The sequence below is a fragment of the Promicromonospora sp. NPDC050880 genome (genome assembly GCF_044456525.1).
GTDB lineage: Bacteria > Actinomycetota > Actinomycetes > Actinomycetales > Cellulomonadaceae > Promicromonospora.
In genome coordinates this window covers 1-48736 of sequence record NZ_JBITFV010000028.1, presented here as the reverse complement: position 1 = coordinate 48736, position 48736 = coordinate 1, and the positions used below count along the sequence as shown (strand labels likewise).

Genomic DNA, 48736 nt, shown 5'->3' with positions numbered 1-48736 from the left:
GGGGGGCCCCGGGGGGGGGGCCGGGGGGCCCGGGGGGGGGGCGGGCCCGGGGGGGGGGGGGGGCCGGGCCCCGGGGGCCCCCGGCCCCCCCCGGCGCGGACGGGATCTCCTTAGAGGGAGACGCCCACCAGGACCGTCTCCGGGACGAGGGTCACGCCGAACCGGTCGCGGACCCCGTCGCGGACCGCGCGCGCGAGCGCGACGACGTCCTCGGCGCGCGCCCCGCCCCGGTTGGTCATGGCGAGCGTGTGCTTGGTCGACAGGCGGGCCGGGCTCTGCTCCCCCGCGAGGCCGAAACCCTTGCCGAAGCCGGCGCGCTCGATGAGCCATGCCGCGCTGGTCTTCACGAGCGTGGGGTCGACGGCGCCGAGGCTCGGACCGGTCGACGTCTCCGGCGTCGACGAGCGGACGGGGTACCGGGGGGCGTCCTCGGGCAGGTGCGCCAGGTGCTCCACGGGGATCACGGGGTTGGTGAAGAACGAGCCGGAGTTCCACCGGTCGTGGTCGGGCTCCGCACCGAAGGCGGGCCGGTCCAGCAGCATGCCCTTGCCACCGCGCAGGCCCAGCACGGTCTCCCGGACGTCCTTCATCGGCGCGCGCTGCCCCACCTCGACGCCGAGGCGACGGGCCAGCTCCCCGTAACCCACGGGTGCCGACAGCGTGCCGAGCCGGAACTGGAGCTGGACGCTGAGCACCACGTACCGCGGCGAGGGGTACCAGGGCGCGAGCGGGTCGCTCTCGCGGCCCTCGCTGTGCATGGAGTGCTTGAGCAGCGACGTGCGGTACCCGAAGCCCAGCTCACCGACCGAGAAGGTCCGGACCCGCCGCTCCGCCCGGTCCCAGGTGCGCACCAGGGAGACCACGCCGGAGAGCTCCTGGCCGTACGCGCCGATGTTCTGCACCGGTGCGGCGCCGACCGTCCCCGGGATGCCCGACAGGGACTCCACGCCGACCCAGCCCTCGTCGACGGCACGCTCCACGAGCGCGTCCCAGTTCTGCCCGGCCGGGGCGCTGATCACGGCGCCGCCACAGGTGTCGGCGGACTCGACGGTGATCCCGCCGCGGACATCGCGCACGACCACGCCGTCGAAGCCCTCGTCAGCCACCAGCAGGTTGGATCCGCCACCCACGACGAGCAGCGGCACGCCGTCGTCGTCGGCGGTGCTCACCGCCTCGATCAGGGCTGCTTCCTCCTCGGCCTCGACGTACGAGGCGGCCGGGCCGCCCACGCGGAGCGTGGTGAGGTCGGCGAGGCTGGGCGCCACCGCTTGCGCCTGGACGGTGTCTGCCGGGTATGGGCTCACCGTGCAAGCCTATCTACCTGACGCGTTGGATTTGTGCACATCTTCGACATGGCGTGGGTGATGTCTGCCAAATCTGGAACCTTCCGGTGTCGGCAGACGTGTTCAATGCTCGCACTGGCGGGCCTGCCCGGCACTCCGGGGCCGTGCCCGTCCCTGCACTACCTCTTCACACCGGCCGCGGACGGCAGCGGACGGACCGAACGGGCCACGGCCAGGCCGAGCACCATCGGGACGAGCAGCACGAGGACCGCCAGGCGATAGCCCGTCGTGTGGGCGACGAAACCGATCAGCGGCGGCCCCACGAAGAACGCTGTGTAGGCGATGGTCGAGACCGCCGCGACGCGCATCGCGGCCCGGCGCGGCTCGTCGGACGCGGCGCTCATCCCCATCGGGAAGCCCATCGCGGCACCCAGCCCCCACAGGCCGACGCCGACCAGGGCCAGCCACAGCACCGGCACCAGCGCGAACGTCAGGACGCCGACGAACGCCAGGAGCGCGGAGAGCACGAGCACCGGCACGCGGCCGAACCGGTCGATGGCCCGCGTACCGGCCAGCCGTGCGGTGGTCATGGCCGTGAGGAAGACCGCGAGGCCCACGGCGCCCATGCCGTCGGAGGTGCCGAACCCGTCCACCACCGCGAGACCCACCCAGTCGTTCGCCACGCCTTCCGTCAGCGCGGCGGCCAGCACCACGAGGCCGATGGCCAGGGTGCGCGACTCACGCCACGCGGCGATCAGCCCCGCCACGCCGGACGACGGCGGGGTCACCTCCCCCGGGTCGGCGCCGTCCGCGCCGGTCGTCCCCGCGGTCGCCGTGCCGTCGGGCAGCGCGGCCGCGACCACGCTCGGCGAGAACCAGCGGGTCCCGATCACCACCGAGGCGAACGCCACGACACCGGCCGCCACCAGGTGCCAGAGCACCGGGACGCCCGCCGTCGCCACGAGGGCCCCGACGCCCGCACCGAGCACCGTGCCGAACGAGAAGCCGGCGTGGAAGATCGGCATCACCGCGCGCCCCAGCCGCTGCTCCACGGCGGCACCCTCGAGGTTCATCGCCGCGTCCCACACGCCGGCACCCACCCCGAACAGGACAAGGCCGAGCCGCACCGCGAGGTGCTCGCCCTGCGCCACCCCGACGCCCGCGACGGTCAGGCCGACGACCAGGAGCCCGGCGAACGAGAGGACCGTCCGCGCGGTACCGATCCGCTCGGCGACCAGCCCCGACAGGGGGATCGCCGCGACCGAGCCGATGGAGCCGGTGAGCAGGAGCAGGCCCATGTCCTGCTCGGAGAAGGAGAGACCGTCGCGTACGGCCGGCAGGCGGGACGCCCAGCTCGCGAACGCGAACCCGCTGGCGGCGAAGACCACGAAGACCGCACGGGCGGCGGCGTGTGCAGTAGGCACGGAACTCCTCGGTGCGATTGAATCTCCCGACCGTAGGCCACAACCTGGGATCAGCCCAGCCGATTCCGCGAGGCGAGAGAAGGACACGCGATGAGCCGCCAGACCGTACGACCGACCCTCGCCCGGGTCGCCGAGCTGGCAGGCGTCTCCGTCTCCACCGCCTCGCTCGCCTTCTCCGGCGCCGGCCCGATCACTCCCGAGACGCGGGAGAAGGTGCTGGCCGCGGCGCGCGAGCTCGACTACTCCGGGCCCAACCCGCTCGGGCGGCAGCTCAGGTCGGGCCGGTCCGGCATCGTGGGCGTGGTGATCGGCGACCAGCTCGGCCGGTCCTTCCGCGACCCGGTCTCGACCCAGGTGCTGCACGGCCTGGTCTCCGCCATCGGCGAGCAGGGGCTCGGGGTGCTGCTCATCCCCGGCATGCCGCAGGGCGCCACCGCGCAGTCCGTGGGCCTCGCCGCCGAGGCGGGGCTGCCCGCCGCCGTCGACCCGCTGGTCGAGGCCGCCGCGATGGACGTGGCCGTGCTCGTCTGGGGGACGCTGCCGGACGACCCGAACCTCGCGGCGCTGCAGCGCCGGGGCGTGCCGGTCGTGATCGGCGAGGGGCAGGACGTACCCGGCGTGCCCGTGGTCGGCGTCGACGACCGGCACGGTGCCGCCGAGGCCGTGCGGCACCTCGTCGAGCTGGGGCACACACGGATCGCGGAGATCACGCTGCCGTTCGGGCGGGACGAGCGGTCGGGCCTGGTCGACGCCGACCGCCTGGCCGCCGCGGAACGCACCCCCACCCGCAACCGGCTGGCCGGCGTGCGCGACGTCATCGAGCCGGTCATGTCGTGGGAGACGCCGGCGTCGCTCGTGGAGCACGGGCGCGACGCGGCCACCGAGATCCTGTCCGAGTGGGCTCCTGCACGGGACCGGCCGACGGCGATCGTCGCGCACTCCGACCTGCTGGCCGCCGGGGCCGTCATCGCGGCGCGTGAGCTCGGCCTGCGGGTCCCCGAGGACGTGTCCGTGGCCGGGTTCGACGGGCTCGACCTGCCGTGGCTGTCCCCCGACGTGCTCACCAGCGTGCACCAGCCGCTCGTCGAGAAGGGCCGGGCGCTCGGCATGGCCGTCGTCGCGCTGCTCGCCGGGGAGGAGCCGGAGTCGGTGCTGCTCCCGGTCACCCTCGTGGAGGGCACCACGACGGGCCCGGTCCCGGACCTGAGCGACCTCCCGTGACACACCCCGTCGAGTGCGGGATGTTCGCCCTTCTGGCACACAAGAAAGGGCGAACATCCCGCACTCAACGGGGACGGGTCAGGGGCGGAGCTGCGGGGACGGGAGGTAGACCTCGCCGCCCGCGGCGCGGAACTGCGCGGACTTGGCCGCCATGCCCTCCTCCGCCGCGGCCGCGAGCGCGGCCTGGGCCGGCGCCCCGCCGAACTCGTCGCGGATGTCCTGCGAGATGCGCATCGAGCAGAACTTGGGTCCGCACATCGAGCAGAAGTGCGCGGTCTTCGCCGCCTCGGCCGGCAGCGTCTCGTCGTGGTACGCCTCGGCCAGCTCGGGGTCGAGCGACAGGTTGAACTGGTCGCGCCAGCGGAACTCGAACCGGGCCTTGGACAGGGCGTCGTCCCGGTCTCGCGCACCGGGGTGTCCCTTGGCGACGTCGGCGGCGTGCGCGGCGATCTTGTAGGTCACCACGCCCGTGCGCACGTCGTCACGGTCGGGCAGGCCGAGGTGCTCCTTGGGCGTCACGTAGCAGAGCATCGCCGTGCCGTACCGGGCGATCTCGGTGGCGCCGATGGCGGACGTGATGTGGTCGTAGCCGGGCGCGACGTCCGTGACCAGAGGGCCCAGCGTGTAGAACGGGGCGCCGTCGCACAGCTCCTGCTGCCGCTCCACGTTCTCGCGCACCAGGTGGAACGGGACGTGGCCCGGGCCCTCGACCATGACCTGGACGTCGTAGGTCCAGGCCCGCTTCGTGAGCTCGGCGAGCGTGTCCAGCTCGGCGAACTGGGCCTCGTCGTTCGCGTCGGCGAGCGAGCCGGGGCGCAGGCCGTCGCCGAGGGAGAACGCCACGTCGTAGGCCGCGAAGATCTCGCAGAGCTCGTCGAAGTGCGTGTAGAGGAAGTTCTCCTGGTGGTGCGCCAGGCACCAGCCGGCCATGATCGAGCCGCCGCGGCTCACGATCCCCGTGACGCGGTCCGCCGTGAGCGGCACGTACCGCAGCAGCACGCCGGCGTGCACCGTCATGTAGTCGACGCCCTGCTCGCACTGCTCGATCACCGTGTCGCGGTAGATCTCCCAGGTCAGCGCGCTCGCGTCGCCGTTCACCTTCTCCAGCGCCTGGTAGATCGGCACGGTGCCGATCGGGACCGGCGAGTTGCGCAGCAGCCACTCGCGGGTCGTGTGGATGTCGTCGCCGGTGGACAGGTCCATCACGGTGTCGGCGCCCCACTTCGTGGCCCACTCGAGCTTTTCCACCTCCTGCGCGATGGAGCTGTGGACGGCGGAGTTGCCGATGTTCGCGTTGACCTTCACGAGGAACGCCTTGCCGATGATCATCGGCTCGGACTCGGGGTGGTTCACGTTGTTCGGGATGATCGCCCGGCCGGCCGCGACCTCGCTGCGGACCAGCTCGACGTCGCAGCCCTCGCGCAGGGCGACGAACCGCATCTCGGGGGTGACCACGCCCTGGCGCGCGTAGTGCATCTGGGTCACCCGCCGGCCGGGCAGCGCCCGGCGCGGGCGACGTCGTTCGCCCTGCCACTCCTGGGTCGCGGCGCCGCGACGCACCGCGCCGCGCCCGTCGTCGGCCAGGGCCCGGCGGCGGCCGTCGTACTCCTCGGTGTCGCCCCGGGCCACGACCCACGGCTCGCGGGCCGGGCCGAGGCCGCGGACCGGGTCGGAGCCCGGACCCTGCGTGCGGTAGACCCGCACCGGAGGGTTCGGGCTGCCGTCGGGGGACGGCGCCAGCGTGATCTCGGTGACCGGCACCCGCAGGCCGGCGTCGTGCGCGGGATCGGTGCCGTGCTCGTACGCGAGCGTGCGGGAAGGGGTGTGCTCCATCATCAGACTCCTGCTTCCTACGCCGGTGTTAACCGGACAGGTTCAACGGTCCCGGGCCGTCCAGCCCGATCTCAGCCCCTGCGCGGGGCACCCGTGGGATCGCGGACGACGTTAGCACCGTGCCGCCGTGCGGGTCTTCTTCGGCCGTGCCCAAAACACTTCTGCACCCGCGTCCGCTCTGATAGAGAAGGTCGACGGCTCGCTCACCGGGACGTGGGCCCCGAAGCCTGGAGGCAGGCATGTCGGTACGGAGAAGGTTGCGGACCACGGCGTTCGCGCTGGCGACGACAGGAGCACTCGTGATGCAGGCAGGGATCACGGCGAGCGCCGTGCCCGCGGGCTCGGCGCCGGACGTGGCGGCGTCGGACAACCGGATCACGCTCACCGCGTGGGACGGGGTGCGGGAGCTCCGCGCGGGTGAGACCACCAACCTGCGTGCGGACGCCCGCGGCGGGCTGGTGCTGGGCCGGGGCGGTGCGGTGGTCGAGTACACCGACCCGTTCGGCGACGGCGGCGCCGTGCGCTACGAGACGGGCCGGTGGACGTCGCCCGTGGTCGAGACCGGGTACCCGGTCGACGAGTCGGTGAGCTCGTGGAACGCGAGGACGCCGACGGGGACGTGGGTCGAGATCGAGTTCCGCGGGCGCAAGGCCGACGGGGCATGGACGAAGTGGTTCGTGATGGGGCGCTGGGCCTCGGGCGACGACTTCTCCCCCGCGGACGGCGGCGTGGGCGACATCCACCGCACCTCCGTGAACGGCCAGGCCGACGACGACGCGTACCTGTTCACCGACACGTACGTCGCGAAGTCGGGACACGAGCCGCACGCGTTCCAGACGCGCGTCACCCTGTACCGGCCGGAGGGCGCCCGGGTGTCCCCGCGGCTGGACGCCGTGACCACCATGACCAACGAGTACCTGCCCGACACGCACTACACCGGCACCAGCGACTTCACACTGGGCCGCGAGGTCGTGCTCGACGTGCCGCAGTTCAGCCAGAACATCCACCGCGGCGAGTACCCCGAGTTCGGGGGCGGCGGCCAGGTGTGGTGCTCGCCGACGTCGTCCACGATGGTCATCTACTCCTACGGGCGCGAGGTGCCGCCCGAGGAGCTGGAGGGCATCGAGGCACCGAACGGCGACCCGCAGGTCGACTACGCCGCGATGAACACCTGGGACTACGCCTACGAGGGCGCGGGCAACTGGCCGTTCAACGCCGCCTACGCGAACAGGTTCGGGCTGACGTCGTTCGTGACCCGGCTGCGCTCCCTCGCCGAGGCCGAGCGGTTCGTCGCGGCCGGCATCCCGCTGGTCCTCTCGATCAACTTCACGGCGGAGGAGATGCCGGAGGCCGGGTACGAGACCGACGGCCACCTGGTGGTGCTGCGCGGGTTCACGGCCGACGGCGACCCGATCCTCAACGACCCGCACGGCGCCACGAACGACGCGGTGCGGGTCGTGTACACGCGGGAGAACTTCGAGCGCGTCTGGCAGACCTCGACCGACGGCCTGACCTACGTGTACCACCCGAAGGACGTCGACCTCCCCCGGAGGGTCCCGGGCCTCACCCCGAACTGGTGACCCTCGGTCGAGTGCGGGATATTCGCCCTTTTCCCTGTGCCGGAAGGGCGAATATCCCGCACTCAACGGCGTACGCGGGTCAGCGGGGCGGGATCGGGAGCGGGTCGGACGTGTAGGACGCCGGGGTGTGGCCCGGGGCGGAGACCGTGACCCGGACCGTGAGGTCCGCTCCCCGGTCGCGGGCCGTCACCAGGTAGCGAGGGCCGGTCGCCCAGGCCACCGGCTCGCCGTCGCGGAGCCAGCGGTAGGCCACGTCGACGTCGTACGGCAGGTAGGTGCCGGCGTCGGCGGTCAGGATCCGGCCTACCCGGGCCTTGCCCTCAATCGAGGGGCCCGACACGTCCGCGACCACCGGGTCGTGGAGCTCGACGTCGGCCGCCTTGACGAAGACGTGCCGGTGCGCGAGCCAGAGCTGGTAGTACACGTCCTGGCCCCGGACCACCGTGCGGTCGCCCGGCCCCGAGCCGTCGAACGTCGTGGCGCGGTAGTAGTCCGAGGGCACGTCGTCGTCGGCCACGGCGTAGGTCTGGCCCATGCCCACCGTGTACTCGATGGGCGTCACGGGCTGCACCGGCACGTCCGGGTGCGCCGCGTACGCGGCCGCCTCCGGGTAGGCCCGGCCGAAGACCGGCGCCGGGGCGTCACCCGCCACGGTGACCGTCTTCGCCGTCGCCGGCACCACCACCGGGCGGTCGGCCGGGTTGTGCAGCCAGGCCAGCGACCCGGCCCACCACACGCCCAGCCACTCGCCCTCGACCCGGTCGACGACGAGCTTGTGCCCGGACTGCACGCGCGCGCTCACGTCGCTCGCGTACGTGGTGCCGTCCGCGCCGTCCGGCTTCCAGCCCGGGTCCTTGGCCAGGGGCGCGTCGGCCGACGGCGCCTGGTACAGGTACCGGAAGTTGGTGCCCGCACCCTCGACGCAGGCCCCGGAACCCGGCGACGCCTCCTCGCAGCCCGTGACCACGTTGACGTTGTCGGCGTACCCCGTGCGCACCTCGACGACGTCGCCCGGCTCGACGTCCGTGGTCGCCTCCAGGTCACCGCCGATCGGCGCGCCCAGCAGCTCGAAGTAGTGGTCCCAGTCCCAGTACGGGCCGGGGTCCCAGTGCACGTTCTTCGTGTACCCGGGCAGGATGCCCGGCACCTGGTCGTGGCCGATGACGTGCGCCCGGTCCAGCGGGATGTCGTGCTCCGCCGCGAGGTGGCGCACCAGCGCCGCCGACGACTGGTACATCGCCTCCGTGAACCACGTGCCCGTACCGGCCCAGCCCTCGTGCTCCAGACCGATCGAGTGCATGTTGAGGAACCAGTTGCCCGCGTGCCAGCCGACGTCGGCCGGGTCCAGGTGTGCGGCCACGTGCCCGTCGGACGAGCGCAGCGTGTAGTTCCACGCCAGGTAGGTCGGGTCCTGCACCAGGTTCACGCTGGGCTGGTAGGCCGTCTCGGTGTCGTGGATCAGGATGTAGTCGAGGCTCGGGCCACCCTGCCCGGTGCGGTCGGCCTGGTCGTGGTTGCCGTAGTCGCCGGTGTCGTCCGGCAGGTCCGGGGACCCCTTCTCGTACGGCGCCGGGAGCCACTCGCACCCGAGGTCCGCGGGGCAGTCGGCCTGCGGGTCGCTCGCCAGGGCGCTCCCCGGGACGGTGACGTCCGGGTTGCCCGTGAGGATCACCGCGCCGTCTTCCGGGGTCGTGGTGCCCGCGCCGTCGCGGAGCGTGCGGTAGACGTTCGCCGTGAAACCGTCGACGTCGCTCATGCGGGACACGGCGTCCTCCCAGGCACCCAGGTCTGCGGACGACGTGGCCGTCTCCGGGGCCGTCTTCGTGGCCGTCTCTGCCGCGCCGTCGCGGACCGCCTGGGCCCGGTAGGCGGCGAGCAGCGCCGCACCACCGCACACGTTGGCCTGCGCGTCCGACCGGAGCGTGGCCTGGTCCAGACCCGTCAGCGCCGCCGCGCGGGCGAGCTCGGACGTGCCCGTGCGGGCCGGGCCGGGCTTGTCGTTGACGGCCGACAGGGGCAGGCCGTCGCCGTGCGCGTGGCCCGGGCCGGCGTCGCCCGCCAGGTTGAACACCCCGTATCCGCCGTCGGTGCTGGCCTGGCCGGCGTGCTGGTCCCAGCGGGACTCCAGGTAGGCGACGGCCTTGAGCAGGTCGGCCGGCACCCCGGTGGCCGACGCCGCGGCGTCGAACGACTCGTCGAGCGAACCGGCGGCGAGCACGGGGGCGCAGGCGACCGTCCCGACGTCCGACGCCGTCCCGCCCGGTGGGGCGGCCGCTGCCGAGAGCGGGATGAGCGGTAGGAGTACCCCGGCCACCGTGGCCAGGGCTGTGACACGTCGTCGTGACGGCACGCGAGGTTCCTCTCGTCGGACAGGCTCGGTCGAGAGAATCACATCGGATCCGGCCCCGCACGGGAAGGGGCAGCGGGTTAAAAGTCCGTGACATGGGCGCCGGAGCGCCCCGGGTCAGAGGCGGACGACGGCCTGGGCGCGGCCCAGGACCTTGGCACCGTCCACCGTGACGGCGAGGTCGACGCGGACCGTGCCCGCCTCGGCGTCGACCGCACCGACCGTGCCGGTGACGTCGATCGACGCGACGCCCGGGTTCGGCACCTCGACGGGCTTGGTGAACCGCGTCTGGTAGTCGACGACGGCGCCCGGGTCGCCCGCCCAGTCGACGACCAGGCCCACCACGGTGCCCATGGTGAGCATGCCGTGCGCGATGACGCCGGGCAGGCCCGCCTCCTGGGCGAACCGGTCGTTCCAGTGGATCGGGTTGAGGTCACCACTGGCGCCGGCGTAGCGGACGAGGTTCGCCCGGTCGAAGGTGACCGTGCGCGTGCCGATCACGTCGCCGACGGCGAGGGTCGCGAGGTCGGGGCGGCTCATGCGTCCGCTCCCCGGATCGCGAGGGTCGAGACGACGGTGGCGACGGGCTCACCGGGGGTGTCCGCCTCGGGGGACGGCACCTCGACGTGCTGCGGCATCGCGTAGATCTCGCAGCGCGTGGTCACCATGCTGATAGCGCCGCGGGAGACGACGCGGTCCACGTGCAGCACCGTCGTGAGCTCGTCGCCGGCGACGATCGGGCGGTGGTGCGTGAAGCGCTCGTCCGCGTGGACCACGCGCGAGAAGTCGATGTCGGCGGCCGGGTCGCTGATGTACTGCGACTCGGAACGCTGCGCCACCACGACCGCGAACGTGGGCGGGGCGACCAGGTCCGGATAGCCAGAACCCCGCGCCGCCACGAGGTCGTGGTGCGCGGGGTGCGTGGCACCGACGGCAACGGCGAACTCGCGGATCTTCTCGCGGCCTACGGAGTAGGGGGCGTCGGCCGGGTAGACCCGGCCCTCGAAGTCAGGATTCGCCACGTCGGTCGAACGACTGCCTACGGGACTCAGCGAGTCTCGCGGTGCGACGTGTGCTTGCCGCAGCGCGGGCAGAACTTCGCCAGCTCCAGGCGGTCAGGGTCGTTGCGGCGGTTCTTCTTCGTGATGTAGTTCCGCTCCTTGCAGTCCACGCATGCCAGCGTGATCTTCGGGCGGACGTCCGCGCTCTTGCTTGCCATGGCTCTCACCTCCGCGCCTCGAGAGGGAGGCGCCATGTGTCTTCTCGTCGCCCGGCATGGGACGCCGGACGGATGTACTTGCTTGGTAGCGAGGGCGGGGCTCGAACCCGCGACCTCACGATTATGAGTCGTGCGCTCTGACCAGCTGAGCTACCCCGCCGCGCGTGACTGAACGCGAGGCCGTCCGGAGGACGACCCCGCGTCGATCACAGAGCCCCGAAAGGGAATCGAACCCTTGACCTTCTCCTTACCATGGAGATGCTCTGCCGACTGAGCTATCGGGGCGCGAGGAAGACTCTACATGCCCTCCGGCCTGGCGTGAAATCGAATCGGGTGTGAGGTGCGCCGCGCCGCCCGGACGAGCCCCCGGCAGGGGTTCACGGCCAGTCCGGACGGCCTGTCCGGGCCGGTGCGGCGGCACGTGGAACGGCTCCGGCACCGGCGACCACGACCCGCCTGGAACGACGAACGGGAGCCCGGCTGACGCCGGACTCCCGTCCATGACTCACGTGGCTGGTGAGGGATTCGAACCCCCGAAGGCTGAGCCGTCTGATTTACAGTCAGATCCCTTTGGCCGCTCGGGCAACCAGCCGTGAACGGTGCCAACCATAGCCCCCCGACGGCGTCTGCGAGAAATCGAAATCGCGCCCCGCCTGGTGACGAGCCCCACAGGCCGGGCCGGGGCCTGCCGGACCGCCCGAGTCCTATGGTGACGCCGTGACACAACACCAGGATCGCTGGGGGCTGCCCCTCGGAATCGGCGCCTACCTGTTCTGGGGCGGGATGCCGCTCTTCTTCCCGCTGCTGGAGCCCGCGGGTGCCGTCGAGATCGTGGCCCACCGCATCGTGTGGAGCCTCCTCTTCTGCCTGATCGTGCTGACCGCCCTGCGCCAGCTCGCCGAGTTCTGGGCCGCGCTGCGCACGCCCCGCGTCCTGGGCACGTTCACCGTCGCGGCGGCCCTGATCGTCGTCAACTGGGGCGTGTACGTGTACGCCGTGCTCAGCGGCCGCGTGCTCGACGCCGCGCTCGGGTACTTCATCAACCCCATCGTGACCGTGCTGCTCGGCGTGCTGGTGCTGCGCGAGCGGCTGCGGCCCGTGCAGTGGCTGGCGATCGGCTTCGGTGTCGCGTCGGTCGTGGTGCTGTCCACCGGGCTCGGCGGGCTGCCGTGGATCTCGCTGTGCCTCGCGTTCTCGTTCGGCCTGTACGGCCTGGTCAAGAACCGGGTGGGCCGCACCGTCGCGGCGCTGCCCGGGCTCGCCGTCGAGACGGTGGTCGCCACCCCGTTCGCCCTCGCCTACCTGGTCTGGCTGGGCGACAGCGGCACCTTCACGGGGCATGGCCCCGGGCACTCGCTGCTGCTCGTGTCCACGGGTGTGGTGACCGCGCTGCCGCTGCTCCTGTTCGGGGCCGCCGCGCGCCGTCTGCCGCTGTCCGTGGTCGGGATGCTCCAGTACCTCGCGCCCGTGCTGCAGTTCCTGGTGGGGGTGCTCGTGTTCCACGAGCACATGCCACCCGCCCGGTGGGCCGGGTTCTTCCTCGTGTGGGTGGCGCTGGTGCTGCTCACGGTCGACGGGATCCGCCGGAGCCGGCGAGCCCCTCGTCCCGGCCTGTCCTGACCCCCTGGTCGCGGTGCGGCGACCGCACCGGCGACCAGGGCCGTCGTCGGACGGATCACATGGTCCCGGGGACCTGGCGGACCGTCACGTTCAGGCGGTTGTACACGTTGGTCACCGCGATGTGCATCACCAGCGCGGCGAGCGCCTGCTCGTCGTAGTGCTCGGCCGCGGCGGCCCAGACGTCGTCAGGCACGGGGTCGGAGCTGTCGGCGATCCGGGTCATGGCCTCCGCGAGAGCGAGCGCCGCGCACTCGGCGTCCGACAGGAACGGCGACTCGCGCCACGCGCTGACCGCCGCGAGGCGGTCCTCCGACTCGCCGGCCTTGCGCGCGGCGCGCATGCCGTAGTCGATGCACCAGCCGCAGCCGTTGATCTGGCTGGTCCGCAGGTGCACGAGCTCCAGCGTGCTCGCAGGCACCCCCTGGCCGTGGACCGACTGGCCCAGGCCGTAGAGCGCCTTCACCGCACCGGGCACGATCATGGCCGGGTTCGTCATGCGGGGTGTCACGGTCCGCAGGTGCGGGGTGGTGGACGCCTCGGGGGCGAAGTCGATGGTGCCGGTGGTCGTGCCCGTGGTCGTCTCGGTGCTCATCGCGGTCCTCTCGTCGTGGCCGGAGGTCCGGCCTGTCACACCGGCGCCCTGCGCGCCGTCACCCCTTCGACGACCCCGAGAACCAGGATGTGACAGATGACCCCCGACGAGCTCGCCTCCGCCTTCGAGCAGCACCGGCCGCGCCTGCGCGCGATCGCCTACCGGATGCTCGGCAACCCCGACGACGCCGACGACGCGCTCCAGGAGACCTGGTTGCGCCTGAGCCGCACGGGCGCGGACGACATCGACAACCTCGCGGGCTGGCTGACGACGGTGACCGGGCGGATCTGCCTGGACCTGCTCAGGTCCCGCTCGACGCGGCGCGAGGACCCGCTGCCGTCGGGCCGGCCCGACGACACCGCCCCCGAGATCCTCGACGACGAGGCCCCGGACCCGGTGCGCGAGGCCGAGCTGGCCGACATCGTCGGTGTGGCCATGCAGGTGGTGCTGGAGAGCCTCGACCCCGCCGAGCGTCTGGCGTTCGTGCTGCACGACCTGTTCGCCGTGCCCTACGAGCAGATCGCGCCGGTGCTGGGGCGATCGGTCGCGGCGTCGCGCCAGCTCGCGAGCCGGGGGCGGCGGCGGGTGCAGTCCGACGCGGCCGCACGGTCGGGTGCCACGGGTCGGGAGGGCGTGGGAGCGGCCTCGCCCGGGTCCGGGCCCGCACCCAGGTCGAGCAAGGGCGTCCAGGCGCCTCCCGGCGCCGCACCCCGGGCCGACGCCGGCCGCCGGGCCGCCGTCACCGACCGGCAGGTGGTCGAGGCGTTCCTGCAGGCCTCGCGCACGGGCGATCTGTCGGGCCTGCTGGCCGTGCTCGCACCCGACGTGGTGCTGCGGGCCGACCACGCCGCCGTGGAGGCAGCCGCCGCGGCTGCCGACCGGGGCGCGCCGCTGCTGGCCCGCGAGGTCCGCGGTGCGGCCGCGGTCGCGGAAGCGTTCCGGGGCCGGGCCCGGCTCGCGGTGCCCGCGCTCATCGACGGCTCCGTCGGGTTCGCCGGTGCACCGGGCGGCATCCCGCGCTTCGTGTTCACGGTCGTCGTGCACGAGGGGCGGGTCGCGGCGATCGACCTCACGGCGGAGCCGGACGCCGTCGCCGGGATGCGCGTGGTGCTGCTGGACCCGTCCTGAGCGAGCGCTGCGCGTGGTGCGCGATGGCCCGCGCGGGCTCCGGGCATACACCCGGCAACGCCGCGGGCGGGTTCCCGGTGGGTGGCAGAGTGAGCGCATGAACAGCCCTCGCACCGTGGTGGCCGGCCCCGCGACGTGGAACACGATGGTCCGGCTCGACCGGCTCCCCGACCCACGGCCGCACACCGTGTTCGCCCGCGGGTCCGTGCGCACGCTCGGCGGCACCAGTGCCGGCAAGACCCTGCACCTCGCCGACCTGGGGGTACCCGTCAGCCTCGTGACCGACGTGGGTACCGACCCGGAGGCCGACCTGGTCCTGGAGGCGCTGGAGCATGCCCCGGGCGCCGAGGTGCTGGCCCGCCGGGTCGACGGACCGTCGGAACAGCACCTCAACCTCATGACCGACGCCGGTGAGCGCCTGTCGATCTACCTCGCCGTGCCGGGTGCGTCGCCCGCGCCGGACCCGGTGGCCGTCGAGCGCGTGGCCGGGGCCGAGCACGTGGTGCTGGACCTGAGCGCCGTGGGGCAGAGCCTGCTGCCCGCCGCGGCCGCGAGCGGTGCGACGCTCTGGACGGACCTGCACGACTACGACGGCACGTCCGCGTTCCACCGCCCGTTCGCCGACGCCTGCGCGCAGATCTTCCTCAACGACGACGGCACCGACGACCACCGCGCGCTCATGACGTCGCTGCTGGACCGCGGTGCGCGCACCGTGGTGTGCACGCTCGGCGCGCGCGGGGCCGTGGCACTGACCGCCGAGGGCTGGTTCGAGTGCGCGGCCGAGCCCACGGAGGTGGTGGACACCAACGGTGCGGGCGACGCGTTCTTCGCCGGGTTCTTCGCGGCGCACCTGACGGGCGCGGGCACCGCCGAGTGCCTGCGCGCCGGTGCCCACCAGGCGACCCGCGCCCTGGCCACCCCCCACCTGAGCCCGCTCCTGCAGGACGGCGCCGCACACCGGGCACCGGCTGAGTAACGTTCAGCAGGCCGTGGGGGGCCGTAACTCGCCGGGTTACGGCGTTGCAGGGCCTGCTGAACGAACGTCAGCACGGGCCGGGCCGCGCCGGCCCGGCGAGACCTGCAGCAGGCCGGCCAGGTGCTCGGCCACGCCGTCGTCGTCGTGGTGGCCGACGACGGCGTCCGCGCGCGCGAGCACCTCCGCGTGGGCGTTGGCGACAGCGATGCCACGGCCCGCCCAGGTGAGCATCGGCAGGTCGTTGGGCATGTCGCCGAAGGCCCACACGTCCGCGGCGTCGACGCCGAGCCGCGCGCACCAGCGCGCCAGCGCGGCGGCCTTGTCGACGCCGGGCGGCATGAGCTCAGCCAGGCCGACGGCGCCCGAGTACGCCAGGTGCGCGTGCTCCCCCACTGCTGCCCGCACCGCCGTGAAGAACGACTCCTGCGCCAGCCGGATCTCCTCCGGCGGGTCCGCGAAGACGCCGGGCGGCGGGACGTAGGCGGGGTCGAGCGCCAGGATCTTGGCCACCGGGCCGCGAGCGCCGGTCGCACCGAGCGTCTCCTCGACCGGGACCGCCCAGAGCTCAGGGTCCAGCGCGGGCTCGCGCTTCGGGTAGCGCGGGTCGAACGCGACGCCGTCGGGGCGCTCGACCGCCAGCGCGGCGTGCGGCAACGCGGTGCGGATACCGCCGACGACGGCGCGCACGGCGTCGTCGTCGAAACCGCAGGTGTCGAGGGTCTCGCCCGAGGCGAGGTCGAGGACGCACGCGCCGCCGATGCAGATGACGCGGCCGTGGCCGCCGACGGCGTCGGCGAGGTGGTTCAGCCAGCGGGGCGGGCGGGCGGTCACGAAGACGACCTCGACGCCGGCCGCGTCGAGGTCGGCGAGCACCTGGCGGGTACGGTCGGAGACCTTGCCGTCGCTGCGCAGGAGCGTGCCGTCCAGGTCGGTGGCGACCACCCGGGGCAGCCGGGCCGGGCTGACGTCCATGCTGACTCCCTGAGCTGCTCCCCGACCTGCTTCCTGGCGATGCACACCACACCCTATCCGGCGCGGCGCGCGGGTCCTCGCCGGCCGGGTACCCGGCCGGTTCGCCGGGTCAGGCGGCGGGGCGCGCGCCCGCGGCCGGCAGCACGACCCCGTCGATGGTCCAGAGCAGGAACTCGCGGTCGACGGGCCTGCCCAGCATGAGCACGCGGTAGGCGACCAGGGCCGGGCCGATCGTGCAGAGCCGCTCGACGTCGGCGTCCGCGGGGATCTCGCCGCGGTCGATGGCTCGCCGGAAGAAGGTCCGGTTGATGGACGCGCGGGGCTCGACGAGTGCCTGCTGCGCGGCGTCGGCGAGGTCGGGGCTGCGGGCGATCATCGAGGCGATGCCCGCCATCACCTTGAGCTTGCGCTCGCTGTCCCGGATGGTCGGCGGCTTGATCATGGCGACGAGGTCCCCGCGCAGCGTGCCGGTGTCCGGCAGCGACGCGTGGTCGAGGTCGCGGCCCTTCATGCACGCGACGGCGTCGAGGACCAGCTCGGACTTGGAGGACCACCGGCGGTAGAGGGTCGCCTTCCCGGCCTTGGCCCGCGTCGCGACCATGTCGATGGTCATGCCGTCGTAGCCCGTCTCCGCCAGGACGTCGAGCGCGGCCTCCAGGATCTCGGGATCGCGGGTGTGGTCCCTCTTGCGTCCGAGCCGCGGCTTCGCCTCGGCCTCGTCGACATGCGTCATCGCCGTCGTCCTCCTCTCTGCTCCCTCAGACCTTACCCGCGGGTTAATACTGAACCAACGGTATCCGGAACTCCATAGTTCCGTATATGCTGTTGCGCATGTCCCAGACTTCAGCACCCGCGACGGACAGCCGTCGCTGGATCACGCTCGTCGTGGTCGGGCTCGCCCAGCTCATGGTCGTGCTCGACGCGACGGTCGTGAACATCGCACTTCCCTCCGCCCAGGCCGACCTCGACTTCTCCGACGGCCAGCGGCAGTGGGTCATCACCGCGTACTCGCTCGCCTTCGCGAGCCTCCTGCTGCTGGGCGGCCGGCTGTCCGACCTCATCGGCCGCAAGCGCACCTTCGTCGTCGGCCTCGTCGGCTTCGCCGGGGCCTCCGCCCTGGGCGGGGCCGCTGCCTCGTTCGAGCTCCTCGTCGCCGCCCGCGCCCTCCAGGGCGTGTTCGGTGCCCTCCTGGCACCCACCGCGCTCGCCGTCCTGACCACCACGTTCACCGTGCCGCGGGAACGTGCGCGGGCCTTCGGCGTCTTCGGCGCCATCGCCGGGGCGGGCGGCGCCGTCGGCCTGCTCCTCGGTGGCGTGCTCACCGAGTCGCTCGACTGGCGCTGGAACCTCTACGTCAACGTGCCCATCGCGGCGGTCGCCCTGTTCGGGGCGCTCACGTTCATCCCGCGCATCGAGCGCACGGGCCCGCGGCCCCAGCTGGACGTGCCCGGCACCGTGCTCGTGTCGGGCGCCCTCTTCGGCCTCGTGTACGGCTTCTCCAACGCCGAGACCGGCGGCTGGGACGCACCCCTGACCTGGGGCATGCTGGCGGCGTCCGCCGTGCTCCTGGCCGCGTTCGTCGCCTGGCAGACGCGGGCGACGCACCCCCTCCTGCCGCTGTCGATCGTGCTCGACCGCAACCGTGGCGCCGCCTACCTGTCGGTGCTCATCGCGGGGGCCGGGATGTTCGGCATCTTCCTCTTCGTGACCTACTACCTGCAGCTCACGCTCGGGTACTCACCCATCCAGACCGGCCTGGCCTTCCTGCCGATGATCGGGATGCTCGTGGTCGCGGCGCAGCTCGGCACCAACCTGCTCGTACCCCGGTTCGGCCCCAAGCTCCTGGTGCCGATCGGCATGACCCTGGGCGCGGCGGGGATGGTCGACCTCACCTTCCTGGACGCGTCGAGCACCTACGCCACGCACGTGCTGCCGGCCCTGATGATCATCGGCTTCGCGATGGGCACGATCATGCCCGCCTCGATGCAGACCGCCACGCTCGGCGTGGACCGGCAGTTCGCCGGCGTCGCGTCGGCCATGGTGAACACGAGCCAGCAGGTCGGCGGCTCGATCGGGACGGCGCTGCTGAACACCCTCGCCGCCACCGCCGCGGCCGACTACCTGGCGGCCCACGCACCCGTGACCGAGGCCGTCGGCGTCCAGGCAGCGATCACCAGCTACTCCACCGCGTACTGGTGGGGCGCCGGGTTCTTCGCCCTGGGCGCGGTGCTCTCGGCGCTGCTGTTCCGGCGCCGCGGCGAGGGGCTCTCCCTGGCCCACGCGGCGCCGGTGGAGCCGGAGCGGGCGGCGGAGCCGGTCCCCGTCGCCTGAACAGCCGTAGACACCGGAACGGCAAGGAGCGGGGGCACCCGGCGACCCCAGAGCACGGGGAGCACTCCTCTGGCCGGACGAGCGAGGCTCCCGTGCGGATCCGTCCGATCCGTGCGGGAGCCTCGTGTGCCGTCGACGCCGACCAGGCGGGGTCGCGCTCTGGTGCGGTCCTACCGGTAGTTGACGAACTGGAGCGCGAAGTCCAGGTCCGAGCTCTTGAGCAGGGCCTGCACCTCCTGGAGCTGGTCGCGCGACTTGCTGGTCACCCGGACCTCGTCCCCCGTGATCTGGGTCTTGACGCCCTTCGGACCCTCCTCGCGGATGATCTTGGTGACCTTCTTCGCGGACTCGCCCGCCAGGCCCTCCTTGAGGGTCGCCGCGAGGCGGTACTCCTTGCCCGAGGCCTTCGGCTCGCGGTCGCCGACCTCGAGGGCCTTGAGTGAGATGCCGCGCTTGACCAGCTTGGTCTCGAAGACGTCGAGGGCCGCGAGCACGCGCTCGGAGGAGTTGGCGACGAGCACGATGCTCTCGCCGCTCCAGGCGATCGAGGCTCCGACGTTCTTGAAGTCGTACCGCTGCGAGATCTCCTTCGCCGCCTGGTTCAGCGCGTTGTCGACCTCCTGGCGGTCGACCTTGCTGACGATGTCGAACGACGAGTCGGCCATGGTGTGGTGCTCCTTCTGCGTGACACCCGGACGCCCCTGCACGTCCGGTCGGGATCTGCTCACCGTAGCCGCCCCCACGGACCGCGACGAACGCTTTGCGCGGGTGACGTCGGGGCGTCCGGGCGGCCGGTGCGGGGGCGGCGTCAGAGCATGCCGGGCGGCGTACCCCAGTCCGGGCCCGACGTCGGGCCGCCGATGCCGTAGCCGCCCGAGGGACCGCCCGCCATGGCCTCCAGCCGGCGGATGCGGTCCGGCATCGGCGGGTGGGTCGCGAACAGGCGGCCGATGCCGGCACCCCGGAACGGGTTGGCGATCATCAGGTGCGACACGTTGGTCAGGTCGCGGTCCTGCGGCAGCGGCGCACGCTGCGTACCCGACTCCAGCTTGCGCAGCGCCGAGGCCAGGGCGAGGGGGTCGCCGGTGAGCCGCGCCCCGTCCTCGTCGGCGTCGTACTCCCGGGTCCGGGAGATGGCCATCTGGATGAGCATCGCCGCGATCGGGGCGAGGACCGCCATCGCGATGGCGGCGAGCGGGTTGCCGCCCTCGCGGCGGTCGCCGCCGCCGAAGAACAGCAGGAACTGTGCCAGCGCCGTGATCACGCCGGCCAGCGCGGAGGCGACCGACGACGTGAGGATGTCACGGTTGTAGACGTGCATCAGCTCATGGCCCAGCACCCCACGCAGCTCCCGCTCGTCCAGGAGCTGCAGGATGCCCTCCGTGCAGCAGACGGCGGCGTTCTGCGGGTTGCGGCCCGTGGCGAACGCGTTGGGCGCCTTCGTGGGCGAGATGTAGAGCCGGGGCATCGGCTGGCGCGCCGCCGTCGACAGCTCGCGCACGATCCGGTGCATCTCCGGAGCCTGCAGCTCGGTGACCGGGTAGGCGTGCATCGCCCGGATCGCCAGCTTGTCGGAGTTCCAGTAGCCGTAGGCGGTGGTCACCAGCCCGACGAGCACAAAGATCCACAGGGTGCCGGACGTCCGCCCGAAGAGGGCCCAGAGCCCGAGGATCACGGCCCACATCCCACCGAACAGCGCGGCGGTCTTCAGCCCGTTGTAGTGCTTGTGCATCGCACTCCTTTCCACCCCCAGAACGCGTGGCCCGCCCGGTGGGTTCCCGCCGGGTGCACCACCCCTGACAGACGATAGTGCCCGGAGGACCTGGGTCCTCCGGGCACTTTCCCTGGGCGGTGGCTGGGCGGCAGCCGTCAGCGGGTGCGGCTGATCGTGACCATGTCCTCGCGCGGGACGACCTTGATCCGCTCGCGGCCCTCGGCCTCGCCGAGCGCCCGCTCGTGCGCGTCCAGCAGCTCCCAGCCGGACCACTCGATGTACTCCACGCCCTTGGCGGCGAGGAACTCGGTGACGGCGTCCGGCGAGCCCTGCGGCGCGGTGCGGCCGCCGTCGAGGTCGCCGGGCGCCTCGCCGTCGGCCACGCCCGTGACGTCCTCGACGAGGTGCCGGATGGTCTCCGACGCGTCCGACTTCGTGTGGCCGATGAGGCCCACCGGGCCGCGCTTGATCCAGCCGGTCGCGTACACGCCAGGCACCTGGTTGCCGTCGATGTCGACGACGCGGCCCTCGCGGTTGGTGATGACGCCCTTGACGTCGTCGTACGGGATCTCCGGCAGGGACGAGCCGAAGTAGCCCACGGCGCGGTAGACGGCCTGGACCGGCCAGTCGGTGAACTCGCCGGTGCCCTTGACGGTGCCGTCGCCCTGCAGCGCGGTGCGCTCGGTGCGGAACCCGACCACCTTGCCGTTCTCGCCGAGCACCTCGGCCGGCGCGTGCAGGAAGTGCAGGTGCAGACGGCGCGACGCCGTGTTCTGCGCCGGGTCCTTGAGCGTCCAGTCCACCAGGGTCTTGACGACCTGCTTGGTCTGGTTGGACGAGTTGATCGCCGCCTCGGAGCCCTCGTCGAAGTCGAAGTCCTCCGGGTACACGACGATGTCGACGTCGGGCACGTGGCCCAGCTCGCGCAGCTCCAGGGGCGAGAACTTGACCTGCGCCGGGCCGCGGCGAGCGAACACGTGCACGTCCGTGACCGGGGAGGCCTTCAGGATCTCGTGCACGTTGGCCGGGATCTCGGTGGGCAGCAGGTCGTCCGCGTGCTTGGCAAGGATGCGGGCGACGTCGAGGGCCACGTTGCCGGCGCCGATCACGGCGACCTGCTCGGCCTCCAGGGGCCAGGTGCGCGGCACGTCGGGGTGACCGTCGTACCAGGACACGAAGTCCGCGGCACCGTAGGAGCCGTCGAGGTCGATGCCGGGGATGTCCAGCTCGGCGTCCTTGATGGAACCGGTGGAGAAGATCACGGCGTCGTAGAACTGCCGCAGGTCCTCGAGCTTCACGTCCACGCCGTAGTCCACGTTGGCCAGCAGGCGGATGTCTCCGCGGCTCAGCACCTTGTGGAGCGCGACGATGATCTGCTTGATGCGCGGGTGGTCCGGGGCCACGCCGTACCGCACCAGACCGAACGGCGCGGGGAGGCGCTCGAACAGGTCGATGCTCACGTCGAGGTCGGTCTTGGACAGGATGTCGCTCGCGTAGATGCCGGCAGGGCCGGCGCCGACGACGGCGACGCGCAGGGGTCGGGTGGTGCTCACGAAGGGGCGCCTTCCGGTCGAGAGGTCAGGAGGGAAGCGAAGGCCGTCCACGATTCTACCGACCGGGTTAGGCGCACCTCACGGGCTCTCGCGGGCTGGACGTGCGGGGGTTGTGGAGAAGAACCGGCGGAGACGCAGGAATGCCCTCCCCCGTCGTCGGGAGAGGGCATTCGCACGCCGCGGTGCGCGGCGCGGGTCTCAGATGCCCGAGGCCAGCTGCGAGTCCGCGTCCTGCAGCGTCGTGGCAGCCTGCTCCAGGAACGACGCCATGCCCTCGATACCCTCGATGGCCTGCTTCGCGCCCGTCGTGAACTCCTCGTACGACTGCTGGAACTTGCCCGAGGCCTGGTCCGTCTGGAAACCGGAGGCCACCAGGTTGTTCACCTGCGACGACAGGTTCGTCAGCTGGTCCATGATCGCGGTCTGCCCGTTACGCAGCTGACCAGCGGTGCCCCGAAGCTCCTCGTAGGTCACGTTCATGTTCGCCATGAAATTACCCCTTCTTCAGATCCCGGCCGGCCCCCACGGCCGATCCGACTACCCCGACAGTAACGGCACCCCACACACCGGTCGATGGGGACCCCTACCCATCAGCACCCATCAGCCCGGAGCGGGGACGAGGCCGGCGGAACACCGTGCCGGCCCGTACCGGGGGCCGGATCGCCGGCCCCGGGCGAAATTACCCCACGCCCGGCACGACCGCCACGAATATTGCTGCGGACACAGCGGCGAAACAGCGGCGGGGGCGGTTCCGGACCTGGTCCGGAACCGCCCCCGCACGCGCCCTGCGCGGGTCTCAGATGCCCGAGGCCAGCTGCGAGTCCGCGTCCTGCAGCGTCGTGGCAGCCTGCTCCAGGAACGACGCCATGCCCTCGATACCCTCGATGGCCTGCTTCGCGCCCGTCGTGAACTCCTCGTACGACTGCTGGAACTTGCCCGAGGCCTGGTCCGTCTGGAAACCGGAGGCCACCAGGTTGTTCACCTGCGACGACAGGTTCGTCAGCTGGTCCATGATCGCGGTCTGCCCGTTACGCAGCTGACCAGCGGTGCCCCGAAGCTCCTCGTAGGTCACGTTCATGTTCGCCATGAAATTACCCCTTCTTCAGATCCCGGCCGGCCCCCACGGCCGATCCGACTACCCCGACAGTAACGGCACCCCACACACCGGTCGATGGGGACCCCTACCCATCAGCCCACGCCAGAGCCGTTCAGCCGTTGCGGAGCCGGCGTTCGCGCTGCTTCTTCAGCTCTTCCAGGCGCTCTGCGCGCCGGCCCGCGGACATCGCCGAGATGCCGGCACCGGCACCGGCACCGGCCGCGGGCACGCTCGCGCGGAACGCGCGGACGCCCAGGGTCCACGACGCGCCGAGGAGCAGCACAGTCAGCGCACCGAACACGACGTGCAGCACCTCGGGAACGCTCGGGGCGAGCGCACCGACGGCGGTCACCCAGGCGGCGCCGGCCGGCAGCATCGCGAGGATCATCCGCCCGTTCAGGCTCCATCCCGCGACGTAGAAGCGCATGACGCGGTCCGTGAACGGCGTGGGCCGCACGGGCTGGAGCGACAGCGCCACACCGCTCACCGTGGGCGGCCCGATCGTGCTGCCCCACGCCGCCCGGGCGGTGTACGACAGCTTCTCGCCCGCGTAGGACGTGTTGAGCGCCCGCAGCACGTAGGTGAACGAGAGCACGGCCAGCGGCCAGGAGGCGGTCAGCACGTACCAGCCGCCGGCGCCGACAGCGGCCACCAGGATCGGCAGCAGGATCCCGACGAACACGACGGCCTCGACCGGGTTCGAGATCCTGTCCCCCACGCCCTCGACCAGACCGTCGGAGTCGACGAACGCCAGGTACGGGACAGAACCCACCAGGAGCGTGACCGCGAGCAGCCAGATCGCGGACCAGACCAGACCGATCAGCAGGTAGCCCAGCGGCCGCAGGGCCAGGCTCGCAGACCCGGGCCGCTGCCCGTCGTTCGTCGACCTCGTGCGGTCTCCGGCCACCGTCATCGCTTCTCCCCCTTGATCGCGTCGTCCGGCCGCCCACGCTAGCGTCCGGACCTTGTGCCGGACCACCGGTCCGGCGTTTCTGAAGTTCACCCGCTCGGCCCGGCAGACTAGGGTCCACCAGGTACGCACGACACACGCACGGCACGCCACCAACCGACAGGAGCGCAAGCGATGAGTGACAAGCGGAAGGCCGAGCAGGACGCCGAGCTGAACAGGGCCGCGCGGCCGTCGATGTACGCGTTGGGCGCTGCCGCCGTGATCTGCGTGCTCGGCGTGGTCCTGAACGTCGCGGCGACCGATCTCTTCGTCTCGCTCGGCGGCTGGGTGACCGTCATCGGGCTGATCCTGGTCATCTCCGTCTGGGCCGGGCTGTCCATGGTGCGGCGCACGAACAAGGCCGCCGGCCGGACGGGCGACCAGAGCTCCGACGACTGAGCCGCCGACGGACGACGGGGCCGCCCCACCACCGAGGGTGGGGCGGCCCCGTCGTCCGTAGCCGTCATGCCGGACGGGTCACCACTTGCCCGCCACGTAGCCGTCGTGGCCGAACGTGTCGGTCAGGCCGGTCACCGCGGTGTTGATGTTGCCGGGCAGCCCGGTGATCTTGCCCCAGGACCCGCCGGCGCCGCTGGTCGCCAGCGAGTTGCCGCTGCTGAAACCGCCCCACCCGTCGCCGCCGCCGATGCTCGTGCCGAGCTTCGCGGCGTTGTTGCCGAGGGTCGCGGCCTGGTTGAAGACGGCGCCGACGGACGCGATGGACTGGGCGGCGCTGGTCACGCCGTCGATCCGCAGCCCGGACTGGCTCATGTGCTTCATCATGTCCACGACGTCGTCGTTGCCCAGCGCGAACCGCGCCCCGCCGTCCTTGTACGGCAGCGGGAACTTGGAGCCCTGCCACGACTTGAAGGCGTTCTTGTACAGCCCGTTCTTGAACATGCCCGCCACCGCCTTGTCGCCGGCCGACCGCACGAACGGGGACTTGAGCACCTCGCCGACGCGCTGACCCTTCGTCATCGCGAACGTCTTGCGCGAGGACTTCAGCAGCGCGGCACCGAACTTCGCCTTGGCCGCCGAGTTGCTCATCCGGCCCGCCGTCTGGACCACCGAGCGAGCCTTCGCGTACTTGGCGATCGAACCGATCGCCTTGCCGCCGAAGAGGCCCATCACGCCCAGGCCGACGCCGAGCAGCATCGCGCCGAACCCGATCTCGCCGCGGGCGAACTTCACGATGTTCTCGATGATGGAGATGATCGAGCCGATCGCCGCGAGCACCATCAGGACCTGGCCGAGGATCGGCACCCAGGACAGGAAGATCGCCAGGATGCCCGCGATGTCGCAGATGATCTTGAAGACCTTGTAGACGCCCTTGACGACGTTCTTGAACTTGTCCCAGCCGCTGTCCTCGAGCCCGTTGACCTTGTCGCCGCTGACGACCTCCTCGATCTTCGAGATGGCCGTGCGCGCCGCCGTGTCCTTGTCGCCGTGCCCGCTGTTCCACTCGGACTCCGCCTGGGTGATCTGCCCCTGGAGATCACTCACGGCGGTGTTCGCGTTCGTCTGCGCGCGCTGTGCGTCGGCCTTGTCCGCGTCGCTCGCGTCCTTGGGCAGGTCGTCCACGCCGTTCTCGGCGCTCTGCGCGGTGGCCTGGGCGGTCTCGAGGTCCGCCCGGAGGGTCCGCAGCCGCTGGGCGGCGGGGTCGGCCTCGTTCTTCGCGGCACGCAGCGAGGCGCCGTAGCTGGTGAGCGCCTCGCCGGTCTGGGAGTAGCGCTGACGCGCCTTCTCGATGTCCTCGCGCACCTGGCCGGCGAGCGTACGCGTCTTGTCCATCGACTTCGCCGTGGTGTTCGTGTCGTCCACGATCTGCTGCAGCGTCGTCACCGACCGTGCGATCGCCTCGGCGAGCTCGGTGTACTTGCGGCCCTTCGCCTCGACGGTGCCGGGTTCACCGTCGAGCTCCTCCCACTGCCTGTCGCTCATCGCTGCTCTCCTACATCGTTACCGCGCCCTCGGCGCCCCTTGCCCAGCTCGGATGTCGATCTTGGTGCACGACCGTCCACGGCCGATCCGTCCACCACGACGGTAGAGCCACGCACGCACCGCGTCGATGGGTACCGCTCCCCATCCGCCGGGCGGTCCCACCGACAAGGCCCGCGCGGCCCGCCGACGGCGTCAGGCCGTCGCCGGCGCGGTCGCCACCGGGGCCACCGCGTCTGCCGCGTCCGCCGGGGCGTCGCGGTCGTCCAGGAACATGATCGAGTCGACGATCTCGTCGAAGAGCATGGCGAACGGCTCGGCCGACGGGATGTCGGGAACGTTGACCCGGACGAAGAGCATCTTCGACGAGTCGGCCGGGTGGGGCATGTGGTACTCGAGGCGCATGGTGAGCACCTCGACCGCCTCCTCCCCCTCGCCGGCCTGGCCCTGCGTCATCTCGGAGATACGGGCGGCCGGCAGGCCGTTGCTCTGCACCGCGACCTCGCCCTCGGGGTAGGCCAGCTTCAGCGCCCCCGCGAAGTCGCCGTCGGCCACGAGCTGACGAGTGGCCTGGGGCCACTCGTCGTCAGCCATCAGCAGGGCCGCGGGGAACGGCACGCCGGGCGCGAGCTCGAGCGACATCAGGTAGGTGTGCACGCCGATCGACGCCGCGTCCCGCGCGGTGCCGAACATCTCCTCCACCGCCTGACGCCGCATGCGCGCGAGCCGGTCCGCCGGCCCGACCTGCTCACGGACCAGGCGCTTGATGAACGCGCCGGCCTTCTCGGGGCTGTCGAGCGGGATGTTGACCCAGGTACCGGGCACGATGACCCGGACCTCGCGGCCGAGGACCTTCACGTCGTGGTTCGCGTCCTGCGTCATGCTGCCTCCAGTTCCACGGCGAGTCCCGCGAGCAGGTCGATCATCTCCTGCGGCATGTCGTCGAACGTCCCGACGCTGCGGGCGATCGCGGTCACCTCGACCATGTCCGCGCACCCGGCGGGGAAGACGCCGAGGATCACGCGTTCCTCCAGGACCGCGGTGCCCTCCATCCCGAGGTCGCCGAAGTGGCTGATCATCGAGTGCAGACCCGTGACCTGTCCGGCGTCGGACGTGCCGTCGATGCGGCCCGCGAACGCGAAGTCGTGCTCCTCGGAGTTCTCGACGATGGCCTGGAGCTGCGCGGCGAAGGCGTCGAGCGCGAGGTCCTCCGTGGCCCCCACGGTCACCATCGCGTCGACGGCACCGATCTCAGGGTGCCGCACGAGCACCGCGGTCTGCAGGCCGCCGATCCGGGTGTCCACGACGGCCTTCGCCACGTCGGCGAGCTGCTCGGCGAGGATGTCCGTGACGTCCTCGACCATCGCGTCGGGGCGCTCCGGCACCGGGGCTCCGCTGACCAAGGCCGCGGCGGTGGACCGTGCCCAGTCCTCGATCTGGTCCGGTATCTCTGTCGGGACGACGTGCCACGACTCCGGGAGGCGCAGCTCGAAGCCTGCGATGCGGTTGCTCACCATCCCGCCACCGTACCCGGCAGGCCCGTGATCTTCCCCCAGTCGCCGCCGGCCGCGCCGGTGGCCAGGGAGTTGCCCTCGCCGAAGGTGCCCCACCCGTCGCCGCCGCTGATGGCGGTGCCGAGCTTGCCGGCACCGACCGCCAGGCTGGTGGTCTGGTGGAAGACCGCGCCGACGGTCGCGATGGACTGCGCCGTGCTCGTCACGTTGTCGATCCGCAGACCGGACTGTGCGAAGTGGCTCATCATGTCCACGACGTCGTCGTTGCCGACCGCGAACCGCGCGCCGCCGTCCTTGAACGGGAGCGGGAAGTGCGAGCCCCGCCAGGACGTGAAGGCGTTCTTGTAGAGGCCGTTCTTGAACATGCCCGCCACGGCCTTGTCGCCGGCGGACCGCACGAACGGGGACTTGAGCACCTCGCCGACGCGCTGGCCCTTGGTCATGGCGAGCGTCTTGCGCGAGGACTTCAGCAGCGCCGTGCCGAACTTCGCCTTGGCGGCGGAGTTGCTCATGCGGCCCGCGGTCTGGACCACCGAGCGAGCCTTCGCGTACTTCGCCAACGAGCCGATCGCCTTGCCGCCGAAGAGGCCCATCACGCCCAGGCCGATCCCGAGGACCGCACCCCAGCTGAAGCCCTCGCGGGCGATCTTCACGATGTTCTCGACGATCGCGATGATCGACCCGATCGCGGCGAGCACCAGGAGCACCTGGCCGAGGATCGGCACCCAGGACAGGAAGATCGCCAGGATGCCCGCGACGTCGCAGATGATCTTGATGACCTTGAGCGCACCCGCGGCCCAGTCCTTGAACTTGTCCCAGCGACTGTCCTCGAGGCCGTTGACCTTGTCGCCGCTGACGACCTCCTCGATCTTCGAGATCGCGGAACGCGCCGCCGTGTCCTTGTCGCCGTGCCCGCTGTTCCACTCGGCCTCGGCGTTGGTGATCTCGCGCTGCAGGTCGGCCACCGCGGTGTTCGCGTTCGTCTGCGCGCGCTGTGCGTCGGCCTTGTCCGCGTCGCTCGCGTCGTCCGGCAGGTCGTCCACGCCGCTCTCGGCGTTCCGCGCGGTGGCCTGCGCGGTCTCGAGGTCGGCGCGCAGCGTCCGCAGCCGGGCCGCGGCAGGGTCCGCCTCGTTCTTCGCCGCGCGCAGCGACGCCCCGTAGGCGCTCAGCGCCTCACCGGTGTACGAGTACCGCTGACGCGCCTTCTCGATGTCCTCACGCACGTCGCCCGCGAGCTTGCGCGTCTTGTCCATCGACTTGGCCGTCGTGTTCGTGTCGTCGACGATCTGCTGCAGAGTCGTCACCGACCGCGCGATCGCCTCCGCCAGCTCCGTGTACTTACGGCCCTTCGCCTCGACGGTGCCGGGTTCACCGTCGAGCTCCTCCCACTGCCTGTCGCTCATCGCCGCTCCCCCTACTTCTTCGACGCGGCGTCTTCGAGCGCCTTGCCGAGCCCGGCGTCGATCTCCTTGAAGGTGTCCACGATCTGCGTGATGATGTCGGACAGCTTCTTGACGTTCTCGAGCATCTCGCCGCGCTTGATCTCCCACTTGTCGGCGAAGTCGTTCACGCGGTCACGCAGCTCGTCGTGGCCGGTGGCGTCGGCCGCCGCCTGGGCGTTGCCGTCGGCGTTCTCCAGCTCGCTCGTGATGGCCTTCAGGTCATCCTTGAGCGCCGTCAGCTGCTCCATGTCGATCGACAGATCGTAGCCAGCCATCGTTCACCCCCTGCTTCCTCGGTCGGGTCTCGTATCTGGGCAGAACCGTATCGGCCACGCTCGCGGGGCGGCCATGGGGAGCACTCCCCATGACCGCCCCGCGAGCGCAGGTCAGCCGTCCGACCCGAGCACGAGCGGCACCTGCACGCGCACGCTCTTGCCCCGCGCCACCCAGGCGCCGCGCCCCACGGGGAACTCGCCCTTGGCGGCGCGGGGCAGCGACGTCTTGAGGATCGTGTCGCCGTCCAGGTTCTCCGGCTGCAGCAGCAGACCCCGGCGGCCGCTCTTGACCTCCGACAGCAGCGGCCACGTGGCACCCCACGAGCCCGTCTCGGCCTCGGCCACGAGCAGGTGGTCCGACTTCTTCATGGCCTTGGTGAGGTCCTGGATCGCCTTGTCCGCCGGCGTCTGGAGGTAGTCGTTGAGCCCCTCGATGACGACGACGATGCCCGGCGTGGTGTCCTCGTCCTGGACCGCCGCCAGGAGCTCCTTGGCCATCTCGGCCACCTTGTCCACGCCCATCGCGACGTCGGCCCAGGCGACCTCGCCCGCGATCGGCGACCGCTGCTGCGCGAACAGGTACAGCCGCGCCCCGGGGTTGGCCCGCTGGACCGACCGCGCGATGTGCACCAGGGCGTTCGAGCGCCCCGACCCCGGAGGGCCGGCCACGACGAGGGTGCCCGTCGGCTCGAAGCCCAGCGGCTCCAGCGCGATGTTGTCCAGGCCGAGCACCGGCTGACCGTCGATCGCGGGCGGCAGGACCGCCGCGGAGTACTCCGTGGGCAGCACCTTGACCGCGGGTGCGGGCCGCACGCCGGCGCGCCGCATCGACTCGGCGAGCCGGTCGGTGGCGAGCGCCTGCTCCTGCACCGACTTGGTCCCGCCCACCACGGCGACCTGCACCTCCAGCGAGTCGACGACGGCCCGCCCGCTCGGCGACGTCGGCGTCACGATGTCGCGCGGCGCGTTGAACGCGAGGTAGCCGTCGTCGGTCATGCGGAGCAGGATGTTGCGCTGCACCAGCGACCGCACGTATGTGGGCACGGCGCCGGACCGGTCAGCGGTGAACACCACGTGGATGCCCAGACCGCGGCCGTCGTTCAGGATGTCGCGGAAGGCCTCGAACCACTCGGCGCGGCCCGCACCCACCTCGTACTCGTCACGGAAGTTCGAGAACCCGTCCACGAGCAGCAGGATGCGCGGGACGTCCTGCCGCCCGGTGACGTGCCGGTACTCGGTGACGCTCGCGGCGTTCACCGAGGCGAACGCCTCGCCACGGCGCAGCAGCTCGTCACGCAGCATCCGCATCAGGCCGACCACACGCTCGGTGTCGTCGCCCTTCGCGATGGTGCCCACGTGCGGCAGCGACTCCAGCATCCGCAGCGCACCGGCTGCGAAGTCCAGGCCGTACACGTGCACGGGGCCACCGCGGGGCGTGATGCCCGCGACCGCGGCGAGCGTGCGCAGCGTGGTCGACTTGCCGGAACCACCGGTGCCGTAGACACCGAGGTGGCCGTCCTGGTCGGGGTTGAAGTACATCGGCGCCTGGGCCTGCTGCTCCGGCATGTCGGCCACGCCGATGAGCAGCTCGGTGTCGGTGCGCTGGTAGAGCCGCGTGAGGTCGTAGACGTCGGCGAGCGAGTCCAGCCACGGGCGGCGCGGGATCGGCAGGCGTCCCCGCTCGAAAGCCTCCTGCACCCGGGCGACCAGGCGCTGCTGGTCGTTGGGGCCGAGGTCCTTCTCCTCCACGGCGCCGTCCGACTCGACGACCGGCTCCTCCCACTTCTCCTCGCGGCCGAAGTGCAGGCGCGCGACCTCCACCTTGGCGCGCTCGGGGGCGCGGGTACTCCAGGCACCGGCGTAGCCGGACTGGAACGCCTGCACGCGGCCGGGGCCGGTCTTGACGAGACCACGGCCGGGGATCGAGGGGTCCACGAAGGCGGCGTCCTTCACGTCGACGACGTCGGAGGAGTCCGACTCGTCGGCCATGCGCAGGGCCACGCGCATGTTGGTGTTGGCACGCAGGTTGTCCTTGATGACACCCGCCGGGCGCTGCGTGGCCATGATCAGGTGGATACCGAGCGAGCGGCCACGCTGGGCGACGTCGACCACGCCGTCCACGAACTCGGGCACGTCGCCCACCAGGGCGGCGAACTCGTCGATCACGATGACGAGGGCCGGCGGGGTCTCCGGGTCGCCCCGCTTCTCCAGCTCCAGCAGGTCCTTGGCCTTCTTGCGGTTGAACAGGTGCTCGCGGTAGTGCAGCTCGGCCCGGAGGCTCGTGATGGCGCGGAGCACCAGGTGCGGCGACAGGTCGGTCACGAGGCCCACGCAGTGCGGCAGGTTGACGCAGTCCGCGAACGCCGAACCACCCTTGTAGTCCACGAACAGGAACGTCACGCGGTCCGGGCTGTACTCGGCGGCCATGGCGAGCACCCAGGCCTGGAGGAACTCCGACTTACCGGCACCCGTGGTGCCACCGACCAGGGCGTGCGGACCCTGCGTGCGCAGGTCGAGGTGCTGCGCGTCCACACCGGCCGACCCGACGATGGCGCGCAGCGAGCCGGGGCGCTTGCGCTTGGCCCCGTGCCCGGTGCGGTCGTAGACGGACAGGTTCTGGCGCCAGCGCTCCATGACGGCGTCGGCGCTCTCGAACAGGTCGTGGCCCAGCAGGGCGGGCATCGTGATCGAGCGCGGCAGGTCGGAGGCGTCCTCGACGATGGCGCCGGCGTCGAACACCGGGGCCAGGCGGCGGCCGTACTCGAGCGCCGTCTTGCCGTCCACCTCCTCCAGCACGATGTCATCGACCCACCGGCCCAGACGCACCATGCCGACGCGCGGGCCCTCCTGGGTCACCTCGACGAACGTGCGGCAGGCCGCCGGCAGTGCGGCTGCCTCGGCGGAGATCCACAGCGGGTAGACGCCGGCGTCGGCGCCCATCTCGGCGAGCTGGATGAGCCGGGCGCGGTCCACGTCGATGTCGTCCGAGATGACCACGACCACCGCGGGGACCGGGGACTTCGTGCCGGTGTCGGTCTTGTTCTTGCCGCCCACGTCGCCGCCGCGCTCCAGCGCCGCGTTGTCCTCGGCGATGGCGCCGCGGCGACCGCCGCCGCGCGCCGCCTTCAGGCGGGTGGAGATGAGCTCCTCGAGCTGCGCGAGCAGGCGCTGTGCACCGGAGGCGGAGTCGGCGAGGTGGTGGCCCTCGATGGGGCTGTGCGCCGACGACGTGTGCGGGATCCAGGTGAGCCACTGCAGGTGCTGCGTCCACACCGGGCTGACGATGCTGGTCACGACGAGCTCGGAGGGCGAGTGCAGGCCGGTGAGCTGCAGCAGCACGGCGTTGAGCGAGCCGACCACGCGCGCGGGCGGTCCCGCGAAGCCGAGCGCACCGGCGTCGTACAGGTTCTCGACGACGGGCACGCCGTCGACGTCCTCGTACTGCTCGACGAGGTTGTCGAGCACCTCCTGGTACTCCTTCATGAGCTGTCCCTTGCCGCCCGTCTTCACGGTGTTGCGCGACGGCATGGTGCCCAGCCCGAACCGGACGTTGAGGAAGCTCCAGTGCTCGGGGCGGCGCGTCCACAGCAGCGGGCCGTGCCGCATGGCCTCGACGTACACGTGCTGCGTCGCGGGAGCCTCGCGGAGGCGGACGCTGCGCTCGGTCTCCTTCTCCTCCTTGAGGACCGTGCGCAGCGAGTCGAGCTTCTCGTCGAACCGCTCGACGTCGCGCTCCAGGCGCTTGCGCTTCTGCCGCTTCTGCGTGACGTGGTTGCCGATCATCATCAGCGGCGCCATGAGCACGAACAGGAGGGACATGGGCCGCTGGGTGGCGACGAACATGGCACCACCCATGAGGACGGGGGCGAGCAGCGCCAGGAACGGGAACTCGGTGGGATCTGTCTCCTTGGGCGCCTCCGGCGACTCGAACTCCTCGCCCTGGTACCGCGCCTCGACGCGCGGCGACCGGGTGAACGAGACCGGTCCGGCCTTGGGCGTCACGCCCGTGATCGTGGCCGGGCGGCGGCTCTCGATGGTCACCGCCGTGTCACCCAGGACCACCCGCTGCGAGCCCTCGATCTTCAGGCGCTGCACGTGCACGCCGTCGACCAGGATGCCGTTGGCCGAGCCGAGGTCGACGACCTCGATGCCGTCGGACACGTCGAGGCGCAGGTGCTGCTTCGACACCATCGGGTCGTCGACGACGACGTCGCACTCCTGCGAACGGCCGAGCACCCACGAGCCCTCCGTGAGCTCGACGGTGCCGCCGCCCTCGATGCGGACGGCCGCGCGGACGGCGTCCGAGCCCGGGTAGTCGAAGCCGGGCATCGCCTGCTCCACGGACGCGACGAACGCGCCCGAGCCGATCCACGCCTCACCGAGCGCCGCGTCCGCGGGCAGCCGGACGGGCCGGTCCTGACCCGGGAGCTGGGCCTCCAGCGTGCGGGGCCGGCCCGCGGCGCCGGGCGCCGACGGGTCCACCCGGGCGATCGTGTCGGCGATCTCGCCGATCCGAGCACCGGCGTCCGCGGTCACCACGACGTCGTCGTGGCTACCGTCCGAACGTACGAGCGTCACCTTGACGCGCATGAATCCTCCCCGTCACTTCCGCTTGTCCTGGACGGCGACCACGATCGCGGCCACCACCCCGCCGACCACGCCGCCACCGAGCGTGGCGAGCCATGTGGACCCCGTGGTCAGGACGCGACCCAGCGCCCTGTAGGGGTCGAAGAAATTGCCGGTCCCCGCGCCGGTGAGCAGGACCGTGCCGAAGACCACGACGACGAACGTGATGGCGGCGCCACCGATGACCCAGGCCACCACGACCTGGGCGGTGGTCCGTTCGGGTGCGGTCATGCCGTGGCCCCCTTCTCGTCGTCCGGCTCGTCCAGGAGCGGCAGGTCGGCCGGCGTCACCAGCCGCGAGGCCACCGCGTACTCCACGAGCCGCGCACGGCGGTTGGTCGCGAGCGCGCCGGGACCGCCGCGCAGGCCCTTCACGCCGATCCGGTCGAGCTTCTCGCACACGTTGTCGAGCTTGCGGTTGAACCGCGTGCTCGCCCAGCCGAGCCGGCGCGCGGCGGACGCGGACGACGGGATCTCGCTCAGCCCCGTGCCCTCCCGGCGCAGCATGGGCTCCGCCAGGGACACGATGAGCTGCTTCTGGCTCTTCGTGAAGCTGATCGCGCCGATCGTCGTGGCCCCGGAGTCGTCGTCGTCCTCCGAGCGGATCTCGTGGTACGGCGCGTTGTCGAGCTGCGCGGTGATCTCGTACGTCGTGGGTCCGGCCGTGAACACGATCGACGTCGTCGGGAAGACCATGGGCAGCCGGTTGCCCGGCGGGAGCCAGGACTGCACGCCTCCCCCCGCGTCGCACACGGTCGCCGAGATGAGGGAACCGACGTTGGACAGCCACCAGATGCCGTCCTCGTACGTGATGCGCAGGAAGCGGCGGTGCAGGTACGGGTTGTCGTCGATCGCGAGGTCACCCTCGCGCCCGATGTCGAAGGGCGCGCCCTCCTCGGACGGTCGAAACCACTCGCCGGCGAACTCGATCGCAAGGCCGTTCATCCACTCACCTCCCTGTGTCCTCCTCCGGGCGGGATCCCGCCCGGAGCCTGAAATGCCGGTGTGCGCGCCTACGGCGTCACGCAGGCGTCCTGACCGCTCGACGCCTTGCTGGACCGCACCACCATGACCTCGACGCACAGCTGCTGCTCGCCCTTGAGCGGCACCGTGACCGATGTGCCGTTGCCCGGCACCGGCTGGGGGACGGGATCGCCCGTCAGCTCCAGCACGCGGTACGCGTAGGTGTCACCCTCCTCCAGCGACCGGGGCGCCGTCCACGAAAACACCGCCTGCTTGCCCTGCACCTTGCCCGTGAGCTCGGCGACCGGCGGGACGTACCCGCCGGCCGGCGCGGGCGGCACGAACGTCGAGGTCGTACCGGTCTCCTCCGCGGTGGGCTCACCGGTGTCCCGGGTCAGGGCCCAGGCCGAGAGCCCGACCACGGCGACCACGACCACGCCGGCGACGAGCGCCCACACGCCGCGGCGCGGCCCCTCCTCCTCGGGCGCCTGGGCGGGCGCCTCCACGGGCTGCTGCCCGACGGCGCCCGCCATCGCCTGCGTACCCTGCGTCGCCGGGTCCGCCGCGCCGCGGTAGACGGTGTCCTCCGACTCGCTGGGCGCCGGGGCCGGGGCCGGACGTGCGGGAGCCGGCGCGTACGCGGTACCCGCCGCCGCACCCAGTGCGCCCCCGGCCCCGCCCGGGCCGAAGCCGCCACCGGGGCCGAACGCGCTCGGACCCTGGGCCGCGGCACCGGCCGGGTCGATCGTGACGACCTGACGCAGCCGGGTGCCGTCCGCCTCGGCCTCGTCCTCCTGCATCGCGCCGGACTCGTCCAGCAGGTCGATGGGGGTCACGTCACGCGACAGCTCGACCTGGACCTTCTGCAGCTCGCGCGCGAAGGCCAGCACGGTCGGGTACCGCGAGGCGATCTGCTTCGACATCGCGATGCGCAGCACGCGCTCCAGCGACGGCGGCACGTCGCTGCGGCTCACCGGCGGCAGCTCGTCCTGCGAGATGCGGCGCACCAGGTCCGCCGACGTGTTGGACCCGCCGGGCGTCTCGAACGGCGTGCGCCCGGCCAGCAGCGTGTAGCAGGTGGCGGCCAGGGCCCACACGTCGGTCGCGATACCCGACATCGGCGGGTCGCCGAACGACTCGGGCGGCGACCACGGGATCGACATGCCCTCGGCCGCCGACGCCTCGTCCACCGTGGACGAGATGCCGAAGTCCGTCAGGGCCGGGTGCCCGAACTGCGTGACCAGGATGTTCGACGGCTTCAGGTCGCGGTGCAGGATGCCGAGCCGGTGGGCGGTCTCGACCGCGCCCGCGATCTGGATGGTGATGCGCAGCGCCTCCGCCACCGAGAACCGCTCGGACCGGTAGCGCGCGCCGAGGTTCGGGCGCGAGCAGTACTCCATGGCCAGGAACGGGCGGCCGTCGTTGGCGACGCCCGCCTCGTACATCGTGACGATGGAGGGGTGGTTGCCGAGGGTCGCCATGAGGTCGGCCTCGGCGTCGAACGCCGCCCGCTGCGTGGCGCTGGACCACTCCTTGAGCAGCACCTTGACGGCGACCTGCCGGCGCGGCCGCTGCTGCTCGTACAGGAACACGTCCGAGAAACCACCCGAGCCGATGAGCTTGCGGTACTCGAAGCCCTCGATCTCCGGTGGCGGGGACGGCTTCCTCTTGCTGCTCACGCTTCTCCTTCGTGGGTGGTCGTGCTGGTCGGGACCGTCACCAGATGCCCTCGAACGTGAGGGTCACGCCGTCGCCCAGGTCCACGACGTCGCCGTCGGACACGAGCTCCTTCTCGTTCGGGTGCAGGCGGCGCGGGGGCTGGCCCGGGCGCAGCAGGGTGGTGCCGTTGGTGGTGGCGAGGTCCGTCACCAGCACGTGCCAGTCCTCGAGCGAGACCTCGGTGTGCGAGCGCGAGATGTCCTGCTGCGGGCTGGAGACCGTCACGAGGCGCGGCATCTGGTCGGCCGAGGTGTTGTTGGTCCGGGGGCGCCGGCCGACGATCACCGGGCGGTCGAGCTCGACCACCTGGCCGCCGCGGATCCCGGACGCGCCGCCCGTCGCCGCACCGGACGTCACGACCATGCGGCCCAGCGACGGGCGCGGCGCGAGCGCGGCCTCGGCCGACAGCGGGCTGCCGCACTCCCGGCAGTTCTCGCGGGCGGTCGGGTTGGCGTGGCCGTTCTCGCACGTCACGGCCAGGATCTTGGGGGCGTTCGGGTTGGCGGGCGCCGAGAACTTCGGCGCCGACGGCAACGAGGCCGCAGCCTTCAGGTCGGCGATCGCCGACGACATCACCGTGTGGCCGTCGTGGTCGTCGTCCTCCTCGGCCTCCGCGCCGACGGCCGCCGCACGGTGCGCGGCGGCGGGCGTGGCTCCGGACCAGCCCGGCACCCCGGCGATCGGGACGCCGGAGATCATGCCGCCCGCCTCGGACGCGACGGGCGCCGCAGGCGCGGGCGCGGGCGCGGGCGCCGGGGCAGGCGGGGGCGGCGGGACCGCGGGCGTGGCGCCCGAGGCCGGCGCGGGCGCCTCCTCCTCGTGCTCCTCGGCGCTCTCGGGCCGCACGGCGGCCGCCTCGACACCGTGCGCGACCGTGGCACCCCACAGGTGCAGGTAGTCGTCGTCGTCATCCGGGCCCTCGTCCGCGGCGGGCGTGGCCTCGGGCTCTGGGGTGGCCGGTTCGCCGGCGCTCTCCTCGGCGGGCGTGATCGTCTCCTCGGACGCCGGCACCATCGTCACCGTGCCCAGCGGGGCCGACGTGTCCGCGGACGGCACCGGGACCGGGTCCGGCTCCACGACCGGGGCGGACGCCGAGGTCACGGGTGCGGGCGGCACCGCGGGCTCGGACGGCGAGACCACGGGCCCGGAGGACACGGCGGGTCCGGATCCGGCCTGAGAACCGGACAGGGACTCCGCCAGGGACGTCGACTCGTCCACCGCCGAGGGCTCCACCACCTGGTGACGCACCACCCCGGCGAGCACGACACCCGACTCGACCGGCAGGCCGTCCGCGAAGCTGCCGAAGCCCGAGACGCCCGTCGCCACCTCGACCGCGGTGACGCCCTCGACCACGCGCTCGGTCCAGGAGATCACGCCCGCCCCCGACACGGTCTGGGAGCCGGCGTCCGTCTCGATGGTCACGGTCAGCCCGTCGCCGCGCGCCACGACGTGCGCGCTCGCCGGCTCGCCCGCCCCCGCGCGCGTGAGCACGACCACCGCGAACGGCGGGACGCCCTTGAGGCCACCCACCGCCGACGTCGTCAGGGCACCCAGCACCTCCGCGACACCGGACCCGGGCGTGGCGAGGTCCGCCCACAGGCGCCGGACCGGCTCGAGCCCCTCCGCCCCGGCCCCCTCACCGGGCAGCACGACGACGGCGTCGCCGCGCACGATGACGCGCGCCTTCCCCGTCGTGTACCGGATCCCGGTGCGCTGTCCAGCGTCCGAGATGCTCATGGTCGCCTCCCTGTTCTTCCTTGCTCGTGTGTCCCGCCCCTGCCACACCCCCGTGCCAGGCTTCCGGGTCAGACTCTATTGACCCTCTCCGACATCGGGCCTGACATCGGGCCCGGCGTCAGTCCCGCGGGATCGTGTCCTCGTCCGCGAACCCGCCGCGCGGTGCGGTGCTGGACCCCGCGGTCTCGTGCGCCACGCCCGTCGCGTCGACCACGATCACCGTGATGTTGTCCCGCCCGCCCGCGGCGATCGCCGCCTCGACCAGCCGGCCCGCCGCCACCTGCGGATCAGGGTGGGCCAGCATGATCTCGGTGATCTGCGCGTCGGTGAGCTCGCCCGTCAGCCCGTCCGAGCAGACCAGGATCCGGTCGTGCGTGCCGATCGGGATGTACCGGAAGTCGGCCCGTGCCTCGTCCCGTCCGCCCAGCGCCCGCGTGATCACGTGGCGGCGCGGGTGGTTCCGCGCCTCCTCGGCGGTGAGCGTACCGGCGTCGACCATCTCCTGGACCTCGGAGTGGTCCACGCTCACCTGGTCCAGCACGCCGCTGGAGAGCAGGTAGGTGCGGGAGTCGCCCACGTTCACGAAGAGCCAGTAGGGCGCGTCGTCGAGGTAGGCGACCACGGCGCCGGTCAGCGTCGTGCCCGCGCCCCGGCCCTGGCCCGACGTCTCGATGGCGCGGACCCGCTCCTGCGCGGTCTCCAGCAGCGCCTCCACGTGGTGCGGCTCCACGCGCTCGATGTCCGACAGGGGACGCAGCGCGTCCAGCGCCGTCGCGCTGGCCACCTCCCCTGCCGCGTGCCCGCCCATGCCGTCCGCGACGAAGAACGCTCCGCCGCCCGCGAAGTAGCCGTCCTCGTTGAGCTGGCGGCGCAGCCCCCGGTCGGAGGCCGCGCCCCAGGCGAGCGTCAGCGCGTCGTGGCTCATGCCGCCGCCTGCGGGTGCACGACGACGCGCCGGTCGCCCACGTGGATCGTCGAACCCACCGGCACGCGCACGCGCGCACCCGGCTCGGCCACGCGCGGCGGCAGACCCGGGGCCGAGACGACCGTGCCGTTGGTGGAGCCCCGGTCCGTGAGCCACAGGCCGGCGGTGTCGACGCCGAGCTCGGCGTGCGTCTTGGACACCGACCGCGTCGGGTCCTCGACCTTGATGAGGATCCAGCCCGAGCCGTCGGGCGCCTGCGGGTTGCGGCCCACCAGCGCCTTCGTGTCGACGACGTAGCGCTCGCCGCCCTCGACCTCAAGCACGACGGCGGTCACCTGCGCCGGCGTCATCGGGCGGCTCATGTGGGTGCGCGTCATGTCGATGGGCGCGGAGTCCCGCTGCTCGTGCTCGGGCTGCCGCACCGGGATCGGCGGCTGCACCGGCACCGGCGGCTGCGGCGCCACCGGCTGCTGCGGACGGGCCGGCGCGGGCGCACGCTGCGTCAGGTCCGGCTGCTGCTGCACCGGGGCCGGCGGCGTCGGGCGCACGGGCTGCTGCACGGGCGGCTGCGCCGGCTGGCCCGGGTGCGGCGTACCGCCCGAACCGGGGTGCGGCCGGCGGATCGTGGCCGGCTCCTCCTGCGGGGGCAGCGCGCCCCCGGCCGACGGGGTACCACCGGCGGTCGGCTGGCCGGGGATCCCGGTGATCACGCCGGCCGCGCCGGCGCCCGCACCCGCCGAGGAGTCGGGGAAGGCCCACGGGTCCTGCTGCGGGGCCGGGGCGGGCTGGGCCGGAGCCTGGCCGCCGTTGCCGGCACCCGTCCACACCTGCGCGGTCCCGGCGGCCGCCTTCGCCGTGCCCGTCCCCGTGGACGAGCTCGTCGCGGGGGTCGCGGGAGCGGCCGGGGCCGCCGCGACGTCGGACGCCATGAGCACGACGGCGCGGCCGACCTTGTCGTGCCAGCCCTGCCGCTTGCCGCCGCCGTCGAACGCCGGGGAGACGAGCACCAGGATCTGACCCACCAGGCAGACCACGGCGCCGAGGCCGACGATGAGCCAGCGCAGGAACGCGCGGCCGAACCCGATCGGGTCGTGCGCCACGGCGTCGACGGTGCGGATCTTGCAGACGATGTTGCCGATCGTCTTGCCCGTCGCGCCCTCCCACGCCGAGACACCGAGCCAGTAGCCCAGCAGCAGCACACCGCTGATGAGCTGGGGCACCAGGAGCGCCGACGAGATGGCGTCGGGCGACATGAGCAGCGAGCCGGCACCACCGGCGCTGATCAGCCCGATCATCATGACGATCCAGGCAGCGACCGAGATCACCGCGCCGTCGACGAGCGCCGCGAGGAACCGCCGGCCCGTCCCGGCGTAGGCGACCGGCGCCGCCTGGACCATGCCGACGCCGACCCGCGTGTGCGAGAGCGACTCGGGCACGGTCGTGCCCACGTCACCGGTCTGGGGGCGGGGGAAGGGACGCCCGCACACGCCGCAGTACGGCGAGCTCCCGTCCTGCGTCGAACCACATCCAGCGCAGACCACGTCCGTCATCGACTCTCCTTCGTCCGCCGGGACCCGAGTCCCCCGAGTGCCGCGAGGAACCCGCGGCGTCCACCGATCCGTGCCCAGACGGAACGCAGCGACAGCGCCGCTCGCACCCTCCGTCGTGTGCCTACGGTGGAGCGTAGTCCGCCGACCAGTTCGTCCACCTCTGTCCAGAATGCCTCAACGTCGGCCTGGGTGGGTTCACCACGCCCGAAGACCGTCGCGTCCGCACGGTGGGCGAGGGTGAGCGTCGAGGGCACCTCGTGCGCCCCGGCGATCACGCCCGCGCTCTCGCGGCGCGTCGCACCGCGCGGAACGGTGGTCCCCAGGTCGGTCACGACGTCGACCACCTCGTGCCAGCCGCCGCTGATCCGGTCGGCCATCTGCTCGGCGCTGCGGCGCCGGGCACGACGCCGGGCCTTGTAGGCCAGGATCGCCACGACCGGGCCGAGGATCAGCAGGAGCGGGATGCCCACCGCCAGCAGGATGATGCCGAGCAGGCCCCAGTCGAAGAGGTCGTTCTCGGCCTCGTCCTTGTCGTCGTCCTCGACGCTGCCGGCCTTGGCCTTGTCGGGCTCCTCCGGCGGCTCCGGGTCCTGGAGCACCGGCGGCTTGGGCACCGTCTGGCTCTTCGGTTCGGGCTGGATCTGCGGCTTCTCGTCCGGGACCGCGTCGATCGGCACCCAGCCGTACTCCTTGAACGGCACCTCGACCCAGGCGTGCACGTCGCTGCCGAGCACCTTCCAGGGCTCGCCCTCCTCGTACTCGCTCTTCTCGTCGGGGTAGAAGCCCATGACGACACGGGCGGGGATGCCCGCCTGGCGGGCCATGAGGGCGAACGCGACGGCGAACTGCTCGTCGTCGCCCACCATCTTCTCCTCCTCGACGAGCGTGTCGATGCGCTCGGCCGAGTGGCCCGGCCGGGACGGCGTCTGGCCGTCCAGGCCGCTGGACAGCACGCCGTAGTCCTGCAGGGCGTCCCGGATCTGGAACAGCTTGGTCGCCGGGTCGGTCTCCTCGCCCGTGAACTGCACGGTCTTGGCCGGCAGGCCCGGCGGCAGCGCACCCGGCTCGGTCTCGGGCAGGTCGGCCTCGCGGATGGTGGCCTTCTTCAGCACGTCCTCACCCGGCTCCTCGGTGACCAGGGTGTCCAGGGTGTACGTGTCACCGGCCTTGACGCCCGCCGTGGTGATGGCCGTGTGCGTGGTCGAGTTGTAGTACGAACCGTCCGTCTGGGCGACGGCGTCCGGCCCGGTCCACCGCACGCCGGTCAGGCTGCCGATCTCCGGGACCCACACCCCGCTGTACCCGCTCACGGTGATCTCGAACGACGCGGGGGTGCCCTCCGCCTGCGTCGCGATCTCCTCGCCGACGCGGGTGTAGAAGCCGGTGTCGCCGCCGTCGCCCGACGCGTCGTAGACCACGCCGTCGTACTGGTCCAGGGTCGCGAGCCGGATCCGGCCGTTCTCCGGCAGGTCGCTGACCGTGAACAGCTCGTCCTCGCGCAGGTCCTTGGCGTAGTGCCGGAACGCCACGAGCGGGCTCGTGAACTCATGGATGTCGAACGGCGGCACGATCGTCTCGCGCAGCACGGTGCGCTGCCCGTGCGGCATCAGGACGGGCGCGGTGAACCCCGCCGCGACGGCCGCGACGGTCAGGATGGTCGCGCCGGTGCGGACGCGGTACCAGCGCAGGCGGCGCGTGGCCTCGCGGCTCGACTCGGTGCTGATCGAGTGGGTGCCGACGCGCGCCTCCATGACTCGCACCGCGCCCCAGAGCAGGGCCACGATGGCGATCACGAGACCCTGCACCACCGGCAGCGCGGCGTCGACAGTACCCAGCAGGATCACGCCGACCAGGCCCGCGATCACCGGCACGACGGCCCACACCGCGTGCTTGGCGCGCCAGGAGATGGTCCCGGAGATCAGCGCCACGAGCAGCATGAGCAGGAACGGCACGACGGCGAGGTCGGGGAAGGAACGCATGGGCGGCACCGTGGTGACGAACTGCTTCCAGCCCTCGACCGAACCCAGCAGCAGCTCCCGCAGGGTGTCCAGGGTGGGCACCACGCCGGCGATCGTCGTGTGCGGCAGCGCGAGCGCGCCACCGAGCAGGAGGTAGGCGAGCACGGCCAGGGCCGTGACGGTCACCGCGGGGAACCTGCGCCACGCGCCCACCCAGGCCACCAGCAGGCCGACGACGGCGCCACCGGCCGTGGGGAGCACGTAGCCGAGCGAACCCCACACGGGGCCGAAGCCCACGGCCACGGCGCCGAGCATCACGACGAGCGCGGCGACGTCGACCAGGGCCAGCCGGGTCAGCGCGCGCGGCTGCTCGGCCTCCTTGCGGCGCGTGGTGCCGCGGCCCGTGCCCGTCCCGTACCCGGTACGGGTGCCGCGGGTGCGGGACGACGCCCGGCCCGCACCGGCAGGCTGCCGCGGGACGTTCCCGCGCGTGTTCTCGTCGCTCATCCGTCGCTCATCTTCTTCAGCGCAAGGGGCAGGTCGGCCAGGCGGCCCAGGGTGAGCACGCCGAGCTCGGCGATGGCGGTCCGGCCGAGGGACGCGCCCGGCACGCACTGGATGGCCATGACCTGCACCCCGGCAGGCACCCGGGCCGACGCCGAGCGCAGCTCGGTGGGCGTGACCCGGCTGCCGATGACGAACGCGATCACCGAGAAGTCGGCGGCGGCCATGGCGGCCGAGCGGGCCAGGTCCACCAGCTTGGACTTGCGGGACTCGAGCTCGATCCGGGACAGGTCGTCCATGAGGCGGGTGCGGTGGTCGCCGCGCAGCGTGGCCTCGTTGACCAGCACGGTGACGCCCCGGTCCTCCTTGATGGCCTGCAGGCCGAGGGAGCCGCAGACGCTCACGGCGAGCTCGAACTCGTCGCCGTTCGCGTAGTCCTCCGCGCGCGTGGAGAGCAGCACCGCGAGGTGCGAGCGCCGGGTCTCCTCGAACTGGCGCACCATGAGCTGGCCGGTGCGGGCCGTCGTCTTCCAGTGGATGTGCCGCCGGTCGTCGCCGGGCACGTAGTCGCGCAGGGCGTGGAAGTTGACGTCCGAGCTGGTGATGTCGTTGGTGACGCGGCCCTCGAGGTCCTTGAGGAAGCCGGTCGAGGAGCCGGTGAGGTTCTTGACGCGCGGGTGCACGAAGACCTCCTGCTCGTTCGTCCACGTCATCTCACGGCGCAGCAGGCCCAGCGGGTCGGCGCGCACGGACTTGACCGGGCCCACCGTGATCACGCTGCGGCGGCGCGTCGGGATCGTGAAGATCTCCTCGTGCGAGCCGCCGCCGGGCAGGCGGGGCACCGGGAACGCGGCGGTGCCGCTCCCGACCGGAAGCTCCATCACCGAGGGGAGCAGCGCGCGGCTCGACGCGTTGCGCACGTCGAGGCGCCCGACGGCGCGGTCGCCGACGGTGACGCGGGCCTGGGCCAGGTCGAGCACCACGTCGTACTTGAACCGCCCGAGCACGAACACGATGGCGCACACGAGCGTCACGGTGAGCACGATCGCGGCGACCAGGACCTCCAGCCAGCCGAGCAGCAGACCTGCCACCCACGCGGCCACGGCCGTGATCGTGACCGCGATGCCGAACGTGCTGAACGTGCGGCGCACGGGGTCGAGCACGCGACCGACCGCCGCCGCCCGCGAACGGGCGGCGGCGGTCAGGGTCACCCAGCCGCGCTGGCCGCGCAGGAGCTGCGTGCGGCCGGCGGCCACGGCTCCGCCGAGGCCACGCGGCTTCTCCTGTCTCTTCCCGTACCCGGCGCTCGTGCTTCCGGCCGGGAGACCCGTGCTCGTCATGCCGAGGCCCGCTCCTGCGGTGCCGCGACGTCGGCCAGGATCCGGGCCAGGATGACGTCGGAGCGGGCGCCCGCGAACTCGGCCTCGGGGTCCAGCACGAAGCGGTGGCCCCAGACGGGCTGGGCCAGCTCCTTGATGTCGTCGGGCAGCACGTAGTTGCGGCCGTGCGCCGCGGCCCACACCTTGGCGCAGCGCACCAGGGCCAGCGCACCACGGACCGACACGCCGATCCGCACCTCGGGCGCGTTGCGGGTCTCCTCGCCCAGCCGGCTGACGTACTCCAGCACCGCGGTGTCGGTGTGCACCGTCGTGGCGAGGTCCGCCATCTCCGTGACGGCCTTCGTCGTGATGATGGGCTGCAGGACCTTGCTGCGGTCCTTGAGCGCGGCACCCGACAGGATCTCCACCGTGGACGCGTGGTCCGGGTAGCCCACCGACGTCTTCATGAGGAAGCGGTCGAGCTGTGCCTCGGGCAGGCGGTAGGTACCCGCCTGCTCGATCGGGTTCTGGGTCGCGAGCACCATGAACGGGCGGCCGGTCTCGTGCGCGACGCCGTCGACGGTGACCCGGCCCTCCTCCATGACCTCGAGCAGCGCGGACTGGGTCTTCGGCGAGGCACGGTTGATCTCGTCCGCCAGCACGATGGACGCGAAGATCGGGCCCGGGTGGAAGTCGAACTTGCCCGAGTTCTGGTCGTAGATCGTCACACCCGTGACGTCGGAGGGCAGCAGGTCCGGCGTGAACTGGATGCGGTTGTGCGAACCCTGGACCGAGGCCGCGATGGAGCGCGCGAGCATCGTCTTGCCGGTACCCGGCGCGTCCTCCAGCAGCAGGTGGCCCTCGGCGAGCATGCAGGTGAGGGCCAGACGCACCACCGGCGCCTTGCCCAGGACCGCCTGGCCGACGTTGCCGACGAGGCGGTCGAAGGTCTGGGCGAACCAGGCCGCCTGCTCGGGGGTCATCGTGGTCATCTCGTCATTCCCTACTGCTCGTTACTGCTCGTTCGCGGGTGAAAGTCGTGTCGATCATGGCGTGACCGGCCGCCGTCTGCTCGGCGGCCGGTCACAAGTCGGCGGCAGCGCCGGATATTACCCGTTCCACCAGTTGGTGACCCCGTATTCCTTGCCGTCGATCAGGACCCGGACCGGTGTCCCGGGATGCCCGAAGAAGCAGTCGAGCTGGACGGAACCGTTGGCCGGGAAGTTGTACGTCTTCTTCGAGCTGCCGTCCCAGGTCCTGGCGTGGTTGATGATGTCGTGCCAGCCCTTGATCTCCGGCGTGTCCTCGGCCCAGCAGGCGACCGAGTGGTTGCCCGGATCGAAGTCCGTCACCTTCACCAGGTAGTACGCGCACGAGGCGTGCGAGCACTGGTTGTTGTCGATGCGGCTGCCGTGCGTGACCGTGGCGGTCGGGTTGGGCTTCGCGTCCGACGTGGCCGAGGCGCACTTGCTCGCCTTCTGCCCCTCCGAGTCCGTCACCGTGACACACGCTTCCCGGGTCTGGCTGTAGCCCGCCGACGCCGACTGGGTACCGCTCTTCTGGGTGCTCGTGATCGCGCCGGTGACCGCCACGGTCGTGGGCCGGCCGTTGGTGCCCGTGGCGTCCCACGTGAACGTGACCTTCTGGTCGCCACCGCTCGCGCTGATCGACGGCGTGGGCGGCGGGCCGTACGGCGTCACCGAGTTCGACGAGGCCGACCAGTCGGAGCAGATGTAGGCGTTGCAGGCCCGCACCTGGAACGTGTAGGCGGTCCCGTTGGTCAGGGGGCTGTACCGGTGGGTGTAGGTGGAGCTCCCGGCCTGCCCGCTGTCCTGCGCGCCGGCCCCGTTCGCCTGCACCTGGTAGTAGCCGCCCGTGCCGCGGAACGCTCCGATACCGCGCCAGTCCACCAGGGCGTTCGCGTTGGTGTTGTTGTCCTGTCGTGCCGTCGGCGTGCCCGGGGTGTCCGGGGTGCCGTAGGGCACCACCGCGTTCGACTGCGCGCTGACCGGGGACTTGCCCGCCTTGTTCTCGGCCTGGACCGTGTAGGTGTAGGTCGAGTCGGTGCTCAGGTCCTGGATCACCTTCTCGGTACCCGTCACGGTCAAGGTTCGGGTCTTGGCGCCGTCCTTGTACTCCGCGAGGTAGTACTGCTTGACCGCGTCACCGTTGTTCGCCGGAGCGGTCCACTTGACCGTGATCTGGCCGCCCACGGCGGTGTTGACCCGCGTGGCCGTCGGCGCAGCGGGCTGCGCCGGGGGCGCCGCCGGGGTCTCCGGCGCGGACGGGTCGCTCCACTCCGAGGGGTCGGGCGCCTTGTTCTTGGCCTGGACCGACACGGTGTACGCCGTGCCGTTCTCCAGCCCCGTCCACGTGATCGGGCTGCCGGTGACACAGGTCTTCTGGGTCACGCCGTCGGTCGGGGCCGGGCTGATCTCCAAGTTGACGCACTCGATCGGGGACCGGTCCGTGTAGCTCCGGTTGGTCCAGCTCACCGTGAGCTCCTGGTTGCCGAACTCGAGGCTCGGCGGGGCGGGCTTGTCCGGCTTCTCGTCCGGGCGGGCCTCCCGGGAGGCCGGGGATGGCTCGGAGTCGCCGACGTCGTTCGTCGCCACGACGGTGAACCGGTACTTCACGTTGTTCTGCAGGCCGTCGAAGGTGCAGGTGGTCGTGGCGCACGGGTGCTCCTGACCGTTCTGTGTGCGCAGCGTGTAGCCGGTGATGTCCGAACCGTTGTTGTTCGGCTGGTCCCAGCTCAGCACCACCGTCTCCGAGCGCACCTCCTCGACCCGCGGCGCGCGCGGGGGCTCGGGCCGGCCGAGCACCGTGAGCTTCAGCGTGCCGTCGACCTGGCGGTCCGGGTCCTCCGTCGCGTCCTGCACCGAGTAGCGCACCATCATCACGCCGTGGAAGTCGGGGTCCGGCGTCGCCACCACCTCGGAGTCGGTGAACGACACGTCCCCCACACCGGTCTCGACCACCGCGCCGGTCACGGTCAGCGGCTCACCCGGGAACGGGTTGGTGTCGTTGGCGAGCACGTCCACGGACGTGGGCTCGCCCTGGTGCGCGTCCGGCACCTCGTCCGGCGTGGTCTGCACCAGCGGCCGGGTCGAGCCCACCACACGGACGGTGAGCTGGGCCTCGACGGGCGGGTTCCACCCGTCAGCCACGGTGAAGGGCACGGACTGGCTGGTGCCCTTGGGGACCGACGGCTCCACCTGGGCGGAGACGGCGCTGCCCGCGACGGTCGCGGTGATGCCCTCGACACCCGCGATCTCGTACGTCAGGTCGTCCTTGTCGGGGTCCTTGACGTACCGGGACAGGTCCACGGTCGCCTCCTCCCCGGCGGCGACCTCCAGCACCGGCGTGCCGCTCACCTTCGGCGGCATGTTCTTGGCCGGGGTCACGTCGATCGGGAGCTTCAGCACCGCGGTCAGGCCGTCGGGGTCGTCCGGTCCCGAGCCGTCGGTCACCTCGAACGTCACCGAGGCCGCACCCGCGTAGTCCTTGGCGGACGTGTACACGACGGTGTCGTAGTCCTCGACGGAGACGGAGCCCTCCAGGGCCTTGACCGTCTTCTCCTCGGTGATGCGCGGCTCCCGGTCCTCACGGACCACCACGTACTCGGCCAGGTCGATGGTCAGCGGCTCACCGGTGGTCGCCTTGAGCGGCTCCAGACCCGGCTTCACGTGCGGGCGGGACTGGTCGCCCGGCACCCGCACGAACGCCTTGGCCTCCAGGCCGTCCATGTCCGTCACCGTGTACGTGATGACCTGCGCGCTCTCGGTGAGCTGGATCTCGAGCTGCTTCTCGTCGGTGACGCGCACGCCCTCCAGGCCCTCGTCCACCGAGACCTCCAGGTCGGCGGCGACACCGTCCGGGTCCACGTCGTTCGCCAGCACGTTCACGGTCACGCTGGACGAGCCCTGCACGTCGTCGGCCGTGACCACGTCGTCCTGGGCCACGGGCCGCAGCAGGGGCGCATTGCGGTCCACGTTCACCGTGATGGCCCCGCTCGCGCGGGCCTTGAAGGTGTCCTGGATGCCGTAGTAGAAGGAGTAGGCCCCCTCCTCCTCGGGCGCGGTCAGCACCACGTCGTCCTCGACCGCCTTCGGGTCGACGCCGATCTCCTCGGTGCCCTCGAAACCCTTGGTGTACAGGCCGATCTCGTCACCGTCCGGGTCGGTGTCGTTCTCCAGCGCCTGGATCGCCACGGTGCGGCCTGGGCGAACCGTCGTCTGGTCGTCCTCGGCCTGCGGCGGCTGGTTCGTGGCCGGCTTGGGGGCGATGCCGACGCGGACCAGGCCCTCGGCGGGTGCGCCGCGGGTGTCGGTGACCTGGTAGGTGAACGTGTCCAGGCCCGCCTCGTCCGACGCCTTGTAGTCGATGAACCCGTCCACGATGGTGGCCGTGCCCTTGCTCGGCGCGC

39 protein-coding genes, 3 tRNA genes and 1 riboswitch are annotated in these 48736 nt (G+C 72.1%); of the genes, 7 read left to right on the top strand and 35 right to left on the bottom strand.

The genetic code is table 11. The annotated features are described in order from the left end of the window. Nucleotides 1-110: 110 nt before the first annotated feature. On the bottom strand, nucleotides 111-1304 hold the full coding sequence (locus tag ACIBBF_RS25170; RefSeq protein ID WP_397418926.1) for a UDP-N-acetylmuramate dehydrogenase: 1194 nt from the start codon (nucleotides 1302-1304) through the stop codon (nucleotides 111-113). Between the two features lie 158 nt (nucleotides 1305-1462). After that, nucleotides 1463-2707 (bottom strand): MFS transporter, encoded by a 1245-nt coding sequence (locus ACIBBF_RS25165; RefSeq protein WP_397418924.1) that lies wholly within the window; start codon nucleotides 2705-2707, stop codon nucleotides 1463-1465. A gap of 90 nt (nucleotides 2708-2797) precedes the next feature. On the opposite strand from ACIBBF_RS25165, the gene ACIBBF_RS25160 reads away from it, so the two are divergent. Then, nucleotides 2798-3928 (top strand): LacI family DNA-binding transcriptional regulator, encoded by a 1131-nt coding sequence (locus tag ACIBBF_RS25160; RefSeq protein WP_397418922.1) that lies wholly within the window; start codon nucleotides 2798-2800, stop codon nucleotides 3926-3928. Nucleotides 3929-4006: 78 nt separating this feature from the next. On the opposite strand, the gene thiC is transcribed toward ACIBBF_RS25160, so the two are convergent. Next, entirely contained in the window at nucleotides 4007-5761 is a 1755-nt protein-coding gene (gene thiC / locus ACIBBF_RS25155) for a phosphomethylpyrimidine synthase ThiC (protein WP_397418920.1), read from the bottom strand. Further along, nucleotides 5759-5864: riboswitch (TPP riboswitch) on the bottom strand. It overlaps the preceding gene by 3 nt. Before the next feature lie 136 nt (nucleotides 5865-6000). Between thiC and ACIBBF_RS25150 the strand changes: the two genes are divergently transcribed. Next, a complete protein-coding gene (locus ACIBBF_RS25150; RefSeq protein WP_397418918.1) occupies nucleotides 6001-7341 on the top strand; it encodes a C39 family peptidase in 1341 nt (446 codons plus the stop codon). Between the two features lie 79 nt (nucleotides 7342-7420). On the opposite strand, the gene ACIBBF_RS25145 is transcribed toward ACIBBF_RS25150, so the two are convergent. From ACIBBF_RS25145 to ACIBBF_RS25115, 7 genes are all read right to left on the bottom strand, one after another. Beyond that, nucleotides 7421-9691, bottom strand: a complete 2271-nt coding sequence (locus ACIBBF_RS25145) for an N-acetylmuramoyl-L-alanine amidase (RefSeq protein ID WP_397418916.1) — start codon at nucleotides 9689-9691, stop codon at nucleotides 7421-7423. Between the two features lie 114 nt (nucleotides 9692-9805). Next, nucleotides 9806-10228: a MaoC family dehydratase gene (locus ACIBBF_RS25140; RefSeq protein ID WP_397418914.1), complete on the bottom strand. Its 423-nt coding sequence runs from the start codon at nucleotides 10226-10228 to the stop codon at nucleotides 9806-9808. After that, entirely contained in the window at nucleotides 10225-10710 is a 486-nt protein-coding gene (locus tag ACIBBF_RS25135) for a MaoC family dehydratase N-terminal domain-containing protein (RefSeq protein WP_397418912.1), read from the bottom strand. Before ACIBBF_RS25135 ends, ACIBBF_RS25140 begins: the two co-directional genes overlap by 4 nt. Nucleotides 10711-10736: 26 nt before the next feature. After that, nucleotides 10737-10907 (bottom strand): 50S ribosomal protein L33, encoded by a 171-nt coding sequence (gene rpmG / locus ACIBBF_RS25130; protein ID WP_013837798.1) that lies wholly within the window; start codon nucleotides 10905-10907, stop codon nucleotides 10737-10739. Nucleotides 10908-10990: 83 nt separating this feature from the next. Beyond that, nucleotides 10991-11067 (bottom strand) — tRNA-Met (locus ACIBBF_RS25125). Nucleotides 11068-11119: 52 nt separating this feature from the next. Beyond that, nucleotides 11120-11192 (bottom strand) — tRNA-Thr (locus tag ACIBBF_RS25120). Between the two features lie 225 nt (nucleotides 11193-11417). Then, nucleotides 11418-11499 (bottom strand) — tRNA-Tyr (locus ACIBBF_RS25115). Nucleotides 11500-11624: 125 nt separating this feature from the next. Between ACIBBF_RS25115 and rarD the strand changes: the two genes are divergently transcribed. After that, on the top strand, nucleotides 11625-12527 hold the full coding sequence (gene rarD / locus ACIBBF_RS25110; protein WP_397418910.1) for an EamA family transporter RarD: 903 nt from the start codon (nucleotides 11625-11627) through the stop codon (nucleotides 12525-12527). A 55-nt stretch (nucleotides 12528-12582) separates the two neighbouring features. Here the strand turns inward: rarD and ACIBBF_RS25105 are convergent, their stop codons facing one another. After that, nucleotides 12583-13119 carry a carboxymuconolactone decarboxylase family protein gene (locus ACIBBF_RS25105; RefSeq protein ID WP_397418908.1) on the bottom strand — a complete coding sequence of 179 codons (537 nt, stop codon included), beginning with the start codon at nucleotides 13117-13119 and terminating at the stop codon, nucleotides 12583-12585. Nucleotides 13120-13215: 96 nt separating this feature from the next. Between ACIBBF_RS25105 and ACIBBF_RS25100 the strand changes: the two genes are divergently transcribed. Further along, nucleotides 13216-14247, top strand: a complete 1032-nt coding sequence (locus tag ACIBBF_RS25100; protein WP_397418906.1) for a sigma-70 family RNA polymerase sigma factor — start codon at nucleotides 13216-13218, stop codon at nucleotides 14245-14247. Nucleotides 14248-14344: 97 nt separating this feature from the next. Continuing rightward, on the top strand, nucleotides 14345-15223 hold the full coding sequence (locus ACIBBF_RS25095) for a carbohydrate kinase family protein (RefSeq protein WP_397418904.1): 879 nt from the start codon (nucleotides 14345-14347) through the stop codon (nucleotides 15221-15223). A 36-nt stretch (nucleotides 15224-15259) separates the two neighbouring features. Here the strand turns inward: ACIBBF_RS25095 and ACIBBF_RS25090 are convergent, their stop codons facing one another. Then, nucleotides 15260-16195 carry an HAD family hydrolase gene (locus tag ACIBBF_RS25090; RefSeq protein ID WP_397418902.1) on the bottom strand — a complete coding sequence of 312 codons (936 nt, stop codon included), beginning with the start codon at nucleotides 16193-16195 and terminating at the stop codon, nucleotides 15260-15262. Nucleotides 16196-16304: 109 nt separating this feature from the next. Beyond that, a complete protein-coding gene (locus tag ACIBBF_RS25085; protein WP_397418900.1) occupies nucleotides 16305-16928 on the bottom strand; it encodes a TetR/AcrR family transcriptional regulator in 624 nt (207 codons plus the stop codon). Between the two features lie 98 nt (nucleotides 16929-17026). Between ACIBBF_RS25085 and ACIBBF_RS25080 the strand changes: the two genes are divergently transcribed. Continuing rightward, nucleotides 17027-18526 (top strand): MFS transporter, encoded by a 1500-nt coding sequence (locus ACIBBF_RS25080; protein ID WP_397418898.1) that lies wholly within the window; start codon nucleotides 17027-17029, stop codon nucleotides 18524-18526. Between the two features lie 170 nt (nucleotides 18527-18696). Here ACIBBF_RS25080 and ACIBBF_RS25075 read toward each other — a convergent pair whose 3' ends face one another. The 6 genes from ACIBBF_RS25075 to ACIBBF_RS25050 all read right to left on the bottom strand — a co-directional run bounded on the left by ACIBBF_RS25075 (nucleotide 18697) and on the right by ACIBBF_RS25050 (nucleotide 23802). Next, entirely contained in the window at nucleotides 18697-19191 is a 495-nt protein-coding gene (locus ACIBBF_RS25075) for a YajQ family cyclic di-GMP-binding protein (protein WP_397418928.1), read from the bottom strand. Between the two features lie 143 nt (nucleotides 19192-19334). Continuing rightward, nucleotides 19335-20258: a zinc metalloprotease HtpX gene (gene htpX, locus ACIBBF_RS25070; protein ID WP_397418896.1), complete on the bottom strand. Its 924-nt coding sequence runs from the start codon at nucleotides 20256-20258 to the stop codon at nucleotides 19335-19337. A 137-nt stretch (nucleotides 20259-20395) separates the two neighbouring features. After that, the gene (locus ACIBBF_RS25065) at nucleotides 20396-21793 is read right to left on the bottom strand and encodes an FAD-dependent oxidoreductase (RefSeq protein WP_397418894.1); all 1398 of its coding nucleotides are present in this window, start codon (nucleotides 21791-21793) and stop codon (nucleotides 20396-20398) included. Between the two features lie 198 nt (nucleotides 21794-21991). After that, nucleotides 21992-22282, bottom strand: coding sequence for a WXG100 family type VII secretion target (locus tag ACIBBF_RS25060; RefSeq protein ID WP_397418892.1), 291 nt, complete (start codon nucleotides 22280-22282; stop codon nucleotides 21992-21994). A gap of 307 nt (nucleotides 22283-22589) precedes the next feature. After that, nucleotides 22590-22880: a WXG100 family type VII secretion target gene (locus ACIBBF_RS25055; RefSeq protein ID WP_397418892.1), complete on the bottom strand. Its 291-nt coding sequence runs from the start codon at nucleotides 22878-22880 to the stop codon at nucleotides 22590-22592. Nucleotides 22881-23001: 121 nt separating this feature from the next. Further along, nucleotides 23002-23802, bottom strand: a complete 801-nt coding sequence (locus ACIBBF_RS25050; RefSeq protein WP_397418890.1) for a hypothetical protein — start codon at nucleotides 23800-23802, stop codon at nucleotides 23002-23004. Nucleotides 23803-23973: 171 nt separating this feature from the next. Between ACIBBF_RS25050 and ACIBBF_RS25045 the strand changes: the two genes are divergently transcribed. Continuing rightward, a complete protein-coding gene (locus ACIBBF_RS25045; RefSeq protein WP_397418888.1) occupies nucleotides 23974-24237 on the top strand; it encodes a hypothetical protein in 264 nt (87 codons plus the stop codon). A gap of 78 nt (nucleotides 24238-24315) precedes the next feature. On the opposite strand, the gene ACIBBF_RS25040 is transcribed toward ACIBBF_RS25045, so the two are convergent. The 16 genes from ACIBBF_RS25040 to ACIBBF_RS24965 form a co-directional block, all read right to left on the bottom strand. Further along, nucleotides 24316-25779, bottom strand: a complete 1464-nt coding sequence (locus tag ACIBBF_RS25040; protein ID WP_397418886.1) for a hypothetical protein — start codon at nucleotides 25777-25779, stop codon at nucleotides 24316-24318. Nucleotides 25780-25971: 192 nt separating this feature from the next. Beyond that, the gene (locus ACIBBF_RS25035) at nucleotides 25972-26658 is read right to left on the bottom strand and encodes a hypothetical protein (protein ID WP_397418884.1); all 687 of its coding nucleotides are present in this window, start codon (nucleotides 26656-26658) and stop codon (nucleotides 25972-25974) included. Next, nucleotides 26655-27293, bottom strand: coding sequence for a hypothetical protein (locus tag ACIBBF_RS25030; protein ID WP_397418882.1), 639 nt, complete (start codon nucleotides 27291-27293; stop codon nucleotides 26655-26657). The genes ACIBBF_RS25035 and ACIBBF_RS25030 overlap by 4 nt, the downstream gene beginning before the upstream one ends. After that, nucleotides 27287-28693, bottom strand: a complete 1407-nt coding sequence (locus ACIBBF_RS25025) for a hypothetical protein (protein ID WP_397418880.1) — start codon at nucleotides 28691-28693, stop codon at nucleotides 27287-27289. The genes ACIBBF_RS25030 and ACIBBF_RS25025 overlap by 7 nt, the downstream gene beginning before the upstream one ends. A gap of 11 nt (nucleotides 28694-28704) precedes the next feature. Further along, complete coding sequence (locus tag ACIBBF_RS25020) at nucleotides 28705-29007, bottom strand: hypothetical protein (RefSeq protein WP_119140008.1); 303 nt, start codon at nucleotides 29005-29007, stop codon at nucleotides 28705-28707. Between the two features lie 111 nt (nucleotides 29008-29118). Continuing rightward, entirely contained in the window at nucleotides 29119-33597 is a 4479-nt protein-coding gene (locus ACIBBF_RS25015; protein WP_397418878.1) for an FtsK/SpoIIIE domain-containing protein, read from the bottom strand. A 12-nt stretch (nucleotides 33598-33609) separates the two neighbouring features. Next, nucleotides 33610-33864: a hypothetical protein gene (locus ACIBBF_RS25010; protein WP_397418876.1), complete on the bottom strand. Its 255-nt coding sequence runs from the start codon at nucleotides 33862-33864 to the stop codon at nucleotides 33610-33612. Continuing rightward, entirely contained in the window at nucleotides 33861-34577 is a 717-nt protein-coding gene (locus tag ACIBBF_RS25005) for a hypothetical protein (RefSeq protein ID WP_397418874.1), read from the bottom strand. The genes ACIBBF_RS25010 and ACIBBF_RS25005 overlap by 4 nt, the downstream gene beginning before the upstream one ends. Before the next feature lie 68 nt (nucleotides 34578-34645). After that, nucleotides 34646-36274 carry a serine/threonine-protein kinase gene (locus tag ACIBBF_RS25000; protein ID WP_397418872.1) on the bottom strand — a complete coding sequence of 543 codons (1629 nt, stop codon included), beginning with the start codon at nucleotides 36272-36274 and terminating at the stop codon, nucleotides 34646-34648. 37 nt (nucleotides 36275-36311) lie between these two features. Then, nucleotides 36312-38051 carry an FHA domain-containing protein gene (locus tag ACIBBF_RS24995; protein ID WP_397418870.1) on the bottom strand — a complete coding sequence of 580 codons (1740 nt, stop codon included), beginning with the start codon at nucleotides 38049-38051 and terminating at the stop codon, nucleotides 36312-36314. Nucleotides 38052-38169: 118 nt separating this feature from the next. After that, entirely contained in the window at nucleotides 38170-38976 is an 807-nt protein-coding gene (locus tag ACIBBF_RS24990; protein ID WP_397418868.1) for a PP2C family protein-serine/threonine phosphatase, read from the bottom strand. After that, nucleotides 38973-40424, bottom strand: a complete 1452-nt coding sequence (locus ACIBBF_RS24985; RefSeq protein ID WP_397418866.1) for an RDD family protein — start codon at nucleotides 40422-40424, stop codon at nucleotides 38973-38975. The genes ACIBBF_RS24990 and ACIBBF_RS24985 overlap by 4 nt, the downstream gene beginning before the upstream one ends. 98 nt (nucleotides 40425-40522) lie before the next feature. After that, nucleotides 40523-42991, bottom strand: a complete 2469-nt coding sequence (locus ACIBBF_RS24980) for a transglutaminaseTgpA domain-containing protein (protein WP_397418864.1) — start codon at nucleotides 42989-42991, stop codon at nucleotides 40523-40525. Then, nucleotides 42988-44328 (bottom strand): DUF58 domain-containing protein, encoded by a 1341-nt coding sequence (locus ACIBBF_RS24975; protein WP_397418862.1) that lies wholly within the window; start codon nucleotides 44326-44328, stop codon nucleotides 42988-42990. Before ACIBBF_RS24975 ends, ACIBBF_RS24980 begins: the two co-directional genes overlap by 4 nt. Further along, nucleotides 44325-45299, bottom strand: coding sequence for an AAA family ATPase (locus ACIBBF_RS24970; RefSeq protein ID WP_397418860.1), 975 nt, complete (start codon nucleotides 45297-45299; stop codon nucleotides 44325-44327). The genes ACIBBF_RS24975 and ACIBBF_RS24970 overlap by 4 nt, the downstream gene beginning before the upstream one ends. A 117-nt stretch (nucleotides 45300-45416) precedes the next feature. Then, on the bottom strand, nucleotides 45417-48736 hold a 3320-nt coding region (locus tag ACIBBF_RS24965; protein ID WP_397418858.1), incomplete at its 5' end, for an Ig-like domain-containing protein.

Excerpts from the sequence above, each read along its gene's own strand:
- ACIBBF_RS25090 (WP_397418902.1), bottom strand. The coding sequence starts at position 16,195 with ATGGACGTCAGCCCGGCCCGGCTGCCCCGGGTGGTCGCCACCGACCTG.
- ACIBBF_RS24990 (WP_397418868.1), bottom strand. The coding sequence starts at position 38,976 with ATGAGCCACGACGCGCTGACGCTCGCCTGGGGCGCGGCCTCCGACCGG.
- ACIBBF_RS25060 (WP_397418892.1), bottom strand. The coding sequence starts at position 22,282 with ATGGCGAACATGAACGTGACCTACGAGGAGCTTCGGGGCACCGCTGGT.
- ACIBBF_RS25140 (WP_397418914.1), bottom strand. The coding sequence starts at position 10,228 with ATGAGCCGCCCCGACCTCGCGACCCTCGCCGTCGGCGACGTGATCGGC.
- thiC (WP_397418920.1), bottom strand. The coding sequence starts at position 5,761 with ATGGAGCACACCCCTTCCCGCACGCTCGCGTACGAGCACGGCACCGAT.
- ACIBBF_RS25030 (WP_397418882.1), bottom strand. The coding sequence starts at position 27,293 with ATGGTGAGCAACCGCATCGCAGGCTTCGAGCTGCGCCTCCCGGAGTCG.
- htpX (WP_397418896.1), bottom strand. The coding sequence starts at position 20,258 with ATGCACAAGCACTACAACGGGCTGAAGACCGCCGCGCTGTTCGGTGGG.
- ACIBBF_RS25010 (WP_397418876.1), bottom strand. The coding sequence starts at position 33,864 with ATGACCGCACCCGAACGGACCACCGCCCAGGTCGTGGTGGCCTGGGTC.
- ACIBBF_RS25080 (WP_397418898.1), top strand. The coding sequence starts at position 17,027 with ATGTCCCAGACTTCAGCACCCGCGACGGACAGCCGTCGCTGGATCACG.
- ACIBBF_RS25055 (WP_397418892.1), bottom strand. The coding sequence starts at position 22,880 with ATGGCGAACATGAACGTGACCTACGAGGAGCTTCGGGGCACCGCTGGT.
- ACIBBF_RS25025 (WP_397418880.1), bottom strand. The coding sequence starts at position 28,693 with ATGAGCGACAGGCAGTGGGAGGAGCTCGACGGTGAACCCGGCACCGTC.
- ACIBBF_RS25015 (WP_397418878.1), bottom strand. The coding sequence starts at position 33,597 with ATGCGCGTCAAGGTGACGCTCGTACGTTCGGACGGTAGCCACGACGAC.
- ACIBBF_RS25160 (WP_397418922.1), top strand. The coding sequence starts at position 2,798 with ATGAGCCGCCAGACCGTACGACCGACCCTCGCCCGGGTCGCCGAGCTG.
- ACIBBF_RS25045 (WP_397418888.1), top strand. The coding sequence starts at position 23,974 with ATGAGTGACAAGCGGAAGGCCGAGCAGGACGCCGAGCTGAACAGGGCC.
- ACIBBF_RS24995 (WP_397418870.1), bottom strand. The coding sequence starts at position 38,051 with ATGAGCATCTCGGACGCTGGACAGCGCACCGGGATCCGGTACACGACG.
- ACIBBF_RS24975 (WP_397418862.1), bottom strand. The coding sequence starts at position 44,328 with ATGACGAGCACGGGTCTCCCGGCCGGAAGCACGAGCGCCGGGTACGGG.
- ACIBBF_RS25095 (WP_397418904.1), top strand. The coding sequence starts at position 14,345 with ATGAACAGCCCTCGCACCGTGGTGGCCGGCCCCGCGACGTGGAACACG.
- ACIBBF_RS25020 (WP_119140008.1), bottom strand. The coding sequence starts at position 29,007 with ATGGCTGGCTACGATCTGTCGATCGACATGGAGCAGCTGACGGCGCTC.
- ACIBBF_RS25040 (WP_397418886.1), bottom strand. The coding sequence starts at position 25,779 with ATGAGCGACAGGCAGTGGGAGGAGCTCGACGGTGAACCCGGCACCGTC.
- ACIBBF_RS24970 (WP_397418860.1), bottom strand. The coding sequence starts at position 45,299 with ATGACCACGATGACCCCCGAGCAGGCGGCCTGGTTCGCCCAGACCTTC.
- ACIBBF_RS25005 (WP_397418874.1), bottom strand. The coding sequence starts at position 34,577 with ATGAACGGCCTTGCGATCGAGTTCGCCGGCGAGTGGTTTCGACCGTCC.
- ACIBBF_RS25035 (WP_397418884.1), bottom strand. The coding sequence starts at position 26,658 with ATGACGCAGGACGCGAACCACGACGTGAAGGTCCTCGGCCGCGAGGTC.
- ACIBBF_RS25085 (WP_397418900.1), bottom strand. The coding sequence starts at position 16,928 with ATGACGCATGTCGACGAGGCCGAGGCGAAGCCGCGGCTCGGACGCAAG.
- ACIBBF_RS25050 (WP_397418890.1), bottom strand. The coding sequence starts at position 23,802 with ATGACGGTGGCCGGAGACCGCACGAGGTCGACGAACGACGGGCAGCGG.
- ACIBBF_RS24980 (WP_397418864.1), bottom strand. The coding sequence starts at position 42,991 with ATGAGCGACGAGAACACGCGCGGGAACGTCCCGCGGCAGCCTGCCGGT.
- ACIBBF_RS25105 (WP_397418908.1), bottom strand. The coding sequence starts at position 13,119 with ATGAGCACCGAGACGACCACGGGCACGACCACCGGCACCATCGACTTC.
- ACIBBF_RS25100 (WP_397418906.1), top strand. The coding sequence starts at position 13,216 with ATGACCCCCGACGAGCTCGCCTCCGCCTTCGAGCAGCACCGGCCGCGC.
- ACIBBF_RS25150 (WP_397418918.1), top strand. The coding sequence starts at position 6,001 with ATGTCGGTACGGAGAAGGTTGCGGACCACGGCGTTCGCGCTGGCGACG.
- rpmG (WP_013837798.1), bottom strand. The coding sequence starts at position 10,907 with ATGGCAAGCAAGAGCGCGGACGTCCGCCCGAAGATCACGCTGGCATGC.
- ACIBBF_RS25075 (WP_397418928.1), bottom strand. The coding sequence starts at position 19,191 with ATGGCCGACTCGTCGTTCGACATCGTCAGCAAGGTCGACCGCCAGGAG.